This window comes from Pseudomonas sp. M47T1, assembly GCF_000263855.1.
GTDB lineage: Bacteria > Pseudomonadota > Gammaproteobacteria > Pseudomonadales > Pseudomonadaceae > Aquipseudomonas.
In genome coordinates, this window is record NZ_AJWX01000024.1 from 57,672 (window position 1) to 103,068 (window position 45,397).

Genomic DNA, 45,397 nt, shown 5'->3' on the forward strand with positions numbered 1-45,397 from the left:
TCGAGGAGAAAACCACCGTGGGCTGGCTGGAAGAATGCCTCAAGCACCGCCAGCAGACGCTCAAGGCCATGGCCCATGATCAACGCCACAGGGACGGCGAGCTGATTCACCCGCAGTACCTCACGCACCTGCTCGACCAGCACGCCAGCAGCGATGCGCTATTCACCGGCGACGGCGGTTCGCCCATGGTGTGGCTGTTGCGGCACATCAACGTCAACGGTGCCCGCCGCACCCTCACCAGCCTGCGCCACGGCACCATGGCCAACGCCATGCCCCAGGCCCTGGGCTTGCAGAAAGCCTACCCAAACCGCCAGGTGATCTCGCTGTCGGGTGACGGTGGCCTGGCCATGCTGTTGGGCGACCTGCTGACCGCGGTGCAGGAAAAACTGCCCATTAAAGTGGTGGTGTACAACAACGCCTCGCTGAACTTCGTGCAGATCGAGCAGAAAGTCGAAGGGCTGCTGGACAACTACACCGACCTGCACAACCCCGACTTTGCCGAGGTAGCGCGGGCGATGGGCTTGTATGGGCGCCAGGTCAGCGACGGCGCCGAGCTGGAAGAAGCCGTGCAGGCGTTCCTCGCGCAACCGGGGCCGGCGCTGCTGGACGTCAAGGTCAACCCCGAAGAGTTGGTGATGCCGGCCAAGGTCGAATTCGCCCAGGTGGCCGGCATGGCACTGTATTCGGCCAAGGCCGTGCTGGGTGGCCGTGGTGGGGATGTGAAAGACCTGCTGGTGAACAACTTCATCAAGTAGCCGCAGGGGCTTGGTGGCGCTGAGGGGACAGCGCCACCAAGCCCTGGGCAATGTCAGCTGTCGCGCGCAAGCAGGTCGTGAATCGCCTGCACCGCCAGCGGATACCCCAGCGCGCCCATCCCGCAGATCACCGAATCCACCACGCTGGACATGATCGAATGCCGGTGCAACTCATCCCGCGCATGGATATTGGACAGGTGCAATTCAATCACCGGTGCATCAATGACCTTCAGCGCATCGAGCACAGGGATCGAGTGAAATGAAAAGCCTGCGGGGTTGATGATCACCGCCGCGCCCTGTTCGAACGCCTCTTGAATCCAATCCACCATGACACCTTCGTGGTTCGTCTGGCGAAACTCGCACACGAGGTCAAGCGCCTGGGCCTGGTTGAGGGTGGCCTCGCGAATCTGCGCCAGGGTGGTATGCCCGTAGATATGCGGTTCACGGCGCCCCAACAGGTTCAGGTTGGGGCCGTTGAGTACGAAAACAGTGCGGTTCATGGTCGTCCTGGGGGGTTATTTGGAAAGAATGGCGGGTGTAAGAGCGTCTGCCGGTGCGCCCTCGGCCACGGCATTGAGGTCGACGCCGCGGGTTTCCGGGCCGATCAGGATCATGCCCAGGGACACCAGGTTGATCACCGCGCACAACGACACCAGCGGCCAGGGCGAGCCGCCCGACTGGCTCATCAGCCACACGGCAACCATGGGCATTGGGCCGCCGACCAGCAGGTTCGCGCCGGTGTAGGCCAGGGCGGAACCGGAGTAACGAACGTGGGTGGGGAAGCTTTCGGCAAAGGCCACCGGCTGAATACCGCTCTGGAACTGCGTGAACCCCAGGAACAAGCCCATGATGGCCATGATTGCGCTGACGTTCTGCGTGTCGAGGATGGGGAAGTACACCACCAGGATCAGCAACGTCATGCACGAGCCCAGCGCCAGTGCCTTCTTGCGGCCCCAGCGATCACACAGGTAGCCACCGCCCAACGCGCCGAAGATCGCGCAGACGTTCGCCACCATCAGCGACATGAAGCCCATGGATTGGGTCATGCCCAGGTGCTTGGTCAGGTAGCTGAGGGAAAAGATCACAATCAGGTAGAACAGCGCTGCGGGCGAGCAGAAAAACAGCATCAACCGCACGATGGTCTTGTAGTGACTGCCCAAGGCCGACGCCAGCGGGCTATCTGCCTGTTTCGCCGGGGCTTTCTTCAGCGCCACGAACGCCGGGGTTTCATCGACCTTGAGGCGGATGAAGATGCCCACTACCACCAGCACGAAGCTGAGCACAAAGGGTATGCGCCAGCCAAAGGCGTCGAACTGTTCGGCCGACAGGGTGGCAGCCAGCCCCATCAGTACCCCGTTTGCGAGTATCTGGCTAAGCGGCGAGCACAGTCCCAGCAGCCCCGAAGAGCGGCCTCGGCGATCCGGCGCCGCGTGTTCCAAGGCCATCAGCTGAGCGCCGGTGGACTCGCCGCCCAGCGCGAAGCCCTGGATGATACGCAGCAACACCAGCAACATGGGCGCCCAGACACCGATCTGCGCATAGGTGGGCAACAACCCCATGAGCACCGACGCCATGCCCATCATGGTTACGGTGGCCAGCATCAGGTTGCGCCGCCCCAGTGTGTCGCCCAGGTAGCCACAGGTAATGGCGCCAAGGGGGCGGGCTGCCAGGCCCACGCCAAAGGTCGCCAAGGACGCCAGCAAGCCTGCCGTGGGTTCCATGGAGGGGAAGAACAGCTTGGGCAGGATGGTCGCCGACACGGCGCCATACAAGGTGAAATCGAACCATTCCAATGCCGTGCCGACAGTGGCGGCACTGACCGCTCGGCGTGACATAGGCCGATCGTGGGTGGGGGTGCTGGTCGTGCTCATGGGCGCGCGCTCGTCGTTATTGTTATGGGGCTTGAATCGATGAAGTGAGTAGACGTTAACGCAAACGGCTTGCAGAATAATTATCGAAAACAGCACAAATGCATAAGCCAACCTTATGAGTCCGCCCATGGAATTGCGACACTTGAAAGCCTTCGTCCTCGCTGCTGACCTGCAACACTTCAGCCGCGCGGCCGAACAGCTGGGCATTGCCCAGCCCGCAATGAGCCAACTGATGCGCAGCCTGGAGCGCGAACTGGGCTTGAGCCTATTCCGCCGGGCAAACCGCGGGGTGGCGCTGACGGCCGCCGGGGCGGCGTTCCTGCCACATGCGCGGCAATCCATCGAAGCCAGCGAGCTGGCCAGCGCGGCGGCCTGGCGGGCCCGGCGGGGGGAAGTGGGCGAGGTCAACATTGGTTACCACTCGGCGCTGTTCGAGGCCAACCTGCCGCATTTGCTGCGCCACTACTTCAGCGCCTTTCCGGAAGTGACCGTGTCGCTGGTGGACGCGGGCATTCGCGTTCAGCTGGAAATGTTGCTTGAACACACACTGGACCTGGCCTTTGCGCGGGTCTTCAAGCACCACCTGCCCGATCGGCTGCGCACCCACCCGTTCAGCCATTCGCGCCTGGTGTTGCTGATGCCGGACAATCACGCCTTGGCCGAGACCTTCAACGGTGAACTGGCGACGCTGCGCCACGAGAAGTTCGTGTTCCTGCAGGACAGCGCCGGCATCGGCCTGACCTCGCACACGTTGCACGCCTGCCGGCAATGCCAGCTGCACCCGGAAAACATCATGTACGTGCCGTCGCTGATGAGCATTCCCGGGCTGGTGGCCGCGGGCATCGGCCTGAGTATCGTGCCCGAACCGGTGACGCGGTTGGCGATGCCGGGGGTACGCATCCACCCCCTGGCACAGCCGGAAATGGTCAGCGAACTGTCGCTGATCTCGCGCATCGACGAGCGCGCCAGCGCGGTGCTGCACTTCATCGAACAGGCCCGCGGCTGGGTGTGAGGCCCTTGCTCGGCACGCTTTGCTGGGTCATTGCTGCCGGGGTACCTACATCAGGATCGGCTCGTGGAAAGGCGTGCGGGCCCAAGGCAGTCAATGCCAATGCCTATCCTGGAAGAACGAGTTCAAGCCTGACGGCCACTTCGCCATCAGTCCATCAACCGTTCATTCACTCGCTCAGCGCTGGGCCAGCACCGTGCCCAGCAACCCGGGAAAGCGGCTCTCAAGCACCTCGCGGCGCAACGAGTTCATGTGCATGGTGCCCACGTTGCGGGTCTGCACCAACCCGGCCTCGCGCAGCACACGGAAATGGTGGGACATGCTGGACTTGGGCCGCCCCCCGTCCAGCTCGCCACAGGTGGCCTCGGCCACGCCGGCCAGGCAGCGTACGATGCCCAGGCGCACGGGGTCGCTCAACGCATACAGCAGGCGCTCGAGGGTCAGGTCATCGGGGTTGGGGTGGGTATAGGTTCGCATGGCGCACATGATATCGGGGCTTCCATAAATTGCCATAGTTCGATTATGATCGAACTATCGAAAATTGCCCACTTGCCGGAGTTTGCACATGTCCGCGTTGTTCCAACCCTTCACCCTCAAAGACGTCACGCTGCGCAATCGCATCGCGATTCCGCCCATGTGTCAGTACATGGCCAAAGACGGCCTGATCAACGATTGGCACCACGTGCACTTGGCCGGCCTGGCCCGTGGCGGCGCAGGCCTGGTGGTGGTGGAAGCTACCGCGGTAGCCCCCGAAGGCCGCATCACCCCCGGCTGTGCCGGCATCTGGAACGATGAACAGGCCCAGGCCTTCGTGCCCGTGGTGCAGGCCATCAAGGCCGCCGGTTCCGTGCCGGGCATCCAGATCGCCCATGCTGGCCGCAAGGCCAGCGCCAACCGCCCGTGGGAAGGCGACGACCATATCGCCGAGGGTAACCCCGAAGGCTGGCAGACCATCGCGCCGTCGGCCATTGCCTTCGGTGCCAACCTGCCGAAAGTGCCGCGCGCCATGACCCTGGACGACATCGCTCGGGTTCGCCAGAACTTCGTCGACGCGGCCCGCCGTGCCCGTGACGCCGGTTTTGAATGGATCGAGCTGCACTTCGCCCACGGCTACCTGGGCCAGAGCTTCTTCTCCGAGCACTCCAACCAACGCACCGACGCCTACGGTGGCAGCTTCGACAACCGCAGCCGTTTCCTGCTCGAAACCCTGGCGGCCGTGCGCGAAGTGTGGCCTGAGCACCTGCCGCTGACCGCACGCTTTGGCGTGCTGGAATACGACGGGCGCGACGAGCAGACCCTGGTCGAGTCCATCGAACTGGCACGCCGCTTCAAGGCCGGTGGCCTGGACCTGCTGAGCGTCAGCGTCGGTTTCACCATTCCGGACACCAACATCCCGTGGGGCCCGGCCTTCATGGGCCCGATTGCCGAGCGCGTGCGCCGCGAAGCGGACCTGCCGGTAACCTCTGCCTGGGGTTTTGGTACCCCGCAACTGGCCGAAGGCGCGCTGACCGCCGGGCACCTGGACCTAGTGTCCGTGGGCCGCGCCCACCTGGCCGACCCGCACTGGCCCTACTTCGCCGCCAAGGAACTGGGCGTCGACAAGGCCTCCTGGACGCTGCCGGCGCCTTACGCCCATTGGCTTGAGCGTTACCGCTGACCGCGTAACGGTGTAGCCGCTGCCCAAGGCTGCGGCTACAGCAGTCCCGCCATGATTTCTGCTCGCGTGGTGACCTGGCCAAAATGGTGTTTCCACAGGTCTATGCCCAACTGACCGGAGCGGTCCAGCGATGACCCCACTGTCAGGTCAGTCACCAGCGTGGGCATCAACCCCGCATCAAACAACGCAAAGCCTGCGGCCAATACGCAGGTGTCGGTTTGCAGCCCGCAGACCAGCACACGCTCCACATCGAGTTGCTTGAGGTGCGCGATGGTCTCAACCGTCGGCGCGTAGCCGTGTTTGATAAATACCGTGTCGGCTTCGATCAGGCTCTCATCTTGCGCCGCCGGGTGCCAGCCTAACTGGCGCTCGAACGGTGTCACCTGTTCATCATGCAGTTCCACCAGGGCAATGGTGGGGATCATCGCGGACAACGCGCGCGCACCATCGACCAGCCACTCTGGAGGGCTGAAGGTGGATTGGATGTCGATGATGAGCAAAGCCTGGCGCATGAACCGGTTCCGAACACTGGTGAAGGGCGCGGAGTATACCGCTACCGATCCACCCGCTGTAGCCGACCGCCAGCACGCGATGAGCCCAGTATTGACTGCGCGCGGCCAGTCGGGCGCTGCAACGGGAATTCGTGGCACAATTGCGGGTTACTGCGCACACCCAAGGGGATTCAATGTCGCTGTTCAAAGACTTGCCTGATGACGATGGCCTGCCCGGCCCGCAACGGCGCCTGGCCATGGTGGCGGTGATGACCGCCACCGCCATGGCGGTACTGGATGGCACGGTGGTGAATATCGCCCTGCCCTCCATGGCACAGGCCTTCGACGTGCCGGCTGCCACCACGGTATGGGTGGTGAACGGCTACCTGCTGGCGGCCGCCATGACCCTGATGACCTTTTCCGCGCTGGCCAGCCGCATTGGCTTTCGCGCCCTGTTCGTCGGCGGCATGAGCCTGTTTACCCTGGCGTCGGTGGGCTGCGCGCTGGCGCCTTCGCTGGACGTGCTGATTGTGATGCGGGTCATCCAGGGGATCGGTGGCGCTGCAACCTTGAGTATCGGCCCGGCCATCTACCGCACGGTGTTTCCGACGCGATTGCTGGGCCGCATTCTGGGCTTGAACGCCCTGTTGGTCGCCGCCAGCACCGCGGTGGGCCCGGCCTTCGGCGGCACGCTGCTGTCGATTGCCAGTTGGCCGTGGCTGTTCGCGGTCAACCTGCCACTGGGCGTCGCCGCGGCCCTGCTGGGCTGGCGAGCCGTACCCCGGCACCGTTCCAGCGGTGGCGCCGCGTTCGATGTGGTCGGCGCCGTGCTGTCGGCCATCACCATGGGCGCGGCTATCATGGCCACCGACGCGGTGTCCAAGGTCGATGGCCCGCTGACCCTGGCCAGTTGCGCTGGCGCCGGCGGGTTTGCCTTGGTGATGGTGGCCGCCGGTGCGGCCTTTATCTGGCGGCAACGCCGTGCGCCGGTGCCGTTGCTGCCGCTGGAGATATTTTCGTCATCACGCTTCTCCCTGGCGGCGCTGACCTCGCTCACGGCGTTCGTCAGCCAGGGCATCGCCATTCTGTCGCTGCCCTTCCTGTTCCAGAACGCCTATGGCTACAGCGTGCTGGCCTCGGCGCTGCTGTTCACCGCCTGGCCGCTGGGCATCATCGTCGCCGCCCCCCAGGCCGGGCGCCTGGCTGACCGGCATCCGCCCGCCCTGCTCTCCACCATCGGCCTGGGCCTGATGACGGTGGGGCTATTGATGCTGGCGCTGTTGGCGCCCGATGCGCATGCGCTGGATATTCTCTGGCGCGAATTTCTGTGCGGGGTGGGTTTCGGCTTTTTCCAGAGCCCCAACAACCGCGAGATGCTCGCCAACGTGTCCCGCGAGCGCAGCGGCAGTGCCTCGGGCATCCTCGCCATTGCCCGCACCTTTGGCCAATGCCTGGGCGCAGCCCTGGTGGCCGTGGTGCTGTCTGTCTATGCCGGGCATGAGGCCGGCGGCCAGGCCCTGTCGCTGGTGGCAGCGCTGGAAGCCAAGGCCATGCACATGGCCCTGGGCGTGGCCGCCATCGCCTCCGGGCTGGCGACCTGCGTAAGTATCAGCCGGATTCGCAGCCGGTGAATCGAATGGCTTGAACTGAACGCCCGGTCACGTGCACAGTACGGCCTGATTACAACTAGAAAGGACGCCACCATGCGCACGTTTGACCTGATCCGCGATGCAGTGTTGCCAGAGTTTCGTGAGCGCGTGGCCGACTACCTGGTGGACTACGAAACCGTGCTGGCCACTGGCAGCACCGACCCCCAGGTGCTGCAGGCCACGGCCAACCAGTTGCGCGGCTACCTGCGCGGGCTGAACACCACCCGCGTGCTGGGCATGGCCGATTGGGAAGAGCTGGACCGGCGCGTGGTGGCCACCTGGCTGAGCTGAGCAATCGTCACCCTCGCTCGTTCGCTTGTGAATACCGCTAGGCTTACACCCCGATCAGCGCCTTGGTCTCCAGGTATTCCTCAAAGCCGAACACGCCGAACTCGCGGCCATTGCCCGAGCGCTTGTAGCCGCCAAATGGCGCATGAGGGTTCCAGGCCGGGTAATTGAGCAGCACCTGCCCGGCACGAATGCGCGACGCCACCGCGCGCACCTGGGCAAGGTCGGTGCCTTGCACGTGGGCGCTCAGGCCGTACACCGTGTTGTTGGCCAGGGCCAGCGCTTGCTCCACCGTGTCGTACGGCATGATGCACAGCACCGGGCCGAAGATTTCTTCCTGGGCGATGCGCATGCACGCGTCCACCTCGGAAAATATCGTCGGGCGTGCGTAAAAACCAGTGTCCATGCCGGCCACCCGGCCCGGGCCACCGCACACCAGCTTGGCGCCGCCGTTCAGGCCGGCGTCGATCATCGCTTGCACACGGTTGAACTGCGCTTCGTTGGCGATGGGGCCCATCACCGTGTCGACGCAGGCCGGGTCGCCCACGACGATGGCGTTGGCGGTCGCGGCGGCCAGCGCCTCGACTTCGGCCAGGCGGTTGCGCGGCACCAGCATGCGGGTGGGGGCGCTGCAGGATTGGCCAACGTTACGGAACGCCGACATCACGCCCTTCTCCACCGCCGTGGCGAAATCGGCATCGGGCAGCATCAGGTTGGGCGACTTGCCGCCCAGTTCCTGGGTCACGCGCTTGAAGGTCGGCGCCGCGGCCTGGGCAACCAATGCACCGGCGCGGTTGGAGCCGGTGATGGAGATCATGTCCACGTCGGGGTGCGCCGCCATGGCTTCGCCCACGTCGGCGCCGCCACCGTTGACCAGGTTGAACACCCCAGCCGGCACGCCGGCGTCATGCATCAATTGGGCAAACAACAGTGCGCTCAACGGCGACAGCTCACTGGGCTTGAGCACCACGGTGCAACCGGCGGCAATGGCGGCGGCGGCCTTGGCGGTAATCTGGTACAGCGGCCAGTTCCACGGGGTGATCAGCGCGCACACACCAATGGCCTCGCGGGCAATGGCAGTGCCGCCTTCCATGGTTTCAAAGGAGTAGTGGGGCAACAGGTCGCGCACCACGCGGATGTGCTCGGCCGCCAAGGGCACCTGCATGGCCCGGGCGAACGAGATGGCCGCGCCCATTTCCAGCGTCAACACCTGGGCAAAGGCCTCGGTGCGCGCCAGCATCAGTTCATGCAGGCGGGTGAGTACCTGTACACGGGTGTCGATCGTCGACAACGACCAGTGCGCGAAGGCAGCGCGCGCGGCGCTCACGGCCAGGTCCACGTCCTGAGCAGAACCCTTGGCCACATGGGCCACCACGGTTTCGGTGGCGGGATTGATCACCGGCAGGCTGGCGTCCACCACCGGCAGGCACCATTGGCCATTAATGTAGAAACGCGCGCACAGGTAGGGGTCGAGGTGAGCGGTGTGTTCGGTCATTGTGAGGTTCCCAGGCGAAGGAGTGAGGCGGCCTGCACGGCCTTTTCCATGCCTGATACGCTAACAAACCCGAGCACGCGGAACCTGCTGTTGTTCGGGTTTGCATGACACGTTGTGCTGTATCGGCCCGGCTTTTCAAGCGTTGCTGCGTCAATGCCGAATCAGCTTGCGCAGCGGCACCACTTCCTTCATCACTGGCGACTTGATGACGATGTAGCTGAAGTATTTGGCGATGCCTATGTTCTTGTCGATGATGCTTTCGATCACTTCCTGGTAGTGTTGGATGCTGCGGGTCATGAAGCGCACCAAGTAGTCGTAGCCGCCGCTGATCAGGTGGCACTCCAGCACTTCATCCACCTGGCGGATGTTGGCCTCGAACTTGGCGAAGTCCTCGCGCTTGTGGTCGCCCAGGGTCATCTCGGTGAAAATGGTGACCGAGTCGGTGATCTTGGCCAGGTTGATGTGGGCCTTGTAGCTGGAGATATACCCCGCCGCCTCCAGGCGCTTGACCCGTTGCAGGCACGGGCTGGCCGACAGCCCCACCGCGTCGGCCAGGCTGACGTTGGTCATGCGGCCGTCCTTTTGCAGCTCGACCAGAATGTTTATGTCGATGCGGTCCAGTTTGACCATGCCTTCCATTCACTTACCCTCGAATGCGCTAATGTCCCTGAGGTTCTTCAATCAATTCAACGGCGTAACGATAGCTGATGTTGGGCCACCAGGTCGGCCAGGCTGTTGATGCACACGCCCACCGGGCATTCCCCCGGCACGCGCTGCCCGCGCCGCAGCAGGCACATGGCCCCCTGGTGTGGCTGCGCGGGCAACTGCGCGCGTACCGACAGGGCCTGATCGAAAGGCACTTGCTGCTGGTCGAGCCATGCCTGGCTTTCACCGGGCGCCAGCAGCTCTTCACTGTGCAGGCCCAGGCGTTCGCATAGCGCTTCGCGGTCCTGGGCATCGCGATCACACAGTATCACCAGCCGGTAGAACTTGCGCAGGTACAGCAAGGCCCCCGGCGCGTCTTCGAACAGCGGCCAGGTGGCGGCCGTGCGGGCGAAGCTCAGGCTCTCCTCCCAACTGGCTCGCACCTGGAAGGCCTCCGCCAACTGGCGGTGGGCGAAGCACAGCAGCCCGGTGAAGCCCAGCTCGTCGAAACGCGGGTAAAGCCCGTGCAACGCCTCTTCGAAGCGCGCCAGCACGACGGCTTTTTCCGGCACCTGTTGCAGGCCGGTGAACACGCCTTGCAGCGCAGTCCAGACACCGCTGTCACGGTCCACCAGCACACCGTCACAGTCGAGCAGCAGTACACGATAATCAGTCAGGCGCATGCCAACTTCATCTCCATGATGGACAACGGCGGCCCGGGCGGCGAAGCCCGGGCCTGTCGTGGGGTTCAGGCAATCAAGACCCGTGCCAAGGCGGCCTCGAGAATGGCCATGGCTTCATCCAGTTCGGCGTCGGTGGTGGTCAGCGGTGCCAGGAAACGCACCACGTTGCGGTACACGCCGCACTTGATCACCAGCAGGCCGCCTTCGCGCGCCGCATCAATCACCTGTTGCGCCAGTGCCGCGTCGGGGCTGGCACTGGCGTCGTCGCTGACCATTTCCATGGCCAGCATGAAGCCCTGGCCGCGTACATCGCCGATGCGCGAATGGCGTTGCTTCAAGGCCTGCAGGCCGGTGCGCAGGCGTTCACCCAGGTGCTCGCCGCGGGCCAGCAACTGTTCCTGTTCGAAGGCGTCGATCACCGCCAGTGCCGCGGCGCAGGCCAGGGCGTTGCCGCCGTAAGTGCCGCCCAGCCCGCCAGGAGTGGGCGCGTCCATGATCTCACTGCGGCCCACCACGGCCGACAGCGGCAGGCCGCCGGCCAGGCTTTTGGCCACGGTCACCAGGTCTGGCTGGATGCCGGCGTGCTGGAAACCGAACCAGCGCCCGGTGCGGCCAAAGCCGGCCTGGATCTCGTCGAGGATCAGCACAATGCCGTGCTGTTCGGTCAGCGCCCGCAGGGCTTGCAGGAACTCGGGCGGCGCGGTGAGGAAGCCGCCGTCGCCCTGCACCGGTTCAACGATGATCGCCGCCACGCGGTCGGGAGCGATCTGGGTGGCGAACACTTCCTGCAAGGCCGCCAGGGCGTCTTCGGTGCTGACGCCACGGTAGGGGTTGGGGTATGGGGTGTGGAAGATTTCCGGGGCGAACGGGCCGAAGTTCTGTTTGTAGGGCTGGCTCATGCCAGTCAGGCTGCACCCCAGCAGCGTGCGGCCGTGGAAGCCGCCGCGAAAGGCAATCACGCCGGGGCGATTGGTGTGGCCACGGGCGATCTTGATGGCGTTTTCCACTGCCTCTGCACCGGAAGTGAACAGCGCGGCCTTGTGCGGCACGTCACCGCCCACCAATTGGCTCAAGCGTTGCGCCAGTTCGATATACGGCGCATACGCCACCACCTGAAAGCAGGCGTGAGTGACTTTTTGCAACTGCGCCTGCACCGCTTCGACCACTTTGGGGTGGTTGTGCCCGATATTGAGCACGCCAATGCCACCCACGAAGTCCAGATAGCGCTTGCCGTCCACGTCCCACAACTGCGAACCCTGGGCGCGGTCTATCACCAACGGATGGGCGGTGAGCACGCCGCGCGGCACGCTCTGTTCGCGTTGTTGCAGCAAGCGGGGGGTGTCGTTCAATTTGCTGTTCATGGGTGGCCATTCTCGGGTCGGTTTCGATGCAGTCCAGAGTACGGGTTGCGCGAAGCCGACTTGGCCGAACTTGCCCGCCAGCAAAGGCACATCGACTGTTTTGCCCAGCACAAACGGCAGAATCGCTTGACGCCCTTGCACCACAATAGGCAACGACCCATTGCCTGGGAGCCCACCATGGCCCTGCTCTACAAAGCCGACCCGCAACGCGGTGAACGCTGGCGACAACTGTTCGCCGAACATGCCCCCGACATCGAGTTCCGCCAATGGCCCAACCTCGGCAACCCGGACGATATTCACTACCTGGCCGCCTGGCAGGCCCCCGATGACCTGGCCACTGTGCTGCCCAACCTCAAGGCGCTGCTGGCCATTTCCGCCGGCGTCGACCAATTGAACCTGCACACCCTGCCCGCCCATTTGCCGGTGGCGCGCATGCTCGACCCCAACATCACCGCCGGCATGTGCGAATACGCCACCTGGGCGGTGCTCAGCCTGCACCGCGACATGCTGCGCTATCGTGCCCAGCAACAGGCCGGCCAGTGGCTGGAACATACAGGGGTGCCAGCCAGCGAACGCCGCATTGGTTTGATGGGCCTGGGCCAGCAAGGCCGTGCCATCGCCCAGCACCTGCGGCACTTCGGCTTCCCGGTATCGGGCTGGGCGCGCAGCCCCCATGAATTAGCCGGCGTGCAATGCTTTGCCGGCGCAGAGCAGTTGCCGACGTTCCTGGCCCAGTGCGACATCCTCATCTGCCTGTTGCCCCTGACCGCACAGACCTGCGGCGTGCTCGATGGCCAACTGTTTGAACAACTGCCCCGGGGCGCCGGCGTGATCAACATGGGCCGCGGTGCGCACCTGGTGGAAGCCGACCTGCTGGCAGCGCTGGGCAGCGGCCAACTGGGCGGTGCGGTACTGGACGTGGCGCAACAGGAACCGGCCAGCACCGCCCACCCCTTCTGGCACCACCCACGCATTGTGCTCACCCCGCACATCGCCGCCATGACCCACCCCGATAGCGCCTTCACGGTGCTGCTGGACAATATCCGCCGCCACCAGCGGGGCGAGCCGCTGACCGGCCAGATTGATCGTTCCACCGGTTATTGAACCCACAGGAGACCCCATGAGCACAGTAACGTATAAAATCGCCGTCATTCCCGGCGACGGTATCGGCAAGGAGGTTATGCCCGAAGGCGTCCGCGTCATGGACGTGGCGGCGAAGCAGTTCGGCATTGAGTTGCAATGGGACTGGTTCGATTTCGCCAGCGCCGACTACTACCAGCAACACGGCAAGATGATGCCCGATGACTGGTTCGCCACCCTCAAGGGCTACGATGCCATTTACTTCGGCGCCGTGGGCTGGCCCGATGTGGTGCCCGACCATATCTCCCTGTGGGAATCGCTGCTGCAGTTCCGTCGCGAGTTCGACCAGTACGTCAACCTGCGCCCCTGCCGCTTGATGCCGGGGGTAAAAGCGCCGCTGGCCGGCCGCAAGCCCGGCGACATCGACTTCTACGTGGTGCGCGAAAACACCGAAGGCGAGTACTCCAGTGTCGGCGGCATCATGTTCCCCGGCACCGAGCGCGAAGTGGTGATTCAGGAGACGGTGATGACCCGCGTGGGCGTGGACCGCATCCTGAAGTTTGCCTATGAACTGGCGCAAAGCCGGCCCAGGAAGCACCTGACCTCGGCCACCAAGTCCAACGGGATCGCCATTACCATGCCGTATTGGGACGGACGGGTGGCGGAAATGTCCAAGGCTTACCCCGACGTCAAGGTGGATAAGTACCACATCGATATCCTCACGGCGAACTTCGTGCTGCACCCGGACTGGTTCGACGTGGTGGTGGCCAGCAACCTGTTCGGCGACATCCTTTCCGATCTTGGCCCGGCCTGCACCGGCACCATCGGCATTGCGCCGTCGGCCAACATCAACCCGGACCGCACCTTTCCCAGCCTGTTCGAGCCGGTGCATGGTTCGGCGCCGGACATTGCCGGCAAGGGCATCGCCAACCCCATCGGGCAGATCTGGTGCGGGGCGATGATGCTGGAGCACCTGGGCCACGCCGACGCCGGCGCGGCGGTGCTGCAGGCCATTGAACGAGTCCTGGCCCAAGGCCCAGAACAGGCACCGCTGACCCGCGACCTGGGTGGCACCGGCAACACCGAAAGCCTGGGCAAGGCCATCGCGGATGCCTTGAGCCAATGACCCCTTTGTGAGCTGCGGTGCGGCCGCTTCTGCGGGCCAGCGCAGCCTTGGGCAAAGGCTGCGTTTTGCTTGGGTTACAGGCCGCCGATATGAAACGCCTTGATTTCCAGGTATTCGTCCAGGCCGTAGCGCGAGCCTTCACGGCCCAGTCCCGACTGTTTGACCCCGCCAAACGGCGCCACTTCCATGGAGATGGCGCCGGTATTGAGGCCCACCATGCCGAAGTCCAGCGCCTCGCCTACGCGCCATGAACGTTGCAGGTTCTGGGTGAAGTAATACGCCGCCAGGCCGTACGGCGTGTCGTTGGCCATGGCGATGGCCTGGGCCTCGTCGCTGAAGCGAATCAACGGTACCAGCGGCCCGAAGGTTTCTTCCCGGGTGCACAGCATGCCGGTGTGGGCATCGGCCAGTACCGTGGGGCTGACGAACGGGCTCGCCGCACTCGGTACGCCGCCACACAGCAGACGCGCGCCCTGGTCCAAGGCGTCATCGATATGCCGTGCCACCTTCTCCACGGCGGCCGGGTTGATCAATGGCCCCACTGTCACCCCCGGCTCCAGGCCGTTGCCCACCTTGAGGGTGGCCACCTCTTCCAGCAGCCGCGCGGCGAAGCGGTCGTAGATACCGTCCTGCACCAGGATACGGTTGGCGCACACGCAGGTTTGCCCGGCGTTGCGGAATTTGCTTTGCATCAAGCCGGCCACGGCCTGTTCGATGTCGGCATCGTCGAAGACAATGAACGGCGCATTGCCGCCCAGTTCCAGGCTCAGGCGCTTGATGTGCTCGGCGCTCTGGCGCATCAACAGGCGGCCGACCGCAGTGGAGCCGGTAAAGGAGATCTTGCGCACCGTGGGGTTGCCGGTCAGTTCCGCGCCGATGCCCTGGGGCAGCCCGGTGACCACGTTGAACACCCCTGCCGGTATGCCAACGCGTTCGGCCAGCACGGCCAGGGCCAGCGCCGACAACGGCGTCAGGTCGGACGGCTTGACCACGATGGTGCACCCCGCAGCCAAGGCGGGCGCGCATTTGCGGGTGATCATGGCAGTAGGGAAGTTCCACGGGGTGATGGCAGCGCACACGCCCACAGGTTGTTTGAGGGTCAGCAGCCGACGGTCGCCGCTGGGCGCCGGGATGGTATCGCCATAGATGCGGCGCGCTTCTTCGGCGAACCATTTGACGAAACTGGCGCCGTAGCGAATCTCGCCCTTGGCTTCGGCCAGGGGCTTGCCCTGCTCCAGGGTCATGATCAGTGCCAGGTCGTCGACGTTGTCGAGGATCGCCTGGTGCCAGGCTTCCAGCAGCAGCGCGCGCTGGGCGGCGGGCAGTTCACGCCAGGCCGGCAACGCGGCCTCGGCGGCCTCGATGGCCCGGCGGGTTTCAACGCCTTGCAGCGCCGGTACCCGGGCGATGCAGGCCCCGGTGGCCGGGTTGATGATGTCCAGGGTGGCGTTGTCGTCGGCGGCCAGCCATTGGCCGTTGATATAGGCGCGTTCGGCCAACAGTGACGGGTCTTGCAGGGAGGGCGCGGGCATGAGACTGATCCTGTGATTGACGATAGGACCAGTCTAAAAACATGTGCCGGGAGGGGATGCCGAATGTGCCCGAGCCACGGTGGCGAATGCCGAAAACGGCGTGTGGGCAGCAGGACCTGCTTGCGCGGTGAGGCGGCTTGCAGCGCGGTTACATCAAGGCGCCCAAGAGGCTGTGCAGCAACCGCTCGCACGCCTGCAACTGGCTCAGCTGCACGTACTCATCGGGCTTGTGCGCCTGCTCGATGGAGCCCGGCCCGCACACCACCACCGGCACGTTCAGGCGCTGGGCGAACAGCCCGCCTTCGGTGCCGAAGGCCACTTTCACCTGGGCCGTATCGGGCGCCGCAAAGGCCTTGAGCCAGCGCACCGCCTCCACCGTTGGCGAGGTGTCCAGGCCCGGGTAGGCGTTGAGGGTTTCGATCTCGATATCCGCCACGCCGGAGACCTTTTTCGCTTCGCGCACCAACGCCTCGGCCTGCTCGGCCAGGTGCGCGACCATGGCCTCGGGGTTGTCCGCTGGCAGATGACGGATCTCGAAGTCCAGGGTACACAGGTTAGGCACGATGTTCAGCGCCTTGCCACCGTCGATACGGCCCACGTGCACGGTGGTGTAGGCAATGTCATAGGCATCATCGTGGGCGCCCTGTTGCTGCAGGCGTACCTGGGCCTGGCGCAGGCTGGCGATGAAATCACTCGCCAGGTGGATGGCGTTGGCGGCCAGCGGCGCCAGGGAGGAATGGGCTTCCTGGCCGTGACAGTGCACACGGTACGAAGCCTTGCCCTTGTGACCCAGGGCGAACTGCATCTGCGTGGGTTCGCCGACAATGCACAGAAACGGCCGCTGCGGCGCCAGGTGCAATACATCCAGCAAACGCCGCACGCCCACGCAGCCGATTTCCTCGTCATGGGACAGGGCCAGTTGCAGCGGGCGCTTGAGCGGCTGGTCGGCGGCGCTCAGCAGCGCGTGGATGGCCACGGCGATAAAGCCCTTCATGTCGCAACTACCGCGCCCGTACAGCTTGCCGTCGCTGACGGTGGCCTCAAAGGGCGGCCGGGTCCAGGCCTGGCCGGCCACCGGCACCACGTCCGTATGGCCGGACAGCAGCACCCCGGGAACGTTTTTCGGGCCAACGCTGGCGAACAGGTTGGCCTTGCCGCCGGCTTCGTCATGCACCAGGGTGGTGTCGATGCCTTTAGCCTGCAGCAGGTGCTGCACGTAGTGAATCAAGGCCAGGTTGGACAGCGACGAGGTGGTGTCGAAGCTGATCAGTTGTTTGAGGATGTCGAGGATGCGTGGGTTCATAAGGGGACCACTTGAATTGAGAGCAACGCGGTCACTGTAGGAGCGGGCCGTGCCCGCAACGCCGACGCCGCGGTACATCTGGCATTACGCGGTGTAGCCTTCGCGGACACGGTCCGCTCCTACAGCGTGCCTGTGGATACCATTGGCTGTGCAAACCGGTTGATATGAAAATCATGAATACGCGTGCTGGTACTGCCCGTGGCAATCAGCTCGGCCATCACCGCGCCCACGCCCGGGCCCAGCTGGAAGCCGGCGCCACAGAAACCGAAGGCGTAATACAGGCCGTCGACCTGCCCGCTCGGCCCCATGATCGGCAGTGAATCCGGCGTGTAGCTCTCGATGCCGCTCCACACCCGAATGATGTTCAGCGGCGCAATGCCCGGCACCAGCCGGCGCATCTGGCTGATCTGGTTGAGGATGCTGCGCGGCTCCACATGGGCCCGGCGGTTGAGCATGTCCGGCTTGCTGCGGTAGCCGCCACCGATGACGATGTTGCCGCGGGCGATCTGGCGGAAGTAGATCACTTCCTCCGGGATCTTGGTGTACACGCCAATCACGGTTTTCAGCGCATAAGGCACCGGTTCGGTCACCGCCATCTGCGGGCCGTTGGTGTCCAGCGGCACCGGCTCGCCGAACTGCGCCGACAGCTTGTCGCCCCAGGCGCCGGCAGTCACCAGCAGGTTGGGCGCGGTGAAACGGCGGCCGTCCACGGTGTCGATGTGGAAGTCACCGCCCACCTTCTGCACCTCGCGCACCTCGGTGCGTTCATGCACGATGGCACCGGCACGCACGGCGGCGCGGGCAAAGGCCGGCGCGGCCAGGCGCGGGTTGGCGTGGCCGTCATGGGGCGCGTAGGAACCGCCCTGCACTTGCGGGCCCAGGAACGGAAAGCGTTCATGCAGGGCCTTGCCGCTGAAGATCTGCAAGTCCAGCTCACGGGCTTCCGGGGCCTGGGCGTAGGCTTCCAGGTCGGCGATATGCGTAGCGTCGTAGCACACGCGCATGTGGCCGCTGGGCAGGAACTCCAGGTCTTCGCCAATCAGTTCGGGCAGGCGCTTCCACAGGTGGAAGGAGCGATTGGACAGCTCCAGCTGGCACAGGTAACGGCCCTGGCGGCGAACGTTGCCGAAGTTGACGCCGCTGGCGTACTGACCAATCTGGTCGCGCTCCAGCACAATCACCGAGCGCCCCTGCTGACGCAGGAAGAACGCTGCCGCGGCGCCCATGAAGCCACCGCCCACAATCACCACATCGGCCTGTTGCGCACTCATGCCTGTACCTCCTGCACATTCAGGGTCAAGGGCTTGACCGGCGCCTGGCCGCGCTGCCGACCCACTTCCCTCACGGGTACGCCCGCCTCGGCGGCAATGACTTCAGCCCCGGCCTGGGAGCAGTAACGCCCCTGGCAGCGGCCCATGCCCACGCGGCTGAACGCCTTGGCGCGGTTGACCTCACAGGCACCCTTTTCGCGGACCACGCCGCGCAGCTCGCCAGCGCTGATCATTTCACAGCGGCAGACAATGGCCTCGTCCGGCAGCAGTTGCACTTGGGCGGCCGGCCAAGGGAAGGCCTGGGTGAGCCCCAGGCGAAAACGGTCCATCTGCGCCAGGATCTGCCGCTGCGCCTGCTGAGCACCGGCGTCCACGGGCAGCCCCAGGTCCTGCAACAGCGCCATGGCCGCCAGGCGCCCCGCCGCTTGCGCCGCGTCGGCGCCACGAATGCGCGCACCGTCACCGGCGGCGTAGACACTGGGTAATGAAGTACGACCGTCGTTGTCGGTGTGCAGCAACCATTGGCCCGAAGCCTCGTCAAAGGCAAAGCCGCAACCGGCAAGGTCGGCCAGCTGGGTTTCCGGGCGCAGGTGATACCCCAGCGCCACGGCGTCGCAGCCCACGCGCAAGGTTGCGCCCTTGCCGGTGCGCACGGTCACGCCCTCGACACCGCTGCGTTCGTCGCCGTGAATCTGCAACGGCGTGACGCCCAGGTGCACGGCGATGCCCGCCCGGTACAAGCCGGCCAGCAGGCTCATGCCGGTCAAAAGCACGCCCGGGCGCGCCATCAGTTTCGGCGTGGCGCGCAAGCGCTGGTACAACGGCGAGGTGTCGAGCACCGCCGCCACCTTGGCCCCGGCCTTATGGTACTGGCTGGCGACCAGGTACAGCAGCGGCCCGGTGCCCATGAACACCACGCTGGCGCCGATGGACACCGCCTGGGCCTTCAGCGCGATCTGCGCGCCGCCCAGGCTGTAGGTGCCCGCCAGTTGCCAGCCCTGTACCGGCAACAGCCGGTCGGTGGCCCCGGTGCACAGCACCAGCGCATCGTAGTCCAGCGCCTCGTGGCGGCCCTGGCTCACGCAGCACAGTTGCTGGTCGGCCAGGTTCCACACCAGGGTGTCGGGGCGGTAATCGATGTGCTCGCGCAGCTGGTCAAAACGCTCATGCAGCGCCTTTGCCTTGCCGGCCTCGGTGCCGTACAGCTGGGCGTAGTCGCGTTTGAAGCCCTCGGGCTGGCGCCGGTAGATTTGCCCACCCGCCCGGCGACCTTCGTCCACCAGTGTGGGGCGAATGCCCGCCGCCAGCAGGGTTTCGGCGCAGCGGATGCCTGCAGGCCCGGCGCCGACAATGATTACCCGCGCAGTGGCCATGACGCCTCCGGTTGTGTGGTGAGAATGTCCAGGCCGTCGCGCACGTCCTGGGAACAGGCGCGCAGGCGCTCGCCGCCGCGGGTCCAGACCCAGCAGTCCTGGCAGGCGCCCATCAGGCAGAAACCGGCGCGGCGGCCGTTATCGAATTCCGAACCGCGCAGGGCGTCGCCATTAGTCAACAGCGCCACCATCAGCGTGTCGCCTTCCAGCGCCTGCACCGGCTGGCCGTCAACCTGCAAGTGGACGACCGGGCGCTGCTGCTCGGCCAGACGAACAAAACGGGCACTCATGCGTACGCTCCCTGAATAGGCAGCACCAGCGTCGGCTGGCCTGCCGACAGCTGCGCGCTGTCCAGATGGCAAAGGATGTCACTGCCGCCGACAAGGGTGCGGCGGTTCGGCGCGGTGTGGTTGCACAGGCCCTCCACGCGCAACGGGCAGCGATTGAGAAAGGTACACAGCTCGCGCTGATTGGCGGTGGGCGCACTGATGGGCGGCAGTTTGCACGTCACGGCAGTGCTCTCCAGCCAGCCCTGGCGCAGGGCCGGCACCGAATTCACCAGCAGGTTGGTGTACGGGTGGAACGGTGCCTGAGCCAGGGCGTCGCGGCTGCCGCTCTCGACAATATGGCCGCTGTACATCACCGCCACGTCATCGCACAGGGCACGCACGGTGGAAATGTCGTGGCTGATGAACAGGTACGACACGCCCAGCTCCCGGCGCAGTTCGGCCAGCAGTTCGAGAATGGCCGCACCCACCACGCTGTCCAGCGCCGAGGTGACCTCGTCGCACAGAATCAGGTCCGGTGTGGCAGCCAGTGCCCGGGCCAGGTTGATGCGTTGCTTCTGGCCACCCGACAGGGCACCAGGGCGGCGCTCGGCGATGCTGCGCGGCAACTTCACCAGGTCCAGCAGTTCATCGATGCGCCGGCGTTGGGCCGCGCCCTTGAGGCCATGGTAGGCGCGCAGCGGCCGGCCAAGGATAGTGGCGATGCTGTGCATGGGGTTGAGCGCGGTGTCGGCGTTCTGGAACACCATCTGGATGCGCCGGAACTGGTCGGCCGAGCGCCCCTTGAGGTCACCGGACAATGGCTGGCCGTCGAAGGTAACCTCGCCGCGACAGGGTTGCAGCAGCCCCGCCACCACTCGCGCCAAGGTCGACTTGCCCGAACCCGACTCACCGATGATGCCCATGGCCTGGCCGCGGTGCAGGGTGAGGTCAATGTCTTCCAGCACGCGAATGCGTGGCAGGCCGTGCAGGTCACGTGGGCCGTAGCCGGCGGTCAGGCCTTGGATGGTCAGCAGCGGTGCGGTGCCTCGGGCCACGTCGTCCAGGCGAATTTTCGCCGCCGGGCGCGCGGCGTCCAGCAACTGGCGGGTGTATTCATGGTTGGGCGACTTGAGCAGCGCGGCGGTGCCGTTGTCTTCCAGGATCTGCCCGCCATTGAGCACGATGATCTGGTCGGCCATTTGTGCCACCACCGCCAGGTCGTGGCTGACGTAAACGGCTGTGGCGCCGCGCTCGCGCACCACGCGCTTGAAGGCGCGCAGCACGTCGATCTGGGTCGTCACGTCGAGGGCCGTGGTGGGTTCGTCCAGCACCACCAGCAACGGGTCGCTGATCAGCGCCATGGCCGCCATGATGCGCTGCAACTGGCCGCCCGACACCTGGTGCGGGTAGCGATCGCCGATGTGCTCCGGGTCTGGCAGGGCCAGGTCGCGAAACAGTTCGATGGCCTTGTCGCGCAACTGTTCGCGGCTACCGCCCACGCCGTGGATCAGCGCCCCCTCCAGCACCTGGTCAATCAGCCGCTGGGCCGGGTTGAACGCCGCCGCCGCGCTTTGCGCCACGTAACACACGCGGTTGCCGCGCAGAACCTGCAGCTCGGTTTCGCTCAGGCTCAGCAGGTCGTCGTCACCCACCTTTACCTGGCCACCGGCGATACGGCAACCGCGCCGGGCGTAACCCAGCAGCGACAAGGCGATGGTGGTCTTGCCCGAACCGGACTCGCCGATCAGCGCCAGCACTTCGCCGCGCTCCAGGTTGAAGCTCACGCCCTTGACGATTTCGATCTCGCCGTGTTCGCCGCTGGCGTTGACCCGCAGGTCTTTGACTTGGATGAGATGGCTCATTCAGTGCCCTCCCTTGCTGCGCTGGCGACGGCTGGAAATGCTGTCGATCAGCAGGTTGATGCCTACGGTCATGGAACCGATGGCCAGTGCCGGAATCACCAGGGCGGGTGCGCCTTGGCTGAGGCCGCCGATGTTTTCGCGTACCAGCGAACCCAGGTCGGCGTCCGGTGGCTGCACGCCCAGGCCCAGGAAGCTCATGCCGCTGAGCAGCAGCACGATGAAACCAAAGCGCAGGCCCAGGTCGGTGAGCACCGGGTTGAGCATGTTGGGCAGTATTTCCACGCAAGCGATGTACCAACGCGGCTCGCCGCGGGTACGCGCCACCTGCACGTATTCCAGCGCTTCAATGTTGGTGGCCAGGCTGCGGGCAATGCGGTAGCAGCCCGGTGCATAGCTGAGCACCGCCGTGACGATCAACAGCTGCACCGAAGCGCCGAAAGCCGACACCACCACCAGCGCCAGCATTTTGCCGGGGATGGAGATCAAGGCGTCCATGACGCGGCTGATGCAGCCGTCCAGCCAGCGCGACGACACCACCGAGAGCAAGGCCAGCGCCGTACCCACGGTGCTGGCCAACACCGCCGCCACCAGGGCCAGGCCCACGGTGAAGCGTGCGCCGATCAGCACACGGCTGAGCATGTCCCGGCCCAAGTAGTCGGTGCCCAGCGCGAAGCCGTGGCCCATGTCGTCGAACACGTTGTTGGAGATCACGTCGCCCACGCCGTGAGGCGCCAACCAACCGCCCAGCAGCGCTACCAGCAGCCAGAAGGCGCACAGGCCGGCGCCCACCAGGCCGAGGATCGACGTGCGCACGCGGGGAAAGGGCTTGAAACGGGCAGGCTTGCCAATGACGTTGTTCATCGCTGTCTCAGCCTCGGGTTGGAAAGAATCGCGCACACGTCAGCCACCAGCACCAACGCCAGGTAAGCGGCACAGAACAGCATGGTGCAGGCCTGCACCAGGGCCATGTCGCGGTTGGTCACGGCGTCCACCATCAGGCTGGCGATGCCGGGGTAGTTGAAGATGGTCTCGACGATCACCACGCCGCCCAGCAGGTACGACAGGCTCAGCGCCACGGCGTTGACGATGGGGCCGATGGCGTTGGGCAAGGCATGGCGCAGCACGATACGCACGGGGCTGGCGCCCTTGAGCCGGGCCATTTCCACGTAGGGGCTGTCCAACTGGTCGATGACCGCAGCGCGGGTCATGCGTGCCATTTGCGCCACGATCACGCAGCACAGGGTCATCACCGGCAAGGCATAGGCCCGCAGGAACTCCAGCGGCGTGTGCACTTGGGTGGCGAACGACAGCGCCGACAGCCAGTGCAGCTTCACGGCAAACACCAGCACCGCCAGGGTCGCCACCAGAAATTCCGGCACCGCCACCAGGGTCAGGGTACAAAAGCTCAGCACGCTGTCCAGGCGCCCGCCCCGGCGCATGGCCGAGACAATGCCCAGGGTCAATGCCACCGGCACCGACACCAGCGCGGTGACGGCCGCCAGCATCAGGGTGTTGGGCAGACGCCCGGCCATCAGCTCGCTGACGGGCATGGCATTGGACACCGACTCGCCCAGGTGCCCGGTGACCAGGCCCGTCAACCAGTGCAGGTAACGCACGATGCCGGGCTGGTCCAGCCCCAGTTGGGTGCGCAGCGCCGCCACCTGCTCAGGCGTGGCGAACTGGCCCAGGGCCTGCTGCGCAGCGTCGCCGGGCAATACGGCGGTGATGGCGAACACCACCATCGACACGATCAGCAGCGTCAGGGCAACCAGCCCCAGGCGCCGTGCGATCAGCCAGTACAGAGTATTGTGCATGGTACGTCTCCTGCACTTTATTAGACCTTTACAACCCTATGAGGCAGGTTGTGGCAGCGGGTTCTACCCGCGAAGCAGACAGCGCAACGTCACTGTCATTACGCGGCGCTCTTTTCGCGGGCAGAGCCCGCTCCCACATGACCTCAACACAATCGATTGCCGTTAAAAGATCACGCGTCCAGCCACACCTGCTCGGCGAACATGTAGCCCATGAAGCCGCCCAGCGGGTTGGTGCCGTAGCCCTTCACCCGCGCGTCCACGCCATCGATGTTGCTGATGAACACCGGAATGCCGATGCCGCAGTGGTCGTGCACCAGGGCTTGCATGTCCTTGTACATCTGGCTGCGCTTGGCATCGTCGGTCTCGCCACGGGCCAGCATCAGCAACTGGTCGAACTGGTCGTTTTTCCAGCCCGACTCGTTCCACGGCGCCGACGACTGGAAGAACTGCGAAAAGATGATGTCGGCGTTGGGGCGCGGGTTGATGTTGCCGAAGCTGATGGGGTGCTTCATCCAGTGGTTGGACCAGTAGCCATCGGGCGGCAGGCGGTTGACGGTGAGGTCCAGCCCGGCCTGTTTCGCCGATTGCTGCAACAGCACGGCCATGTCCACCGAACCGGTGGCCGCAGGCGACGCCACCAGGGGCATCTTGACGCTGGCCATGCCGGCCTTTTTCAGCAAGAAGCGCGCCTTGTCCGGGTCGTATGGCGTTTGCGGCAACTCAGCGTTGTAGTAGCGCGAGCCGGGGGCGATCGGGTGGTCGTTGCCCACCACCGCGTAGCCGCGGAACACTGCCGATTTTACCTGTTCGCGGTCCAGCAGGTATTTCATGGCCTGGGTGAAGTCGGTGTTCTGGGTAGGCATCTGGTCCTGGCGCATGATCATGTCGGTGTAGTTGCCCGACGGTGCGTCAACCACTTTGTGCCCGGCACTGGCGCTGATGCGGCTGGTGGAGCGCGGGTTGACCTCGTTGATCATGTGCACGTCACCGGACAGCAACGCGTTGACCCGCGATGGCTCGTCGGAGATGGCGATGAATTCGATCTCGTCCAGGTACGGCAGGCCCGGTTTCCAGTAGTTGGCGTTACGCACCGCCACCGAGCGCACGCCGGGGCGGAACTCCTTGACGGTGAACGGGCCAGTGCCGATACCCAAGTTGAAGTCGGTGGTGTCCTTGGGCACGATCAGCAGGTGCGACACGGCCAGGATCGACGGCAGTTCGGCGTTGGGTGCGGTCAGCTTGATCTGCACTTCCAGCGGGCCGGTGGCCTTGATCTCTTCGAACTGGGCCATCAGCGGCATGACTTTGGAGCCGGTGGCCGGGTCCCTGTGACGGGTCAGGGAGAACACCACGTCGTCGGCCGTCAGCGGCTTGCCGTTGTGGAACGTGATGCCGTTGCGCAGGGTGATGATCCACAGGCTGGCGTCGGTGTGGTCGATTTTCTCGGCCAGTTCCAGTTGCGGCACCAGGTGCGAGTCGAAGCGGGTCAGGCCGTTGTAGAACATGTACTGACGGGCGTAGTCGGTGGACAGCGCGCCCTTGGCCGGGTCCAGGGTGTCGGCGGTGGACGAGGACATGCCCGCCACGCGGATCTTGCCGCCCTTCTTGCCCACGGTGGCGGGACCTGCATCCGCTTCGGCGGCGAACACCGAGCCGGCGCCGCCCAGCAGGCCACCCACGCTGCTGGCCATGATCCCGGCCACGCCCAGCATGCGCAGCGCCTCGCGACGCGACATGCCACGGTTCAAGCCTTCGAAGATACGCACACTGTCCTGGCCAGTGATGAGCTGGGATTCGACCTTTTTCTCTGTCATGTCGGTTCTACCTGTCGATAATCGGGTTACACGAAGGGCTCGCGGTTGACCGCGAACGTGCTTGAAGCGAAAGCAGGTCTATCAGTGCAGGTGGTCCTGAAGCCGGTAGTAGGCACCCACCAATGGCAGGAACCAGGGCTTGCCGAAGTGCCCGGGAATGGCCGGCCAGTCCAGCTCGTGCCAGGGGTTGGCGGCGGTGTTGCCGTCCATCACGTCGGCCATTACCCGACCCATGTGCACGGACATCTGCACACCGTGGCCGCTGTAGCCCATGGAGTGGTAAATGCCGTTGTGCTGGCCGGCGCGGGGCAAGCGGTCGGCGGTCATGTCCACCAAACCGCCCCAGCAGTAGTCGATGCGCACCTTGGCCAGTTGCGGAAACATCTGCGCCAGAGCCGCGCGCAGGATCTCGCCGCTCTTGGCGTCGCTGCGCGGGCTGGACATGGCAAAGCGCGCCCGGCCGCCGAACAGCAGGCGGTTGTCGGGGGTGACGCGGAAATAGTTGCCGATGATGCGGCTGGTGACGTACGAACGCTGGGCCGGCAGCAGTTTGGCCAGCACCTCCTTGGGCAGCACTTCGGTGACCACGATGAAACTGCCCACCGGGGCCATGCGCCGCCGGTACCAGTTCAGGTCCCCCACTTGGGACGCGCCCGAAGCCAGTAGCAATTGCCCGGCCTGCACGGTGCCACGGGCGGTGTGCACCTGGTAGCCACCCGCGTTGGCTTGCCATTGGCTGACAGCGGCGTTTTCATAGATCAACGCGCCCTTGCGCGCCGCGGCGTCGGCCAGGCCCACGCCGAAACGGCCCACGTGCATCTGTACGCCGTTGCGTTGCAGCAGGCCGCCGTGAAACTGGTCCGAGTCCACTTCATCGCGGACGTCGGCCGCCGAGAGCAACTCCACGTCGGCGTCAACCTCGCGGCGAATCAGTTCATAGGTGGTGGCAAGGCCGGCGAAATGTTCGGGCTTGGCGGCAAGCTTGAGCTTGCCGTTGCGCTGGTAATTGCACTCGATGGCTTCGCTGCGCACGATGTCATCGACGCTGGCCACCGCGTGTTCGTATGCCTGGTAGAACGCCCGGGCCTGTGCAGGCCCAAGCTTTGCCGACAGTGCGGCGTAATCCTGGGCGACCCCGGTGTTGCACTGGCCGCCATTGCGTCCCGACGCCTCGCCAATCACCCGGCCCGCCTCGAACACCGCGACCCGGGCGCCTTTCATGGCCAGCGCACGGGCGGCCGACAGGCCGGTAAAGCCGCCACCGACGATGGCAACGTCGACCTGCCCTTCCACCGGGCCTGCCTGGCCAAGGCCAAAGGCGGGCGCGGTGTCCAACCAGTAGGATTCACTGCTCATGTATTGCTCCTGCGGGCCACGGTTAAGGGCGGGCTGCCACTGTTGTGGCAGCCCCTTGGCGTTCGGTCAGAGACCGACCAGGCCTGGCAGGCCGCCGATGTCGGCGATCTGGTTGTACTCGTAACTGGCATTGGCGGCTGGCTCGTGGCCGCGGGCAACGAAGGCCTTGTTCTTGATACCCATGTCGTGGGCCGAGAACAGGTCGTAGCGGAAGCTCGACGACACGTGCAGCACGTCTTCGGGGCCACAGCCCAGGTTATCGAGCATGAACTCGAAGGCGGCCAGGCGTGGCTTGTAGACCTTGGCCTGGTCGGCGGTGAACACCTTGTGGAACGGCACGCCCAGCTTGTCGACATTGGACATGATCTGCGAATCGCTGGCGTTGGAGAAAATCACCAGGGGAATCTTGTCGGCGATTTTCGCAAGGCCGGCGGTCACGTCCGGATGCGGGCCCCAGGTTGGCACGGCGTCGTAGTACAGGCGCGCGTCGGCTTCCTTGAAGGCCACGTTCCAGCGTTTGCAGGTACGTTCCAGAGCGTTCTTGAGGATCACGTCGTAGGGTTGCCAGTCGCCCATCACTTCATCCAGGCGGTAGGCAGAGAACATCTTGACGAAGGCGTCCATGCGCTCGGCGGGGATGCGGTCGGCGAACAACTCGCGGGTCATAGTGCCCATGTGGAAGTTGGTCAGGGTGCCGTAGCAGTCGAAGGTGATGAATTTGGGGCGTAGAAAGCTCATATGGTGCCGTCCTGAGAATTCGTGGAAGTCTTGGCGCTGGGCCGTTTCAGCTATCCCGTGGAGGCTGTTCCCTCCCTTGCGCAACAACTTCATTACAACACTGTGAAATCAGCAGATGGCGTTTAAAGCGCAGGCTGGAAAACACAAAAAACCGTTTTGACGCGTTGCGGCAGCAGAGCGTGCTTTGTGCTCCACGCGCGGGCAAAGGCTGAAAAAGTGCGCTGTTTTGGCCCCAGAATGCGGCGCCTCCAGGGCCGCCACTGGCCAACAGCAGCAGAATCTGCGCCGCATTCTGACAATGCAAGACGAGCGCCAGAGTGCCTAAGTGCCTTGTAGCACAAGCGATTCAGGGCTTCTGCTTTATACGGGGGCGGCCATGCAGAGGGAAAACGCCGAAATCCGCCGATGCGTTGGCATAATCTGCTGGCGAGGCGTGGCCGCCTACCCTCGGGGGGCGCGCACTGGTAGTTGCTGCCGACGGCAGCGCCTGGCGAAGCATTTCCTGTGGCGTGCCCACGCGCGGGCTGCACAATCTGCCGAATACGCTTCGCCCCCTTGTCACCCCGCCACGCAGGTGCGATACAAGGCGCCATTCGCGTTCATATCGGAGCCCGCCATGTCTACCTATCAGTACCGCCCCATGACCGCCGCCGACGTACCGGCGGCCCATGCTTTGTCGGTGGCCCTCAAGTGGCCGCACCGTGCCCAGGACTGGGCCATGCTACAGCGCGTGGCCGACGGCTTCGTGGTGCTGGACCAGGACCGTGTCATCGGTTCGGCCTTCGCCTGTCACCAGGGGCCGTGGTCGACCATTGGCCTGGTGATCGTCAGCGATGAGTATCAAGGCCACGGCATCGGTCGCCGGTTAATGGACCTGGCTTTGGACAGCGTCGGCCCGCGCACAGCCCTGCTCAACGCCACCCTGGCGGGTGCGCCGCTGTACCGCAAGATGGGCTTCGTGGAGTTCGGGCAGATCCAGCAACGCCAGGGCACCGTCATCGCCCCGCCCGCCCCTCCGCAGGCTGGCCGCGTATTGAATGCCGCGGACCAGCCGCGCCTGCTGGCGCTGGCCAATGCGGCTACCGGCCTGGATCGCGGTGCGGTCATGAGCGCAGTGTTCGAGGACATCGAGCAGGCGGTGGGCATTGATATTGGGGGGGAATTGCAGGCTTTCGCCGCCATTAGACCGTTCGGTCGCGGCCGATGCATCGGGCCGGTGGTGGCGCAGAACGTCGAGCAGGCGCAACAGCTGATAGCCCAACTGCTGGCCCCCTTGGCCGATGCCTTCGTGCGCATCGACATTCCGGTGGGCTGCGGCCTGGAACCCTGGCTGGACAGCGTGGGCCTCAACGGCGTGGATACCGTGGCGTGCATGAGCCGCGGCGAAATCCCCCAGGCATCCGCAGGCGTGCAGACGTTTGCCCTGGTCACCCAGGCCATTGGTTAATTGAATAGGAGACACTCACCATGTCGCAACTCACTGCCCTGCTGCTGGCCGGTGCCAATGGTCATGCGCCCCTTATTGCTGCCAGTGCCGATGCGCTGGTAGCCAATGATCCCTTTGCTGCCAGCCGACGAATTGGTTATGCGGATGAGCGCTTTGCCGCGGGCATCACCACGTTGACGGGCATCGTGGAAGTGACTGGGCACCCGGTCAGCGAAATGCTGGTGCTGCATCAGGGGACGCTGACCTTTAGCCGTGCCGGTCAGACGTTGCAGGTGGGTCCGGGTGACAGCCTGGTCATCGCTGCGGGCACGGATTTCAGCCTGCAGGCCAGCCCTGACAGCCTGTGGGCCTGGTTTGCCGACATCCAGCCTGAGGTGGGTACCGCGCCTGGCATGACCGTGCTTGATCGTCGCGCTCACCTGAACCCTTCTTCGCCGCCGGATGATCAGATCCTGATCGGCCCGGCGCCGCAATGCCGCGCCAATAACCTGTTCCAAGCAGGTGCCTTGCGTGTTGGCGTGTGGGATTCAACGCCCTATGAGCGTCGCAGCCGTGGGCATCTGTGTCATGAGTTGATGTACGTGACCGAGGGTGAGGTGACCTTGCGTTTAGGTGATGGCGAGCGGGTGGTGAACGCGGGCGACACCGTTTTCGTGCCCAAGGACGCGGATTGCGCTTGGGTGAGCACGGTGTATGTACGCAAGTTTTATGCGGTGAGCTAACCCGACATAGGAATGTGGGAGCGGGCTCTGCCCGCGAAAAGAACACCCGCGCCGGACCAGATACTGCGCGGTGCTATTTTCGCGGGCAGAGCCCGCTCCCACAGAAGACAGATACTCCCACAGGTGACCCAGCAGCAGCGACGAACTACCTTCCCCGCCTCAGAAATCCTGTGCGGTGGGGCGCAGCTTCGCCGCCCTCTGCCCGGATGTCCAGGCCGATGGCCCCAGCACCCCCTTGGCACCCAGCGCCGCCAGGTGACGCGCGCTGCCCCGCCGCCAACGGTAAAGGGCCGGATCAAAACACAAAATCATGCCCCAGCTCGCTTTCCATCCACCCCAGAAAGCGTCGTACTCTTGGGAAGCTTGAATGTGCCTTGGGGAACACTAGATGGTGGGCCGCCACCGGCGCACTGAATGCCTGCGGCGCCACCTCCACCAGCGCGCCGCTGTCCAGGTACTTGCGGGCCAGCAAGGTGCTTTCCAAGGCAAACCCCAGCCCCAGGCTGGCCGCTTCCAGGGTCATGTACGAGCGGTCGAAACTCAGGGTGTAAGGCTTTTCCGGCAGCGCAAGCCCCTGCTGGGCAAACCACTCCGGCCATTTGAGCAAGGTGGCCTCCGACAGGATCAGCTCGCAATCGAGCAGGTCGGCGGCCTGGCTGACGGGGCGCTGCGCCAGCAACCCAGGCGCTGCCAGAACCGCCACCGCTTCGTTGCGCACGGTGCGCACCTCGTAACTGGGCCAGTTGGGCCGTCCGTGGCGCACGTCCACGTCGATCTTGTCACGGCTGAAGTGCAGCGCCTCATATGAGCACGACAGGTTGATCTGAATATCGGGATTTCACCGGGACCATCCCGGAGCGGTTATTGGCACTGTAGTGAAGCTGCCCCCACAGACGGCAGTTGCTGGCCCCCTATTCAAGGCAGTGGGTGCGCCAGGTGGCTCGCCGCACACCAGGCCATGAGCACATCCCCGATCAACTGCCCATCCGGCAGGCGAATGCGTTGGCGCTGTATGCCTTCCTCGACAAATCCGAACCGCTCATACAGCCGCCTGGCGCGGTGGTTGCCCTCGCGCACGCGCAGCTCCACCTTCAATAAGCCGGGCCGCTGACGCGCCCAACCCAGCAGGTGCTTCATCAATACGGTGCCCACGCCCTGCCCCAGGTGGCCTGGGTGCACGACGATGGTCAGGCTCAGTACATGGGCCAGTGCTTCCATACCCAGGGGCTCGAGTAGCGCATGGCCGATGATTTGAGCATCACGCTCAGCCACCACGTACAGGCCGTCATGGCTCAGCGCAGTGATTTTCTGCGCGAAGGCGTCTGGCATGAGTTCATCGGGGCGCGATACCAGCAGGCCGGGCGTCCGGGCGGTTTCGCGCTCGGCGTTGCACAGTACGGGGGCGTCGACGACGGTGGCCGGGCGGATGGTCAGGGACATCAGGTGATACTCCTTGCTGTAGCCGGCGCCGAAGGCTGCGCTGGCCCTCAGCCATGCTTAAAATCTGCAGTGTACGCGAAGGCCGGCGCAGTCTGGCGGCAGCGGCGCAACGCCTGCGCGCTGTCATCCAACTGAAATATTTCCCACCTACCATGCTTCAGATGACCGGCATATTTCAGTTTAAAGACAACGCCCACGACACAGGGAGTCAGTGATGCAATCGTCTCTTGATGAGCTTCGCCAGCAAATCCAGCGCGCAGAACCCGTACTCAAGCGCCTGGATGTGGAAATGGAAGGAATCGAGTTCGACCCGCTGGAGCCCGCCAGTGTCGAGGCCGCCAATGCCACCGTGTCCCAGCTGATCGCCACCCTGCTGGCCGGTTTTGCCGCCAACCCCATTCTCGGCCCGTTGGCCCGCGAGCTGGAAACCCAGTATCTGGACGGCATCCAGGCCCAGGTCAGCGACGCCAGCAAGAAGCGCCGGGCGCAGTTGCAGCCCGCGTAACCCTCAGGCCGCCCCGTCGGCGGCGCAGCGTTGAGCAAGACCGTCCGAGGTTAGTGCCTCGCCAACGTGTCGATCTGATGACTATACAGCCGCAGCAAAGCCTGTGTGGGAGCGGGCTCTGCCCGCGAAGCATTCACCTCGTAGTCTCTGTTGCAACACGGTGTCCTTTCGCGGGCAGAGCCCGCCCCCACAAAGACCGCCGTCGCATGTGCTTTTGCGAACGATTCGCACGTCGTAGGGGTCATCACTCTGGAGTTGCCCCCTCATGCCGTCGTCCAATACCCTGCCCACCGCCCTCCTGAGCCTGGCCCTGGCCTGCCCGTTGGTGGCCGACGCCCAGGACATGGAACTGGGCGAGGTGCTGATCCGCGACCAGGATCAGAGTGGTGAAGGCCAGAGCATCGAGGACGCTGCGGCGCAACTGGCCAAGGTGCCCGGTGGCACCAACGTGGTGGACATGCGCCGCCCGCTGCAAGGCCGCGTGGCCAGCAACCAGGACGTACTGGCCTACCAGCCCGGCGTGTACGCTCAGTCGGCGGGCAACGAAGGCGTGAAGATTTCCATCCGTGGCTCGGGCATCAACCGCGCCCCCGGCGCCCATGCCTCGGGCATCTACGCCATGCTCGACGGCCTGCCACTGACCGGCCCGGGCGGCACGCCCTATGAGCTGCTTGAGCCACTGTGGCTGGAGCGCGTGGACATCATGCGCGGCGCCAACGGCTTCGACCGTGGTGGCCTGGCCCTGGGCGGCGCCATCGACTACGTCAGCCACACCGGCTACGACTCCCCGCTGTTGCAACTTCGCTACGCCATGGGCAGCCACGACTATCGTCAGCGCCAGATCAGCTCGGGCCAGGTGCTGGGCGACTTCGATTACTACATCGCCGTCACCGATGCGCGCTCCGACGGCTATCAGGACCACACCGCCAGCACCAGCCAGGGCGTGATCGCCAACTTCGGCTACCGCTTCAACCCCAACCTGGAAACCCGTTTCTACATCCGCCACCGCGACACCGACAACGAGCTGGCCGGCCGCGTGACCAAGGACTCCATCGAACACCACGCCCAGGCCGCCAACCCCACCTACGCCGCGCGCGACTACCAGCGCGACGAGCCGGGCAGCACGTTCATCGGCAACAAGACCACCTACTACATTGACGATGACTCCAGCATCCAGACCGGCCTGGTCTACCACGACTATCCGATGGACCTGCGCGAAGGCCCCAACCGCCTGAAGGTGGCCTACACCGACGTCAGCGGCACCTTCGACTACAAGCGCCACGACACCCTGTGGGGCCTGGACAGCAACAGCACCCTGGGCCTGCGCGTGACCAAGCATATGCCCAATGACGGCGCCAGCGAGTTCGTGCGCATCCCCACCGGCAACACCGCCGGTTACGCGCCGGGCACGCGCATCCGCAACTTCACCTATCAGGGCTCGGACACCGTCCTGCATGTGAGCAATGACCTGGAAGTGGCCGACAACCTGTGGCTCACCACCGGCATCGCCGCCATCTACACCCGTCGCGAAAGCGCGGTCACCTATCCCGAAGGCGGCGGCAAGACCAGCCTGCACGACTGGGACTACGCCCCGCGCCTGGGCCTGCGCTATCAGCTGACGCCGAACGTGCAATTGTTCGGCAACTTCAGCCGCTCGGTGGAAGCCCCGCACCCGTGGTCGATGATCTACAGCTCCAACCAGCTGTTCCCGGCAGGCAGTGGCGTGGCCACGGGCGCGCAACGCGTACCGGTGGCGCTGCGCAACCAGACCGCCACCACCCTGGAAATCGGCGGCAGCGGCGACAGCAGTCTGGGCCAATGGAGCCTGGCCTGGTACTACGCCCAGGTGCGCCATGAACTGCTGTCGGTATTACCCGACGCCAGCGCCGTCACGCCCTACGAACTCAATGCCAGCCCCACCGTGCACCAGGGCGTGGAAGCCAGCCTGACCAGCACCCTGTGGTCGCGCGAAGGCGTGGGCGCCCTCAGCCTTCGCCAGGCGTACACCTTCAGCGATTTCCACTACCGTGACGACGACCGGTTCGGCAGCAACCGCCTGCCGGGCTTGCCGATGCACTACTACCAGGGTGAATTGCGCTACGACTGGCCGCAGGGTTTCTTCGCCGCGCTAAACACGCAACTGGTGTCCAAGGTGGCAGTGGATTACGCCAACAGCTACTACGCCGATCCCTATGCGCTGTTTGGCGCAAGCCTGGGCTACAACGCACCCAAGGGTGACTGGCAGACCTGGGTGGATATACGCAACCTGACCAACCAGCACTACGCGGCCACGGTGACGCCGGGGTATGACGACAAAGGGTTGGATGCGGCGCGTTCCACGCCGGGTGAGGGGTTGGGGGTTTATCTGGGGGTATCGTGGAGCCTGCGCTAACGGCGCCCACCGTGGAGGGGCTACAGGGTTCGGGTGGCCAGGCTTGCTTCGGCGGTTTTCAGGTCATCGAGCGTGTCTACGTCAAGGGTTATGCCGACATCGTAGACCGATAAGTCCACGACCTTGCCTGCCTCGCGATAGCGACGGACAATGGCAGCAGCGCCGCTGTCGCCAGTCAGGGCTGCGAGGGCTTGGAAGCACTGGGCCGGAAAGCCGACCGGATGGCCGCGCCGGGTTTGATACTGCGGGACGATCACGGTGTCGGGCCGCAGCGCGGCAGCGACCCGGCGGATGGAGTCGGCAGTGACCAAGGCCAGATCGCCCGGCAGGATCAGCCAGCCATCAGCCTCGGGCGTGGCCTTGACGCCGCGGGCGATCGAGTCGCCCATGCCGCCGTTGTCGTGCTGGGGTCGCACGACGTGAACGGCCAGGCCGGTGTCGGCCACGGCATCCAGTACCCGCTGCAGCACGGGGGTGCCGCCCAGCAAGGCGTCGAGTTTATGGGTGTTGCCGCCGGAAGCCAGGTAGCGCTCGCCACGGCCGGCGGCGAGGATGATGACAGTGATCGGCACGAGCCACTCCATAAGCACACAATGTAATCCCGCAGCCTTGGGCAGCGGCTATCAAGGGCGTCCCTACCCCATCAACTTCTCTTTGGTGATGGGCAGGTCGCGCACGCGCTTGCCGGTGGCATGGTACACCGCGTTGGCTACCGCCGCCGCAAGGCCCGTGATGCCGATTTCGCCAATGCCCCGTGCGCCGAATTCGCTCATGTTCAGGTCCGGGTAATCGAGCAGCATCACCTCTATTTCCGGCTGGTCGGCATGCACCGGTACCACGTATTCGGCGTAGTTGTTGTTGGCCGGCAAGCCGGTGCGCGGGTCGTGCTCGGCGGCTTCGAACAGCGCCATGCCAATGGCCATGACAATGGCGCCTTCCACCTGGTTGCGCGCGGCCAACGGGTTGACCACCTTGCCCACGTCGATGGCACTGACCACCCGCGCCACATGCAGGCGCGAGATGCCCGGGTCCCAGCGCACCTCGACGAAATGCGCGCCGAAGGAACGGAACGAGTATGTGCCGTTCTTGGCGGCGTCGTTGTGGAAGAAGCCTTCGGCGCGCGCCAGGCGTTGGTTGTCCAGCACCTGACCGAAGCTGGCTTGCTGGCCGGCATGCTGCAATTGGCCGTCCTTGACCGTGACCTGGTCAACCGTGGCGCCGGCAAACACCCCGCCAGGCGCCACGGCCCACTCCTGCAATTGTGCCAGGGCCTTGCGGGTGGCGCCCGCTACGGCCGGCATGACGCTGGCGGTCAGCCAACTGCCACCTGACAGCGTGCCCGGCGGCAGCGCCGAGCTGCCCAGTTCCACCTGGATACGCTCAAGCGGCAACCCGGTGATTTGGCTGACGGTCTGGGCGACGATGGTGTAGGTGCCGGTGCCGATGTCCTGCACGGCCGACTGCACAAGGGCGCTGCCATCGGCGCGCAGGATCACCCGCGCCTCGGTAGGCATCTGAAAGGCTTCCCAATTACAGGCGCCCAGGCCGTAGCCAATGATCTGGTCGCCATCGCGCATGGCGCCGATGGCGGGATTGCGGTCATGCCAGCCGAAACGCTTGGCCGCCTGCTCGAGGGCTTCGGGCAGGTGGTTGCTGGACCAGGGCAGGCCTTGGCTCTCGTCCGAGGTGGCCAGGTTGAGCTGGCGAAACTTCAAGGGGTCCATGCCCACGGCCAGAGCCATTTCGTCGATGGCCGACTCCAGTGCGAACAGCCCCGGTGCAGCGCCGGGCGCGCGCATGGAGGTGGGCGTGCCGCGATTGACCGGGCTGTTGTTGTGGGTCACCAGCACATTGGGGCAGCTGTACAGGCTTTGGGTCACCGAGCCACAGGTTTCGGTGTAGCTGTCGAGGGTCGACGTGCTGTTGTACGACTCATGGCGGATCGACACCAGCTTGCCTTGGGCGTCGGTGGCCAAGCGCAGGCGCTGGCGGGTTTCTGGCCGGTGGCCGACGGTAGTGAACATCTGCGCCCGGGGCAGCATCAATTGCACCGGCTGGCCGGTGGCCTTGGCCGCCGCGCAGGTGGCCACCGAGTGCGGCCAGGGCCATAGTTTGCCGCCGAAGCCGGAACCGATGAAGGGTGCGCGTACCTCCACCCGTTCGGGCGGCAGGTCGAAGACGTTGGCCAGCATGTTGCGATGGTTGACCACGCCTTGAGTGCTTTCGTACAGGTACAGGCAACCGTCCTGCCACCACGCAGTGGTAGCGTGCATTTCCATGGGGTTATGCACCTCCACCGGCGTGGTGTAGGTCTGGTCCGTCTGGTGTGGGGCACTGTCGAACGCCGAGGGCGGATCGCCGCGATGGTGGCCTTTGCCTCCGTCCTTGGAGCCATGCAGGCGCAGGGCCTGGTCCAGGTCCTTGATGGGATCGCCTGCCTCGTAATCGACCGTGACGCGGTAGGCGGCGGCCCTGGCCTGTTCGAAACTCTCAGCCACCACCAGAGCCACGAACTGGCCGGGGTAATAGACCTTGTCGTCCTCGAAAGGCAAGCGATGCTCGTCCGCCTTGCTGGCCGTGAGTACGTCCTTGAGCGGCGCGTTGGGGGTGCGGTGCAGGGCCTCCATGTTGCCATGGTGCAGCACCTTCACGACACCGGGCATCTGCCGGGCCTGGCTGTCATTGATCTGGCGGATACGGCCGCAGGCCACGGTGCTGTAGACACCGTAGGCATACAGCAGGCCAGGCAGTGGATGATCGGCGGCGTAGCGCGCAGCGCCGCTGACCTTTTGCCGACCGTCGACCCGGCGGGTCGGGGTACCGATTATGGGATCGCTCATCAGAAACTCCTAAGCCGTGAGGTCGCGCAGGTTGCGCATGATCGCCTGCTGCCCCAGGGGGATCTTGAAGGCGTTGTGGGCGTAGGCGTGGGCGCCCTGCAGGGCCAACTCGGCGGCTTTCTGGAACGTCTGCGGGCCTACCGCTTGCCCCACCAGCGCCTGCTCGGCCTCCCGCGCCCGCCACGGCTTGGTGCCCACGCCGCCCAAGGCAATGCGCGCCTGGGTGATGCGTTGGCCGTCCAGCACCAGCACCACGGCGCTGGACGCCAGGGCGAACTGGTAGGAGGTGCGGTCGCGCAGCTTCAGGTAGGCCGACCGGCTGCCATGCAGGGGCGCGTCGAGGGTCAGGTGGGTGATCAGTTCGTGGGGTTGCAGCGCATGTTCCAACCACGGCGTGTCGCCCGGCAGTAGGTGGAAGTCGGCAAAGTCGATGTCGCGCCCGCCCGTGCTGCCCTGCACCGTCACCTTGGCGCCGATGGCGGCCACGGCCACGCACATGTCGGAGGGGTGGCTGGCGATGCAGTGGTCACTGGTGCCCAGCACCGCGTGCACACTGCGGTTCAAGCCGTCGATGGCGGCGCAGCCCGAGCCCGGCTCGCGCTTGTTGCACGGCGAGATGCCGTCACGGAAATAGCTGCAGCGCACCCGCTGCATGATGTTGCCACCGGTGGTGGCCTTGTTGCGCAACTGGGTGGAGGCGCCGGCCAGCAGCGCCTGGGACAGCACCGGATAGTGCTCGCGCACCCAGGCATGACGGGCCAGGTCGGTGTTGCTGACCAGCGCCCCCACGCGCAGGCGGCCGTCGGGCAGCGGCTCGATCTGCTTGAGGGCCAGGCGGTTGATGTCCACCACCTGGTCGGGCTTCATCACGTCCAGTTTTACCAGGTCCAGCAGCGTGGTACCTCCGGCCAGGTACATGGCCTGGCCGCTGTCGGCGGCCTTCACGGCGTTGCCCGGCGTGTCGGCGCGCGCGTAGTCGAAGGTACGCATCAGCTGGCCCTCCCCATTTTGCCCCGCGCCGACTGCACAGCGGCAAGGATGTTCTTGTAGGCGCCGCAGCGGCAGATGTTGCCGCTCATGGCTTCGCGCACGCTGGCATCGTCGTCGGGGACGTTCGGGTCATTGAGGATCGCCACCGCGCTCATGATCTGCCCCGAGGTGCAATAACCGCACTGGTAGGCGTCGTGGTCCCAGAACGCCTGCTGCACCGGGTGCAACTGACCGTTCTGCGCCAGGCCCTCGATGGTGGTGATGCGGTCGCCGTCATGCTGCACCGCAATGGACAGGCAGGCATTGATCGCCACGTCGTTGACCAGCACGGTGCAGGCGCCACATTGGCCGTGATCGCAGCCTTTCTTGCTGCCGGTGAGTTGCAGGCGGTCGCGCACCACGTCCAGCAGCACGGCGTTGTTGGGCACGTCCAGGGTGTGCCATTGGCCGTTGACCTGCAGGCGGATGCGTTGGTGGCCGGCGGCAGGCGTGGCTGCCTCGGGGGCCAGGGTAGCGGCCTGCGCGGCGGACGGTGGAATCCAGTGCGACAGGGACGCGGCGGCGATGCCGGAGGCACCGAATTTGAGGAAATTGCGCCGTGAGGCGATGCAATCTTTATCCTGCGGCATGGGCAGGCGGTTTTTAGGGTCGCTCATCAGGGGGCACCTTTTGCAGGGGGCACGGTAAAAGGCAGTACCTAGTGTCCTGTCTGCGAAATACGTTCTCTTTTGACGAGTGGCTGTTGTTGCCAGGCAAGGCGAGGAGTTGCCACGCCGCCTGGTAACGACAGACGCCGTCAACAGTGAACAGCTTATTTCACAGACAGGACACTAGAGTGGATGGCAGGGTTGGGTGACGGTTCAGTTGGAAGGGGAGAAAAGCGCTGTACGGCACGGTAGCGCAGGAGCCGGGTGGGGACTATGGCGTGGGGGTGGATGAGATAATGAGTGAATTTCATCAATCAGCCTCCGCGTTTACCAGTCACACCGCAGCCCCCACACAGTACCGTTGCTACAAGGCAGCAGGCTTGAGCAACTGCATCTGCCGACGGTAGTCATCCGTGGCCTGCCGCGCGTCGTTGGCGGTAGCCACCACGCGTGGGGTGATCAGTACGATCAGCTCGGTGCGGTCCTTGGATTTGGTGGTGCTGCCGAACAACCAGCGCAGCCCGGGGATGCGGCCCAGGCCCGGCACGCTGGAGGTGGACTCGGCGTTATCCTGTTTGATCAGGCCGCCCAATAGCACGGTCTGGCCGCTCTGCACTGCCACCTGGGTTGAGACGGAGCGCGTTGAAATGCTGGGGTTGGGCTGGCTGGTGGTAACGCTGCTGGTGTCGGCGTCACTGACCTGCTGTTGCACGTCCAGGTACACCAGGCCGCCCGGGTTGATGCGCGGGGTCACGTCGAGGATCACGCCGGTCTGCACGTATTCAACGCTGCTCAGGGTAGTGTCGGAGGTACTGGTGTTGACGGTGGTCTGGCTGATCGGAATGTTGTCGCCCACCTGAATCTGCGCCTGCTGGTTGTTCATCACCACCAGCGACGGCGCCGACAGCACTTGAGTGCGGCCACTGGTCTCAAGCGCATGCAGCGCCACCTGGAAATTGCTGCTGACAAAGGAATAGAACGCCGTGTCAGTGGAGCCCAGCCCTGCCCCGCCGCTGCCCAGCGCGCCTTGCGATCCGCTGGTGTTGGCCACTGTGGTGCTGGAGGAGTTGCCCGCCAGCTTGCCCAGGTACCACTGCACGCCCAGGTCCAGCTCGCCAGTGAGTTTGACCTCCAGGATGCGCGTTTCGATCTGCACTTGCAGCGGCCGGTTATCCAGGCGCTTGATCGCTGATTCAATCTCTTTCCACTGGGCGGGGCGGGTGCGCACCATCAACTGGTTGGTGCTTTTGTTGGCGGTGATGCGCACACTTTCCTCCAGGGTTTTCTGGGTACCCTGGGCGCTGTCGCTGTCGCTGGTGCCGCCGGCCTCGGCCTCCGCGCTGTCTTCGTCCTGATCGCTGCTGTGCTGGGTGCTGGCCGTCTGGGTGCTCGGGCCGCCCGTGGTCGAGCTACCCGTGCTGTTGAGCGAAGACAACGTGGTGGTCGTAAGCCCCGGCGCCACCTTGGCGGCCGCTTCTTCCTTGATGGCGCCCGTGCCATAAATCTGCCGCAGGTACTTGGCCAGGTCCGTGGCTTTCATATTACGTACATCGTACACGTACATCTGCGGCTCGTTGCCGCCCCCTTCGTCGATGGTCTTGATCCAGTCGCCCACTTCCTGCAGGTAGGCCGGTTGCGACGAAATGGCGACGATAGAGTTGGTGCGCTCGTTGGGCATGAACTTCATCATGGTGCCCAGGGGCATGCCGCTGTCCGGCCCGAAGAGTTTCTGCAACTGCGGCATCAACTCGCTCACCGAGGCATGCTCAAGGCCATACACACCGATGGACATGCCCTTGAGCCAGTCCACGTCGAAGGTGTCGATAGTGTCCTGGTAGTTGGCCAGTTCCTCGGCCGTGCCAGCCAGGCTCAGCACGTTGCGCGCCGGGTCCACCAGCAGGAAGGCGTTGTCGCGCACGAATGGCTTGAGCAGCTTCTGCATCTGCGTGGCGCCGATATAGCGCAGCGGATACAGCCTTGCGCTCAGGCCGCTGGAGGGCTGCGACACGGGCATTTCCGGCACCAGTTTGCCGGCCACGGCCTGGGCGGCCGGCAGGATCACGTAGCGGTCGCCCTGGCGGATCATGGCGTTGTTGGTCCAGGACAGCAGCGTTTCCAGAATCGACAGCGCCTGCTGTTTGTTCACCGGCTTTGAGGTCGAGAAGCTGACGCTGCCCTTCACGTCCTGGCTGATGCTGTAGTTGGCGTGCAGCAGGTCGCCCAGCACCGTGTTGATCACGGCCTCGATAGGCTGGCTGGTGAAGTTGAACATGATGTCGCCCGCACCACCCTCGGCGTTCGGCCTGACCTGGGCCTGGGGTCGCACGAAACGCTGGTTGCCGGTGATGATCTGCCTGTGCGCCGACGCGCCGGCAGGCGTTGGCGCAACGGCCTCGGGTGCTTCGGCCGGTGTACTGGGGCGCTGGTCGCCGGTGCCGTTCAAGGCTTCGCGCATCAAGGCTGGGTCACTGTCCAGGGACGACTGACCGGCGCAACCGGCAAGCGCCATGGCGACGACGAGCCCCAGCAGTGGGAAACGCAGGGGCGTGGAAAACGAATGGGCAGGTGCGGTCATGGGGCGTTCACGTCAGGGAGTTTGAGTACGGGGGCCACGGCCGGCGCAGACAGGCGCGGCACGGGAATGTTCACGGTGCGCGCCTGTCCCTGGCGCGTGAAGGTGGCGCTGGTGGCGGCCAATTCGGTCAATACCCAGCCGCCGTCCAGCGCATCACCGCGCTTGAGCTTCACGGCGCGCTGGTCGCGCAGGCGCAGCAGCGCCCATTGCGCCTGTCCATTGATGACCACGCCGCCCAGGGTCACCCCCTCAATCCCCGCCGATACCGCGCCAGCCTTGGCCGCATCGGGGCTGCGATCGGGGCTGAACAGCGGCTGCTGAAAGGCCTGGGCCAGTTGTGTTTCGGGCAACGGGGTGAGCGCGGGCGCTGCGGCAGGCAGTACCGCCAACGGCGCGGCCGGGCCGACACTGTTCCATTCCACAGCGCCTTGGCTTGCGCCCACCCATACAAGGCAGGCCACCAGCGCGCCATTGATCAGCAGGAGGATCACAGCCATGTGCTTCATGGCGTGGCCGCCTTGCCGCTGGCGGCCGTGAGGTAGCCGCGCACCAACAGTTGCACCTTCAACCGGCCTGGGCCGCCTTTGCCCGGCGCACGGGTGTCGCGCTGCACATCCAGCGCCTCTACAAACAGGTAGGGCTGGCCATACTCAAGCGCTTGCAACACCTTCACCAAGGGCTCGGTGGCGCATGCCAGGGCCAGGCTGACCTTGACCTGCCGGTACGGCTGGGCCGGGTCCTGCTCGGGGACGATAGGCATGCGCTGGGTGACCTCGCAACCCGGCCCGGTGGCCGCCTGGGCCTTGACCCGGTCGATCACGGCCTGCATCAAGTCGGCGGCCACGGCGCTGGGGTCGTCCCCGGTCAACAGGCTGCGACGGCTGGCCGGGTCCTGACGGGCCTTGTCCAGCGCGGCGCGCAGGGCCGGGGCCTGGCCCAGTTGGCGAGCGTAGCGCTGATGCTGGGCCTGCAGGGTCGCGGCCTCGTCGTTCAACTGCAACAGAGGGCCGGCGAACCAGCTGTCCACCAGCAGGTACCCGCCGGCCCACACCAGCAGGGCCAACAGGCCCACGGCGAGGATCTGGCGTTCACGGGCGGTCGGGGGGCGGCGCATCGGCGGCCTCCTGGGTGAGACGCGCAGCCAGCGCAAATCGGTCAAGGCCGGTGTCGGCGTCGGGTTGGATAATGCCCTGGAAGCGCACGTCGCGCAGGCTGGCACAGTCGTGGGAACGGCTGATCAGGGCGCTGGCGTGGCGGCTTTGGCCGGTCAGGATCAACTCGCCGCTGTCGCGCACTTCCAGTTGTTCCAGCCAAGTGTCGGCGCCCAGGCACTGGCCCAGTTCGCTGACCAGACGGGTCAAGGTTGGACGGGCGGTTTTCAGCCCCGCCAGGTAGCGGGCGGCGCCCTGGGTGTCGGTGAGTTCGTGGCGCAGGGCCTCCAGGGCTTGCACCTGTTGGCGTTGCGCGGCGACATCGGCACGCATGTTGGCCACGGTGGCGGCGCGGCTGTGCAGGGCCATGGCCATCACCGCTACCAGCAAGGCCGCAGCCGCCAGGGCCAGGCGCCGGTTCAGGCGCGCAGCCGTGGAGGGTGCCGGGCGCAGGTGCGCAGGCAACAGGTCAACACCCAGGGGCTTGCCGTCGACATCCAGCGCGTCGATGGCCTGCAGCCGTGCGCCACTGGCCTGGCAGTGCTCAAGCATCAACGCCAGGCGCTCGCGGCAGATGGCCACCAACCGCACGCTGGCCGTGCTGGCACCCTGACGCTCAATGCGTGCCGTGAAGTGCACCTGATCGGCGGGCAGTGGCGTGTATTTGTCGAGTTCGAAGGCCAGCACCCGCTGCAGATCACGGGTGGCCGCCAGCGGCAGCGTGATGCGCGGTGCAAGCACTTCATGGCTGGGCAGCAGCAATTGGACCGGTCGGTCGCCGTCGATGTCTTCCGGTAATGGCCACGGCAGCGTCTGCACCGTCGGGCCGCTGGCCAGCCGGGCACGCACGGCCGCCGGCAGCAGGCCGTGCAGTTCGGCCAGCCACAGGTGCAACCAGCGGCGCGGCTGACTGATCTGCCATCGACCATGGGCTTGGCGCAGGTGCGCCAGGGGCATTGCAACGAGCTTGTTCATTCTTGCCAGCGCAAGACCCGATACGGCCTGGCGCCCTCCTTTGCCAATGTCATCATCAAGGTCACCCGCACCTGCGCATGCACACCGCCCGGCAGGCGGGCCTCGCTGGTGACGGTAAGAATTTGCCCGGCGTCCGGGTTCGGCGTGCGCACCGTCGGCAGCCCCAGGGCGCGTGCCAGTCGGGGCGGCGCCAGGCTGGGATCGGGCTGCGCCTGGCCGGACCACACGGTGACCAGCGGCAGCACGCGCCGGTACAGCGCGGCGCTCATGCCCGGCAACTCACGAAATTCCTCCAGCGCCCGCAGCGGTGTCGAACCGTCACGCTGTTGCTGCAATGCCTGGGCAATAGCCTCTGCCACCGAGGGCGCGGCACCGCAGGCACGCAGCAAACGGTCGACGTCGGCCTGGGAGGCGGCGTTGAGGTCCAGCTTGCCGCGCTCGCTGCGCACACTGACCGCCACCTGCGCCTGATCGAACGTCAACGCGTGCGGCTGGCCGTTCGCTGCCCAGCGCGCCTTGAGATCACGGGCCTGCAGGCTGATCGCCGCCTGGCTCAGGCCGGCTTCGGCCGCCAGCAGCGCGCGCACATGCGCGGCCTGCCAGCCGGCCTGGCGCTGTTGCAACTGCACGGTGCCGGCCAGCCCGGCCAGCAAGGTGCTCAATACGGCCAGTACCCAAAGCACCAGCAACAGGGCCACGCCCTGCTGGCCCTTCATGGGTTCGGCTCGCTGGCCAGGTCCAGGCGCAGGTTCACCTGTTCGGTCACCCACGGCACTCCCCCTGCCAAGGTGGCTTGAATGCGTACTGCCTTGGGCAAGCGCTCGGGCCACGGCCAGTTCGCCACCCAGCCACTGTCCTGCCCCAGGGGTGAACGACCGCGGTAGCTGAGCGCCAATGCCCGGACGTCGCGCAAGAGCACCTGCGGCTCGCCGAAACGCTGCGCCGCCTGACCGTCTAGCCGGGCAAAGGTCACCAGCAAGCGATGGCCGCTCAGCGTCAGTTGCTGCTGATACAGCCCGCCGCCAATGGAGTCCGGCAATGGGCCGTGAAAGGTCAACTGCTCCGGTGCGCCAATAAAACGTGGCGGCTTGGCGACGGGAGACCCAGTTGCCAATGGCAGCGCCTGGCTGATGGCCCGGCGCAGATAATGCTGCGCAGCCTGCACCTCGTCCAATCGTGTACTGAAGCGCTCAGCCTTGGCCGTGGCGCGGTTGGCACTGACCAGCGCAGTGCCGACCAGACCCGCCAGGATGCCCAGCAGGCTGAGCACCACGAGGATCTCCAATAGGGTGAAACCGCCCTGGCCCTTCATGGCGTGACCCCGGCGCTGCGCACGCGCAGGGTGCTGACCTGCAGCCGCTGGGCGCCTTGATGCAGGCTCAGGTCCAGACGATACAAGCGGGCTGACCCTGGCTCCGAAGGCACCAGAGCGATGTCGCACACCCAGGCTACATCGTCCCAGGGCCCCGCTGCCGGCCAGGCTGCAACGGCCCAGCATCCAGGCTGTCGACCAGCGAGGCGGCCGCAAGGCTCAGGCGATCGGCCCCGGCGCTTTGCTGCAACGCCTGCGCACTCTGACCAAACGCGCCCAGCAGCGCGGTAGCGCAAAGGGCCAGCACCGCCAGCGCCGCGAGCATTTCCAGTAAGGTAAAACCGCGCTGAGGGGTCATGGCAGGTCGCGCAACTGCACGGCGCCCGTCAGCCAGGCCACGTCGATACGCCAATGCCGTTGCCCCTGGTTGATCAGCACATTGCCGCCACTGGCACCGCCGTCGGGGTAGAACTCGAACCCGGCGCCCAAGCCTTCAGCCGTCTGCAGGCGCACCTGCCAGTCGGCTGGCCAACGCACCACGGGTTTGCCCGGGGCCTGGACTATGCGCCCCTGCAAATCAAAACGCGTGCGCGCCGCTTGTCCGCTGACGATGGCCTGTACCCGCGCCGCGCGAAGGGCCTGCACCATCTGGCCCAGGGCCTTGCGCTCGGCGGCACTGTGCAGCCCGCGCTGCAGGCCATAGCCCACCAGCCCCGCCGCCACACCGATGAGCACGATCACCACCAGCATTTCCAGCAGGGTGAAGCCGCGGGCGCGCCTGTTCAATGGCATGCGCGGGGTTATTCCCAGTTGCCCAGGTCGGCGTTGTACCCTTCGCCACCTGGCTGGCCGTCCTGACCATAGAAAATCAGGTCGAAGCTGCCGTGTTCACCGGGGAAGCGGTAGCCGAACGGGTGGCCGAACGGGTCTTTCAGGTCCGACGGCTTGGCGTACGGGCC

44 protein-coding genes and 1 pseudogene (1 of these 45 running past the window's edge) are annotated in these 45,397 nt (G+C 65.3%); 11 read left to right on the forward strand and 34 right to left on the reverse strand.

The features are described 5' to 3' along the window. A protein-coding gene (locus PMM47T1_RS21815) for a ubiquinone-dependent pyruvate dehydrogenase (RefSeq protein WP_008373085.1) crosses the window boundary here: on the forward strand, window positions 1-755 show its 3' portion. It extends 964 nt beyond the left edge of the window; the window shows 755 of its 1,719 coding nt (coding positions 965-1,719); its start codon lies beyond the left edge, outside the window; it ends in the stop codon at window positions 753-755. Between the two features lie 53 nt (window positions 756-808). Here the strand turns inward: PMM47T1_RS21815 and PMM47T1_RS21820 are convergent, their stop codons facing one another. Then, window positions 809-1,255, reverse strand: coding sequence for a type II 3-dehydroquinate dehydratase (locus PMM47T1_RS21820; RefSeq protein WP_008373086.1), 447 nt, complete (start codon window positions 1,253-1,255; stop codon window positions 809-811). A 15-nt stretch (window positions 1,256-1,270) separates the two neighbouring features. Beyond that, window positions 1,271-2,626 carry an MFS transporter gene (locus PMM47T1_RS21825; RefSeq protein ID WP_008373087.1) on the reverse strand — a complete coding sequence of 452 codons (1,356 nt, stop codon included), beginning with the start codon at window positions 2,624-2,626 and terminating at the stop codon, window positions 1,271-1,273. Between the two features lie 127 nt (window positions 2,627-2,753). On the opposite strand from PMM47T1_RS21825, the gene PMM47T1_RS21830 reads away from it, so the two are divergent. Continuing rightward, window positions 2,754-3,638, forward strand: a complete 885-nt coding sequence (locus PMM47T1_RS21830; RefSeq protein WP_008373088.1) for a LysR family transcriptional regulator — start codon at window positions 2,754-2,756, stop codon at window positions 3,636-3,638. A 174-nt stretch (window positions 3,639-3,812) separates the two neighbouring features. On the opposite strand, the gene PMM47T1_RS21835 is transcribed toward PMM47T1_RS21830, so the two are convergent. After that, window positions 3,813-4,148: an ArsR/SmtB family transcription factor gene (locus PMM47T1_RS21835; RefSeq protein WP_008373089.1), complete on the reverse strand. Its 336-nt coding sequence runs from the start codon at window positions 4,146-4,148 to the stop codon at window positions 3,813-3,815. A 52-nt stretch (window positions 4,149-4,200) separates the two neighbouring features. Here PMM47T1_RS21835 and PMM47T1_RS21840 point away from each other — a divergent pair, with 52 nt between their 5' ends. Continuing rightward, window positions 4,201-5,292 carry an NADH:flavin oxidoreductase/NADH oxidase gene (locus tag PMM47T1_RS21840; RefSeq protein ID WP_008373093.1) on the forward strand — a complete coding sequence of 364 codons (1,092 nt, stop codon included), beginning with the start codon at window positions 4,201-4,203 and terminating at the stop codon, window positions 5,290-5,292. 35 nt (window positions 5,293-5,327) lie between these two features. On the opposite strand, the gene PMM47T1_RS21845 is transcribed toward PMM47T1_RS21840, so the two are convergent. Beyond that, entirely contained in the window at window positions 5,328-5,804 is a 477-nt protein-coding gene (locus PMM47T1_RS21845) for a cysteine hydrolase family protein (protein ID WP_008373094.1), read from the reverse strand. A gap of 173 nt (window positions 5,805-5,977) precedes the next feature. Here PMM47T1_RS21845 and PMM47T1_RS21850 point away from each other — a divergent pair, with 173 nt between their 5' ends. After that, window positions 5,978-7,414 carry an MFS transporter gene (locus tag PMM47T1_RS21850; protein ID WP_008373095.1) on the forward strand — a complete coding sequence of 479 codons (1,437 nt, stop codon included), beginning with the start codon at window positions 5,978-5,980 and terminating at the stop codon, window positions 7,412-7,414. Window positions 7,415-7,486: 72 nt separating this feature from the next. Next, on the forward strand, window positions 7,487-7,723 hold the full coding sequence (locus PMM47T1_RS21855) for a hypothetical protein (RefSeq protein WP_008373096.1): 237 nt from the start codon (window positions 7,487-7,489) through the stop codon (window positions 7,721-7,723). A 43-nt stretch (window positions 7,724-7,766) separates the two neighbouring features. Here the strand turns inward: PMM47T1_RS21855 and PMM47T1_RS21860 are convergent, their stop codons facing one another. The 4 genes from PMM47T1_RS21860 to gabT all read right to left on the reverse strand — a co-directional run bounded on the left by PMM47T1_RS21860 (window position 7,767) and on the right by gabT (window position 11,904). Then, a complete protein-coding gene (locus PMM47T1_RS21860; protein ID WP_008373097.1) occupies window positions 7,767-9,215 on the reverse strand; it encodes an aldehyde dehydrogenase family protein in 1,449 nt (482 codons plus the stop codon). A gap of 150 nt (window positions 9,216-9,365) precedes the next feature. Further along, entirely contained in the window at window positions 9,366-9,854 is a 489-nt protein-coding gene (locus tag PMM47T1_RS21865) for an Lrp/AsnC family transcriptional regulator (protein ID WP_008373098.1), read from the reverse strand. Between the two features lie 47 nt (window positions 9,855-9,901). Continuing rightward, window positions 9,902-10,543: an HAD family hydrolase gene (locus tag PMM47T1_RS21870; RefSeq protein ID WP_008373099.1), complete on the reverse strand. Its 642-nt coding sequence runs from the start codon at window positions 10,541-10,543 to the stop codon at window positions 9,902-9,904. A gap of 65 nt (window positions 10,544-10,608) precedes the next feature. After that, the gene (gene gabT, locus PMM47T1_RS21875; RefSeq protein WP_008373100.1) at window positions 10,609-11,904 is read right to left on the reverse strand and encodes a 4-aminobutyrate--2-oxoglutarate transaminase; all 1,296 of its coding nucleotides are present in this window, start codon (window positions 11,902-11,904) and stop codon (window positions 10,609-10,611) included. A gap of 177 nt (window positions 11,905-12,081) precedes the next feature. Between gabT and PMM47T1_RS21880 the strand changes: the two genes are divergently transcribed. Next, window positions 12,082-13,008, forward strand: coding sequence for a 2-hydroxyacid dehydrogenase (locus tag PMM47T1_RS21880; RefSeq protein WP_043301389.1), 927 nt, complete (start codon window positions 12,082-12,084; stop codon window positions 13,006-13,008). A gap of 16 nt (window positions 13,009-13,024) precedes the next feature. Next, on the forward strand, window positions 13,025-14,110 hold the full coding sequence (locus PMM47T1_RS21885) for a tartrate dehydrogenase (protein WP_008373103.1): 1,086 nt from the start codon (window positions 13,025-13,027) through the stop codon (window positions 14,108-14,110). A 74-nt stretch (window positions 14,111-14,184) separates the two neighbouring features. Here the strand turns inward: PMM47T1_RS21885 and PMM47T1_RS21890 are convergent, their stop codons facing one another. From PMM47T1_RS21890 to PMM47T1_RS21940, 11 genes are all read right to left on the reverse strand, one after another. Further along, entirely contained in the window at window positions 14,185-15,642 is a 1,458-nt protein-coding gene (locus PMM47T1_RS21890) for an NAD-dependent succinate-semialdehyde dehydrogenase (protein WP_008373104.1), read from the reverse strand. 148 nt (window positions 15,643-15,790) lie between these two features. Continuing rightward, window positions 15,791-16,945 carry an acetylornithine deacetylase gene (gene argE / locus PMM47T1_RS21895; RefSeq protein WP_008373105.1) on the reverse strand — a complete coding sequence of 385 codons (1,155 nt, stop codon included), beginning with the start codon at window positions 16,943-16,945 and terminating at the stop codon, window positions 15,791-15,793. Between the two features lie 119 nt (window positions 16,946-17,064). Beyond that, the gene (locus PMM47T1_RS21900; protein WP_008373106.1) at window positions 17,065-18,216 is read right to left on the reverse strand and encodes an NAD(P)/FAD-dependent oxidoreductase; all 1,152 of its coding nucleotides are present in this window, start codon (window positions 18,214-18,216) and stop codon (window positions 17,065-17,067) included. Next, window positions 18,213-19,589 carry an FAD/NAD(P)-dependent oxidoreductase gene (locus tag PMM47T1_RS21905; protein WP_008373108.1) on the reverse strand — a complete coding sequence of 459 codons (1,377 nt, stop codon included), beginning with the start codon at window positions 19,587-19,589 and terminating at the stop codon, window positions 18,213-18,215. Before PMM47T1_RS21905 ends, PMM47T1_RS21900 begins: the two co-directional genes overlap by 4 nt. Next, window positions 19,571-19,879 (reverse strand): (2Fe-2S)-binding protein, encoded by a 309-nt coding sequence (locus PMM47T1_RS21910; RefSeq protein ID WP_008373110.1) that lies wholly within the window; start codon window positions 19,877-19,879, stop codon window positions 19,571-19,573. Before PMM47T1_RS21910 ends, PMM47T1_RS21905 begins: the two co-directional genes overlap by 19 nt. After that, a complete protein-coding gene (locus tag PMM47T1_RS21915; protein ID WP_008373113.1) occupies window positions 19,876-21,720 on the reverse strand; it encodes an ABC transporter ATP-binding protein in 1,845 nt (614 codons plus the stop codon). Before PMM47T1_RS21915 ends, PMM47T1_RS21910 begins: the two co-directional genes overlap by 4 nt. Beyond that, on the reverse strand, window positions 21,721-22,581 hold the full coding sequence (locus tag PMM47T1_RS21920; protein WP_008373116.1) for an ABC transporter permease: 861 nt from the start codon (window positions 22,579-22,581) through the stop codon (window positions 21,721-21,723). Continuing rightward, the gene (locus PMM47T1_RS21925; protein WP_008373117.1) at window positions 22,578-23,534 is read right to left on the reverse strand and encodes an ABC transporter permease; all 957 of its coding nucleotides are present in this window, start codon (window positions 23,532-23,534) and stop codon (window positions 22,578-22,580) included. The genes PMM47T1_RS21920 and PMM47T1_RS21925 overlap by 4 nt, the downstream gene beginning before the upstream one ends. Window positions 23,535-23,704: 170 nt before the next feature. Continuing rightward, entirely contained in the window at window positions 23,705-25,348 is a 1,644-nt protein-coding gene (locus tag PMM47T1_RS21930) for an ABC transporter substrate-binding protein (protein WP_008373118.1), read from the reverse strand. Window positions 25,349-25,429: 81 nt separating this feature from the next. Beyond that, on the reverse strand, window positions 25,430-26,704 hold the full coding sequence (locus tag PMM47T1_RS21935) for an NAD(P)/FAD-dependent oxidoreductase (RefSeq protein WP_008373119.1): 1,275 nt from the start codon (window positions 26,702-26,704) through the stop codon (window positions 25,430-25,432). 66 nt (window positions 26,705-26,770) lie between these two features. Next, entirely contained in the window at window positions 26,771-27,442 is a 672-nt protein-coding gene (locus tag PMM47T1_RS21940) for a haloacid dehalogenase type II (RefSeq protein WP_008373120.1), read from the reverse strand. Window positions 27,443-28,058: 616 nt separating this feature from the next. On the opposite strand from PMM47T1_RS21940, the gene PMM47T1_RS21945 reads away from it, so the two are divergent. Both PMM47T1_RS21945 and PMM47T1_RS21950 read left to right on the forward strand, forming a co-directional pair. Further along, a complete protein-coding gene (locus PMM47T1_RS21945; protein WP_008373121.1) occupies window positions 28,059-28,889 on the forward strand; it encodes a GNAT family N-acetyltransferase in 831 nt (276 codons plus the stop codon). Between the two features lie 20 nt (window positions 28,890-28,909). Continuing rightward, window positions 28,910-29,611, forward strand: a complete 702-nt coding sequence (locus PMM47T1_RS21950) for a cupin domain-containing protein (RefSeq protein ID WP_008373122.1) — start codon at window positions 28,910-28,912, stop codon at window positions 29,609-29,611. 295 nt (window positions 29,612-29,906) lie between these two features. On the opposite strand, the pseudogene PMM47T1_RS21955 reads toward PMM47T1_RS21950, so the two are convergent. Then, a pseudogene (locus tag PMM47T1_RS21955) lies at window positions 29,907-30,449 on the reverse strand (LysR substrate-binding domain-containing protein); the annotation flags it as partial. A gap of 77 nt (window positions 30,450-30,526) precedes the next feature. Further along, window positions 30,527-31,051 carry a GNAT family N-acetyltransferase gene (locus tag PMM47T1_RS21960; protein WP_008373127.1) on the reverse strand — a complete coding sequence of 175 codons (525 nt, stop codon included), beginning with the start codon at window positions 31,049-31,051 and terminating at the stop codon, window positions 30,527-30,529. Between the two features lie 214 nt (window positions 31,052-31,265). Between PMM47T1_RS21960 and PMM47T1_RS21965 the strand changes: the two genes are divergently transcribed. Then, complete coding sequence (locus PMM47T1_RS21965; protein ID WP_008373128.1) at window positions 31,266-31,556, forward strand: hypothetical protein; 291 nt, start codon at window positions 31,266-31,268, stop codon at window positions 31,554-31,556. Window positions 31,557-31,821: 265 nt separating this feature from the next. Next, window positions 31,822-33,948, forward strand: a complete 2,127-nt coding sequence (locus PMM47T1_RS21970; protein WP_008373129.1) for a TonB-dependent receptor family protein — start codon at window positions 31,822-31,824, stop codon at window positions 33,946-33,948. A 20-nt stretch (window positions 33,949-33,968) separates the two neighbouring features. Here the strand turns inward: PMM47T1_RS21970 and PMM47T1_RS21975 are convergent, their stop codons facing one another. The 13 genes from PMM47T1_RS21975 to PMM47T1_RS22035 all read right to left on the reverse strand — a co-directional run. After that, window positions 33,969-34,520, reverse strand: a complete 552-nt coding sequence (locus PMM47T1_RS21975) for a nucleotidyltransferase family protein (protein ID WP_238536644.1) — start codon at window positions 34,518-34,520, stop codon at window positions 33,969-33,971. 63 nt (window positions 34,521-34,583) lie between these two features. Continuing rightward, window positions 34,584-36,788, reverse strand: coding sequence for a xanthine dehydrogenase family protein molybdopterin-binding subunit (locus PMM47T1_RS21980; protein ID WP_008373131.1), 2,205 nt, complete (start codon window positions 36,786-36,788; stop codon window positions 34,584-34,586). Between the two features lie 9 nt (window positions 36,789-36,797). Then, window positions 36,798-37,778 (reverse strand): FAD binding domain-containing protein, encoded by a 981-nt coding sequence (locus PMM47T1_RS21985; RefSeq protein WP_008373132.1) that lies wholly within the window; start codon window positions 37,776-37,778, stop codon window positions 36,798-36,800. Beyond that, on the reverse strand, window positions 37,778-38,434 hold the full coding sequence (locus PMM47T1_RS21990; RefSeq protein WP_008373133.1) for a (2Fe-2S)-binding protein: 657 nt from the start codon (window positions 38,432-38,434) through the stop codon (window positions 37,778-37,780). The genes PMM47T1_RS21985 and PMM47T1_RS21990 overlap by 1 nt, the downstream gene beginning before the upstream one ends. A gap of 355 nt (window positions 38,435-38,789) precedes the next feature. Beyond that, complete coding sequence (gene gspD / locus PMM47T1_RS21995; protein ID WP_008373134.1) at window positions 38,790-41,000, reverse strand: type II secretion system secretin GspD; 2,211 nt, start codon at window positions 40,998-41,000, stop codon at window positions 38,790-38,792. Further along, window positions 40,997-41,506, reverse strand: a complete 510-nt coding sequence (locus PMM47T1_RS22000) for a hypothetical protein (protein ID WP_008373135.1) — start codon at window positions 41,504-41,506, stop codon at window positions 40,997-40,999. The genes gspD and PMM47T1_RS22000 overlap by 4 nt, the downstream gene beginning before the upstream one ends. After that, the gene (gene gspM / locus PMM47T1_RS22005) at window positions 41,503-42,114 is read right to left on the reverse strand and encodes a type II secretion system protein GspM (protein ID WP_008373136.1); all 612 of its coding nucleotides are present in this window, start codon (window positions 42,112-42,114) and stop codon (window positions 41,503-41,505) included. The genes PMM47T1_RS22000 and gspM overlap by 4 nt, the downstream gene beginning before the upstream one ends. Continuing rightward, on the reverse strand, window positions 42,089-43,126 hold the full coding sequence (locus PMM47T1_RS22010; RefSeq protein WP_043301379.1) for a type II secretion system protein GspL: 1,038 nt from the start codon (window positions 43,124-43,126) through the stop codon (window positions 42,089-42,091). Before PMM47T1_RS22010 ends, gspM begins: the two co-directional genes overlap by 26 nt. Next, entirely contained in the window at window positions 43,123-43,842 is a 720-nt protein-coding gene (locus PMM47T1_RS22015; RefSeq protein WP_008373143.1) for a type II secretion system protein GspK, read from the reverse strand. Before PMM47T1_RS22015 ends, PMM47T1_RS22010 begins: the two co-directional genes overlap by 4 nt. Further along, the gene (locus PMM47T1_RS22020; protein WP_008373145.1) at window positions 43,839-44,438 is read right to left on the reverse strand and encodes a prepilin-type N-terminal cleavage/methylation domain-containing protein; all 600 of its coding nucleotides are present in this window, start codon (window positions 44,436-44,438) and stop codon (window positions 43,839-43,841) included. Before PMM47T1_RS22020 ends, PMM47T1_RS22015 begins: the two co-directional genes overlap by 4 nt. A gap of 136 nt (window positions 44,439-44,574) precedes the next feature. Then, entirely contained in the window at window positions 44,575-44,796 is a 222-nt protein-coding gene (locus tag PMM47T1_RS30440) for a prepilin-type N-terminal cleavage/methylation domain-containing protein (protein WP_008373147.1), read from the reverse strand. Next, a complete protein-coding gene (locus PMM47T1_RS22030) occupies window positions 44,793-45,230 on the reverse strand; it encodes a type II secretion system protein (RefSeq protein WP_008373148.1) in 438 nt (145 codons plus the stop codon). The genes PMM47T1_RS30440 and PMM47T1_RS22030 overlap by 4 nt, the downstream gene beginning before the upstream one ends. An 8-nt stretch (window positions 45,231-45,238) precedes the next feature. Then, window positions 45,239-45,397: type II secretion system protein GspG (locus PMM47T1_RS22035; RefSeq protein ID WP_008373150.1), on the reverse strand; the 159-nt coding region annotated here is incomplete at its 5' end.

What these genes read in the sequence shown, in the direction of transcription:
- PMM47T1_RS21820 (WP_008373086.1), bottom strand. Translation starts at nt 1,255, where the DNA reads ATGAACCGCACTGTTTTCGTACTCAACGGCCCCAACCTGAACCTGTTG.
- PMM47T1_RS21825 (WP_008373087.1), bottom strand. Translation starts at nt 2,626, where the DNA reads ATGAGCACGACCAGCACCCCCACCCACGATCGGCCTATGTCACGCCGA.
- PMM47T1_RS21830 (WP_008373088.1), top strand. Translation starts at nt 2,754, where the DNA reads ATGGAATTGCGACACTTGAAAGCCTTCGTCCTCGCTGCTGACCTGCAA.
- PMM47T1_RS21835 (WP_008373089.1), bottom strand. Translation starts at nt 4,148, where the DNA reads ATGGCAATTTATGGAAGCCCCGATATCATGTGCGCCATGCGAACCTAT.
- PMM47T1_RS21840 (WP_008373093.1), top strand. Translation starts at nt 4,201, where the DNA reads ATGTCCGCGTTGTTCCAACCCTTCACCCTCAAAGACGTCACGCTGCGC.
- PMM47T1_RS21845 (WP_008373094.1), bottom strand. Translation starts at nt 5,804, where the DNA reads ATGCGCCAGGCTTTGCTCATCATCGACATCCAATCCACCTTCAGCCCT.
- PMM47T1_RS21850 (WP_008373095.1), top strand. Translation starts at nt 5,978, where the DNA reads ATGTCGCTGTTCAAAGACTTGCCTGATGACGATGGCCTGCCCGGCCCG.
- PMM47T1_RS21855 (WP_008373096.1), top strand. Translation starts at nt 7,487, where the DNA reads ATGCGCACGTTTGACCTGATCCGCGATGCAGTGTTGCCAGAGTTTCGT.
- PMM47T1_RS21860 (WP_008373097.1), bottom strand. Translation starts at nt 9,215, where the DNA reads ATGACCGAACACACCGCTCACCTCGACCCCTACCTGTGCGCGCGTTTC.
- PMM47T1_RS21865 (WP_008373098.1), bottom strand. Translation starts at nt 9,854, where the DNA reads ATGGAAGGCATGGTCAAACTGGACCGCATCGACATAAACATTCTGGTC.
- PMM47T1_RS21870 (WP_008373099.1), bottom strand. Translation starts at nt 10,543, where the DNA reads ATGCGCCTGACTGATTATCGTGTACTGCTGCTCGACTGTGACGGTGTG.
- gabT (WP_008373100.1), bottom strand. Translation starts at nt 11,904, where the DNA reads ATGAACAGCAAATTGAACGACACCCCCCGCTTGCTGCAACAACGCGAA.
- PMM47T1_RS21880 (WP_043301389.1), top strand. Translation starts at nt 12,082, where the DNA reads ATGGCCCTGCTCTACAAAGCCGACCCGCAACGCGGTGAACGCTGGCGA.
- PMM47T1_RS21885 (WP_008373103.1), top strand. Translation starts at nt 13,025, where the DNA reads ATGAGCACAGTAACGTATAAAATCGCCGTCATTCCCGGCGACGGTATC.
- PMM47T1_RS21890 (WP_008373104.1), bottom strand. Translation starts at nt 15,642, where the DNA reads ATGCCCGCGCCCTCCCTGCAAGACCCGTCACTGTTGGCCGAACGCGCC.
- argE (WP_008373105.1), bottom strand. Translation starts at nt 16,945, where the DNA reads ATGAACCCACGCATCCTCGACATCCTCAAACAACTGATCAGCTTCGAC.
- PMM47T1_RS21900 (WP_008373106.1), bottom strand. Translation starts at nt 18,216, where the DNA reads ATGAGTGCGCAACAGGCCGATGTGGTGATTGTGGGCGGTGGCTTCATG.
- PMM47T1_RS21905 (WP_008373108.1), bottom strand. Translation starts at nt 19,589, where the DNA reads ATGGCCACTGCGCGGGTAATCATTGTCGGCGCCGGGCCTGCAGGCATC.
- PMM47T1_RS21910 (WP_008373110.1), bottom strand. Translation starts at nt 19,879, where the DNA reads ATGAGTGCCCGTTTTGTTCGTCTGGCCGAGCAGCAGCGCCCGGTCGTC.
- PMM47T1_RS21915 (WP_008373113.1), bottom strand. Translation starts at nt 21,720, where the DNA reads ATGAGCCATCTCATCCAAGTCAAAGACCTGCGGGTCAACGCCAGCGGC.
- PMM47T1_RS21920 (WP_008373116.1), bottom strand. Translation starts at nt 22,581, where the DNA reads ATGAACAACGTCATTGGCAAGCCTGCCCGTTTCAAGCCCTTTCCCCGC.
- PMM47T1_RS21925 (WP_008373117.1), bottom strand. Translation starts at nt 23,534, where the DNA reads ATGCACAATACTCTGTACTGGCTGATCGCACGGCGCCTGGGGCTGGTT.
- PMM47T1_RS21930 (WP_008373118.1), bottom strand. Translation starts at nt 25,348, where the DNA reads ATGACAGAGAAAAAGGTCGAATCCCAGCTCATCACTGGCCAGGACAGT.
- PMM47T1_RS21935 (WP_008373119.1), bottom strand. Translation starts at nt 26,704, where the DNA reads ATGAGCAGTGAATCCTACTGGTTGGACACCGCGCCCGCCTTTGGCCTT.
- PMM47T1_RS21940 (WP_008373120.1), bottom strand. Translation starts at nt 27,442, where the DNA reads ATGAGCTTTCTACGCCCCAAATTCATCACCTTCGACTGCTACGGCACC.
- PMM47T1_RS21945 (WP_008373121.1), top strand. Translation starts at nt 28,059, where the DNA reads ATGTCTACCTATCAGTACCGCCCCATGACCGCCGCCGACGTACCGGCG.
- PMM47T1_RS21950 (WP_008373122.1), top strand. Translation starts at nt 28,910, where the DNA reads ATGTCGCAACTCACTGCCCTGCTGCTGGCCGGTGCCAATGGTCATGCG.
- PMM47T1_RS21960 (WP_008373127.1), bottom strand. Translation starts at nt 31,051, where the DNA reads ATGTCCCTGACCATCCGCCCGGCCACCGTCGTCGACGCCCCCGTACTG.
- PMM47T1_RS21965 (WP_008373128.1), top strand. Translation starts at nt 31,266, where the DNA reads ATGCAATCGTCTCTTGATGAGCTTCGCCAGCAAATCCAGCGCGCAGAA.
- PMM47T1_RS21970 (WP_008373129.1), top strand. Translation starts at nt 31,822, where the DNA reads ATGCCGTCGTCCAATACCCTGCCCACCGCCCTCCTGAGCCTGGCCCTG.
- PMM47T1_RS21980 (WP_008373131.1), bottom strand. Translation starts at nt 36,788, where the DNA reads ATGAGCGATCCCATAATCGGTACCCCGACCCGCCGGGTCGACGGTCGG.
- PMM47T1_RS21985 (WP_008373132.1), bottom strand. Translation starts at nt 37,778, where the DNA reads ATGCGTACCTTCGACTACGCGCGCGCCGACACGCCGGGCAACGCCGTG.
- PMM47T1_RS21990 (WP_008373133.1), bottom strand. Translation starts at nt 38,434, where the DNA reads ATGAGCGACCCTAAAAACCGCCTGCCCATGCCGCAGGATAAAGATTGC.
- gspD (WP_008373134.1), bottom strand. Translation starts at nt 41,000, where the DNA reads ATGACCGCACCTGCCCATTCGTTTTCCACGCCCCTGCGTTTCCCACTG.
- PMM47T1_RS22000 (WP_008373135.1), bottom strand. Translation starts at nt 41,506, where the DNA reads ATGAAGCACATGGCTGTGATCCTCCTGCTGATCAATGGCGCGCTGGTG.
- gspM (WP_008373136.1), bottom strand. Translation starts at nt 42,114, where the DNA reads ATGCGCCGCCCCCCGACCGCCCGTGAACGCCAGATCCTCGCCGTGGGC.
- PMM47T1_RS22010 (WP_043301379.1), bottom strand. Translation starts at nt 43,126, where the DNA reads ATGAACAAGCTCGTTGCAATGCCCCTGGCGCACCTGCGCCAAGCCCAT.
- PMM47T1_RS22015 (WP_008373143.1), bottom strand. Translation starts at nt 43,842, where the DNA reads ATGAAGGGCCAGCAGGGCGTGGCCCTGTTGCTGGTGCTTTGGGTACTG.
- PMM47T1_RS22020 (WP_008373145.1), bottom strand. Translation starts at nt 44,438, where the DNA reads ATGAAGGGCCAGGGCGGTTTCACCCTATTGGAGATCCTCGTGGTGCTC.
- PMM47T1_RS30440 (WP_008373147.1), bottom strand. Translation starts at nt 44,796, where the DNA reads ATGACCCCTCAGCGCGGTTTTACCTTACTGGAAATGCTCGCGGCGCTG.
- PMM47T1_RS22030 (WP_008373148.1), bottom strand. Translation starts at nt 45,230, where the DNA reads ATGCCATTGAACAGGCGCGCCCGCGGCTTCACCCTGCTGGAAATGCTG.